The organism is Fructilactobacillus sp. X8R2C1, assembly GCF_059900955.1.
Genome location: NZ_JBWXVI010000003.1, coordinates 57672 through 114631, shown reverse-complemented (window position 1 = coordinate 114631; position 56960 = coordinate 57672). Strand labels below are relative to the sequence as shown.

General features: G+C 40.8%; 62 protein-coding genes (2 of these 62 cut by a window edge). 38 read left to right on the top strand and 24 right to left on the bottom strand.

Annotated elements, in window-relative coordinates:
- Both AC6UD6_RS04555 and AC6UD6_RS04550 read left to right on the top strand, forming a co-directional pair.
- Window positions 1–684 carry the 3' portion of an NAD(P)/FAD-dependent oxidoreductase gene (locus tag AC6UD6_RS04555; RefSeq protein ID WP_500695826.1) on the top strand. The gene continues 306 nt to the left of window position 1, outside the view, so the window shows 684 of its 990 coding nt (coding positions 307–990); its start codon lies beyond the left edge, outside the window; the stop codon is at window positions 682–684.
- Window positions 685–770: 86 nt separating this feature from the next.
- Complete coding sequence (locus AC6UD6_RS04550) at window positions 771–1739, top strand: type I phosphomannose isomerase catalytic subunit (RefSeq protein WP_500695825.1); 969 nt, start codon at window positions 771–773, stop codon at window positions 1737–1739.
- 40 nt (window positions 1740–1779) lie between these two features.
- Here AC6UD6_RS04550 and AC6UD6_RS04545 read toward each other — a convergent pair whose 3' ends face one another.
- Window positions 1780–2592 carry a hypothetical protein gene (locus tag AC6UD6_RS04545; protein WP_500695824.1) on the bottom strand — a complete coding sequence of 271 codons (813 nt, stop codon included), beginning with the start codon at window positions 2590–2592 and terminating at the stop codon, window positions 1780–1782.
- 105 nt (window positions 2593–2697) lie between these two features.
- Window positions 2698–4836: an LTA synthase family protein gene (locus tag AC6UD6_RS04540; RefSeq protein ID WP_500695823.1), complete on the bottom strand. Its 2139-nt coding sequence runs from the start codon at window positions 4834–4836 to the stop codon at window positions 2698–2700.
- A gap of 134 nt (window positions 4837–4970) precedes the next feature.
- On the opposite strand from AC6UD6_RS04540, the gene AC6UD6_RS04535 reads away from it, so the two are divergent.
- The 3 genes from AC6UD6_RS04535 to AC6UD6_RS04525 all read left to right on the top strand — a co-directional run bounded on the left by AC6UD6_RS04535 (window position 4971) and on the right by AC6UD6_RS04525 (window position 7767).
- The gene (locus AC6UD6_RS04535; RefSeq protein WP_500695822.1) at window positions 4971–5627 is read left to right on the top strand and encodes a histidine phosphatase family protein; all 657 of its coding nucleotides are present in this window, start codon (window positions 4971–4973) and stop codon (window positions 5625–5627) included.
- Window positions 5628–5644: 17 nt separating this feature from the next.
- Window positions 5645–6082 carry a MerR family transcriptional regulator gene (locus AC6UD6_RS04530; protein ID WP_500694070.1) on the top strand — a complete coding sequence of 146 codons (438 nt, stop codon included), beginning with the start codon at window positions 5645–5647 and terminating at the stop codon, window positions 6080–6082.
- Window positions 6083–6615: 533 nt separating this feature from the next.
- Window positions 6616–7767 (top strand): MFS transporter, encoded by a 1152-nt coding sequence (locus AC6UD6_RS04525; RefSeq protein ID WP_500695821.1) that lies wholly within the window; start codon window positions 6616–6618, stop codon window positions 7765–7767.
- A gap of 40 nt (window positions 7768–7807) precedes the next feature.
- Here AC6UD6_RS04525 and AC6UD6_RS04520 read toward each other — a convergent pair whose 3' ends face one another.
- Both AC6UD6_RS04520 and AC6UD6_RS04515 read right to left on the bottom strand, forming a co-directional pair.
- A complete protein-coding gene (locus AC6UD6_RS04520) occupies window positions 7808–10471 on the bottom strand; it encodes an MMPL family transporter (protein ID WP_500695820.1) in 2664 nt (887 codons plus the stop codon).
- Between the two features lie 129 nt (window positions 10472–10600).
- On the bottom strand, window positions 10601–11524 hold the full coding sequence (locus tag AC6UD6_RS04515) for a magnesium transporter CorA family protein (protein ID WP_500694066.1): 924 nt from the start codon (window positions 11522–11524) through the stop codon (window positions 10601–10603).
- A gap of 196 nt (window positions 11525–11720) precedes the next feature.
- On the opposite strand from AC6UD6_RS04515, the gene AC6UD6_RS04510 reads away from it, so the two are divergent.
- The 4 genes from AC6UD6_RS04510 (at window position 11721) to apf (ending at window position 14407) form a co-directional block, all read left to right on the top strand.
- Window positions 11721–12359 (top strand): glycoside hydrolase family 73 protein, encoded by a 639-nt coding sequence (locus tag AC6UD6_RS04510; protein WP_500695819.1) that lies wholly within the window; start codon window positions 11721–11723, stop codon window positions 12357–12359.
- A gap of 36 nt (window positions 12360–12395) precedes the next feature.
- Window positions 12396–13178 (top strand): TerC family protein, encoded by a 783-nt coding sequence (locus AC6UD6_RS04505; protein ID WP_500695818.1) that lies wholly within the window; start codon window positions 12396–12398, stop codon window positions 13176–13178.
- Window positions 13153–13473 carry a thioredoxin gene (gene trxA / locus AC6UD6_RS04500; RefSeq protein WP_500695817.1) on the top strand — a complete coding sequence of 107 codons (321 nt, stop codon included), beginning with the start codon at window positions 13153–13155 and terminating at the stop codon, window positions 13471–13473. Before AC6UD6_RS04505 ends, trxA begins: the two co-directional genes overlap by 26 nt.
- A gap of 307 nt (window positions 13474–13780) precedes the next feature.
- The gene (gene apf, locus AC6UD6_RS04495) at window positions 13781–14407 is read left to right on the top strand and encodes an aggregation-promoting factor (RefSeq protein ID WP_500694062.1); all 627 of its coding nucleotides are present in this window, start codon (window positions 13781–13783) and stop codon (window positions 14405–14407) included.
- 126 nt (window positions 14408–14533) lie between these two features.
- On the opposite strand, the gene tyrS is transcribed toward apf, so the two are convergent.
- Together tyrS and AC6UD6_RS04485 are read right to left on the bottom strand one after the other, a co-directional pair.
- Window positions 14534–15787 carry a tyrosine--tRNA ligase gene (gene tyrS / locus AC6UD6_RS04490; RefSeq protein ID WP_500695816.1) on the bottom strand — a complete coding sequence of 418 codons (1254 nt, stop codon included), beginning with the start codon at window positions 15785–15787 and terminating at the stop codon, window positions 14534–14536.
- Window positions 15788–16037: 250 nt separating this feature from the next.
- On the bottom strand, window positions 16038–16832 hold the full coding sequence (locus AC6UD6_RS04485; protein ID WP_500695815.1) for a tyrosine-protein phosphatase: 795 nt from the start codon (window positions 16830–16832) through the stop codon (window positions 16038–16040).
- A 149-nt stretch (window positions 16833–16981) separates the two neighbouring features.
- On the opposite strand from AC6UD6_RS04485, the gene AC6UD6_RS04480 reads away from it, so the two are divergent.
- The 3 genes from AC6UD6_RS04480 (at window position 16982) to rbsU (ending at window position 19907) form a co-directional block, all read left to right on the top strand.
- A complete protein-coding gene (locus AC6UD6_RS04480) occupies window positions 16982–17233 on the top strand; it encodes a hypothetical protein (protein ID WP_010022943.1) in 252 nt (83 codons plus the stop codon).
- A 114-nt stretch (window positions 17234–17347) separates the two neighbouring features.
- On the top strand, window positions 17348–18865 hold the full coding sequence (gene glpK, locus AC6UD6_RS04475; RefSeq protein WP_500694059.1) for a glycerol kinase GlpK: 1518 nt from the start codon (window positions 17348–17350) through the stop codon (window positions 18863–18865).
- A 121-nt stretch (window positions 18866–18986) separates the two neighbouring features.
- Window positions 18987–19907: a ribose/proton symporter RbsU gene (rbsU, locus tag AC6UD6_RS04470; RefSeq protein ID WP_500694058.1), complete on the top strand. Its 921-nt coding sequence runs from the start codon at window positions 18987–18989 to the stop codon at window positions 19905–19907.
- Between the two features lie 61 nt (window positions 19908–19968).
- Here the strand turns inward: rbsU and AC6UD6_RS04465 are convergent, their stop codons facing one another.
- Window positions 19969–20376 (bottom strand): hypothetical protein, encoded by a 408-nt coding sequence (locus AC6UD6_RS04465; RefSeq protein WP_500695814.1) that lies wholly within the window; start codon window positions 20374–20376, stop codon window positions 19969–19971.
- Between the two features lie 16 nt (window positions 20377–20392).
- The gene (gene rlmD, locus AC6UD6_RS04460; protein WP_500695813.1) at window positions 20393–21805 is read right to left on the bottom strand and encodes a 23S rRNA (uracil(1939)-C(5))-methyltransferase RlmD; all 1413 of its coding nucleotides are present in this window, start codon (window positions 21803–21805) and stop codon (window positions 20393–20395) included.
- A 117-nt stretch (window positions 21806–21922) separates the two neighbouring features.
- Here rlmD and AC6UD6_RS04455 point away from each other — a divergent pair, with 117 nt between their 5' ends.
- From AC6UD6_RS04455 to spxB, 3 genes are all read left to right on the top strand, one after another.
- Window positions 21923–22579: an ABC transporter ATP-binding protein gene (locus AC6UD6_RS04455; protein WP_500694055.1), complete on the top strand. Its 657-nt coding sequence runs from the start codon at window positions 21923–21925 to the stop codon at window positions 22577–22579.
- A complete protein-coding gene (locus tag AC6UD6_RS04450) occupies window positions 22572–23339 on the top strand; it encodes an ABC transporter permease (protein ID WP_500694054.1) in 768 nt (255 codons plus the stop codon). Before AC6UD6_RS04455 ends, AC6UD6_RS04450 begins: the two co-directional genes overlap by 8 nt.
- Before the next feature lie 117 nt (window positions 23340–23456).
- Complete coding sequence (spxB, locus tag AC6UD6_RS04445; RefSeq protein ID WP_500695812.1) at window positions 23457–25202, top strand: pyruvate oxidase; 1746 nt, start codon at window positions 23457–23459, stop codon at window positions 25200–25202.
- Between the two features lie 51 nt (window positions 25203–25253).
- On the opposite strand, the gene AC6UD6_RS04440 is transcribed toward spxB, so the two are convergent.
- Window positions 25254–26066 (bottom strand): DUF6198 family protein, encoded by an 813-nt coding sequence (locus tag AC6UD6_RS04440; RefSeq protein ID WP_500695811.1) that lies wholly within the window; start codon window positions 26064–26066, stop codon window positions 25254–25256.
- A gap of 31 nt (window positions 26067–26097) precedes the next feature.
- Window positions 26098–27111: a zinc-dependent alcohol dehydrogenase family protein gene (locus AC6UD6_RS04435; RefSeq protein ID WP_500694138.1), complete on the bottom strand. Its 1014-nt coding sequence runs from the start codon at window positions 27109–27111 to the stop codon at window positions 26098–26100.
- Between the two features lie 78 nt (window positions 27112–27189).
- Here AC6UD6_RS04435 and AC6UD6_RS04430 point away from each other — a divergent pair, with 78 nt between their 5' ends.
- From AC6UD6_RS04430 to AC6UD6_RS04420, 3 genes are all read left to right on the top strand, one after another.
- Window positions 27190–27420 carry a hypothetical protein gene (locus tag AC6UD6_RS04430; RefSeq protein WP_500694051.1) on the top strand — a complete coding sequence of 77 codons (231 nt, stop codon included), beginning with the start codon at window positions 27190–27192 and terminating at the stop codon, window positions 27418–27420.
- A gap of 95 nt (window positions 27421–27515) precedes the next feature.
- Window positions 27516–29462, top strand: a complete 1947-nt coding sequence (locus AC6UD6_RS04425) for an ABC transporter ATP-binding protein/permease (RefSeq protein WP_500695810.1) — start codon at window positions 27516–27518, stop codon at window positions 29460–29462.
- A 140-nt stretch (window positions 29463–29602) separates the two neighbouring features.
- Complete coding sequence (locus tag AC6UD6_RS04420; protein WP_500695809.1) at window positions 29603–30319, top strand: gamma-glutamyl-gamma-aminobutyrate hydrolase family protein; 717 nt, start codon at window positions 29603–29605, stop codon at window positions 30317–30319.
- A 44-nt stretch (window positions 30320–30363) separates the two neighbouring features.
- Here AC6UD6_RS04420 and phoU read toward each other — a convergent pair whose 3' ends face one another.
- The 7 genes from phoU to AC6UD6_RS04385 form a co-directional block, all read right to left on the bottom strand.
- The gene (gene phoU, locus AC6UD6_RS04415) at window positions 30364–31059 is read right to left on the bottom strand and encodes a phosphate signaling complex protein PhoU (RefSeq protein ID WP_500694048.1); all 696 of its coding nucleotides are present in this window, start codon (window positions 31057–31059) and stop codon (window positions 30364–30366) included.
- Window positions 31060–31070: 11 nt separating this feature from the next.
- Window positions 31071–31844, bottom strand: coding sequence for a phosphate ABC transporter ATP-binding protein PstB (gene pstB / locus AC6UD6_RS04410; RefSeq protein WP_500695808.1), 774 nt, complete (start codon window positions 31842–31844; stop codon window positions 31071–31073).
- Window positions 31845–31854: 10 nt separating this feature from the next.
- Window positions 31855–32655 carry a phosphate ABC transporter ATP-binding protein PstB gene (pstB, locus tag AC6UD6_RS04405; RefSeq protein ID WP_500694046.1) on the bottom strand — a complete coding sequence of 267 codons (801 nt, stop codon included), beginning with the start codon at window positions 32653–32655 and terminating at the stop codon, window positions 31855–31857.
- 3 nt (window positions 32656–32658) lie between these two features.
- Window positions 32659–33561, bottom strand: coding sequence for a phosphate ABC transporter permease PstA (pstA, locus tag AC6UD6_RS04400; RefSeq protein ID WP_500695876.1), 903 nt, complete (start codon window positions 33559–33561; stop codon window positions 32659–32661).
- A 2-nt stretch (window positions 33562–33563) separates the two neighbouring features.
- Entirely contained in the window at window positions 33564–34487 is a 924-nt protein-coding gene (gene pstC, locus AC6UD6_RS04395; RefSeq protein WP_500695807.1) for a phosphate ABC transporter permease subunit PstC, read from the bottom strand.
- 19 nt (window positions 34488–34506) lie between these two features.
- Complete coding sequence (locus AC6UD6_RS04390) at window positions 34507–35394, bottom strand: phosphate ABC transporter substrate-binding protein PstS family protein (protein WP_500695806.1); 888 nt, start codon at window positions 35392–35394, stop codon at window positions 34507–34509.
- Between the two features lie 179 nt (window positions 35395–35573).
- On the bottom strand, window positions 35574–36203 hold the full coding sequence (locus AC6UD6_RS04385) for a TetR/AcrR family transcriptional regulator (RefSeq protein ID WP_500695805.1): 630 nt from the start codon (window positions 36201–36203) through the stop codon (window positions 35574–35576).
- A 118-nt stretch (window positions 36204–36321) separates the two neighbouring features.
- Here AC6UD6_RS04385 and AC6UD6_RS04380 point away from each other — a divergent pair, with 118 nt between their 5' ends.
- Both AC6UD6_RS04380 and AC6UD6_RS04375 read left to right on the top strand, forming a co-directional pair.
- Entirely contained in the window at window positions 36322–36558 is a 237-nt protein-coding gene (locus tag AC6UD6_RS04380; protein ID WP_500695804.1) for a hypothetical protein, read from the top strand.
- On the top strand, window positions 36539–37243 hold the full coding sequence (locus AC6UD6_RS04375) for a metal ABC transporter solute-binding protein, Zn/Mn family (RefSeq protein WP_500695803.1): 705 nt from the start codon (window positions 36539–36541) through the stop codon (window positions 37241–37243). Before AC6UD6_RS04380 ends, AC6UD6_RS04375 begins: the two co-directional genes overlap by 20 nt.
- A 39-nt stretch (window positions 37244–37282) precedes the next feature.
- On the opposite strand, the gene AC6UD6_RS04370 is transcribed toward AC6UD6_RS04375, so the two are convergent.
- Together AC6UD6_RS04370 and AC6UD6_RS04365 are read right to left on the bottom strand one after the other, a co-directional pair.
- Window positions 37283–38008, bottom strand: a complete 726-nt coding sequence (locus AC6UD6_RS04370) for a response regulator transcription factor (protein ID WP_500695802.1) — start codon at window positions 38006–38008, stop codon at window positions 37283–37285.
- 96 nt (window positions 38009–38104) lie between these two features.
- Window positions 38105–38245: a hypothetical protein gene (locus AC6UD6_RS04365; protein WP_500695801.1), complete on the bottom strand. Its 141-nt coding sequence runs from the start codon at window positions 38243–38245 to the stop codon at window positions 38105–38107.
- A gap of 121 nt (window positions 38246–38366) precedes the next feature.
- On the opposite strand from AC6UD6_RS04365, the gene AC6UD6_RS04360 reads away from it, so the two are divergent.
- A complete protein-coding gene (locus AC6UD6_RS04360; RefSeq protein WP_500695800.1) occupies window positions 38367–38906 on the top strand; it encodes a GtrA family protein in 540 nt (179 codons plus the stop codon).
- Window positions 38907–38940: 34 nt separating this feature from the next.
- On the opposite strand, the gene AC6UD6_RS04355 is transcribed toward AC6UD6_RS04360, so the two are convergent.
- Both AC6UD6_RS04355 and AC6UD6_RS04350 read right to left on the bottom strand, forming a co-directional pair.
- Window positions 38941–39606 carry a type 1 glutamine amidotransferase gene (locus AC6UD6_RS04355; protein WP_500695799.1) on the bottom strand — a complete coding sequence of 222 codons (666 nt, stop codon included), beginning with the start codon at window positions 39604–39606 and terminating at the stop codon, window positions 38941–38943.
- Between the two features lie 68 nt (window positions 39607–39674).
- Window positions 39675–39920, bottom strand: coding sequence for a hypothetical protein (locus AC6UD6_RS04350; protein ID WP_500694037.1), 246 nt, complete (start codon window positions 39918–39920; stop codon window positions 39675–39677).
- Between the two features lie 204 nt (window positions 39921–40124).
- Here AC6UD6_RS04350 and AC6UD6_RS04345 point away from each other — a divergent pair, with 204 nt between their 5' ends.
- Window positions 40125–40754 carry a YdhK family protein gene (locus AC6UD6_RS04345; protein WP_500695798.1) on the top strand — a complete coding sequence of 210 codons (630 nt, stop codon included), beginning with the start codon at window positions 40125–40127 and terminating at the stop codon, window positions 40752–40754.
- 49 nt (window positions 40755–40803) lie between these two features.
- Here the strand turns inward: AC6UD6_RS04345 and AC6UD6_RS04340 are convergent, their stop codons facing one another.
- Both AC6UD6_RS04340 and AC6UD6_RS04335 read right to left on the bottom strand, forming a co-directional pair.
- Window positions 40804–41031: a hypothetical protein gene (locus AC6UD6_RS04340; RefSeq protein ID WP_500695797.1), complete on the bottom strand. Its 228-nt coding sequence runs from the start codon at window positions 41029–41031 to the stop codon at window positions 40804–40806.
- 125 nt (window positions 41032–41156) lie between these two features.
- Window positions 41157–41414, bottom strand: coding sequence for a hypothetical protein (locus tag AC6UD6_RS04335; RefSeq protein WP_500694034.1), 258 nt, complete (start codon window positions 41412–41414; stop codon window positions 41157–41159).
- Window positions 41415–41667: 253 nt separating this feature from the next.
- Here AC6UD6_RS04335 and AC6UD6_RS04330 point away from each other — a divergent pair, with 253 nt between their 5' ends.
- The 3 genes from AC6UD6_RS04330 to AC6UD6_RS04320 all read left to right on the top strand — a co-directional run bounded on the left by AC6UD6_RS04330 (window position 41668) and on the right by AC6UD6_RS04320 (window position 45249).
- Entirely contained in the window at window positions 41668–42501 is an 834-nt protein-coding gene (locus AC6UD6_RS04330) for a DUF6574 domain-containing protein (protein WP_500695796.1), read from the top strand.
- A gap of 11 nt (window positions 42502–42512) precedes the next feature.
- Window positions 42513–43952 (top strand): zinc ribbon domain-containing protein, encoded by a 1440-nt coding sequence (locus AC6UD6_RS04325; protein WP_500695795.1) that lies wholly within the window; start codon window positions 42513–42515, stop codon window positions 43950–43952.
- A gap of 97 nt (window positions 43953–44049) precedes the next feature.
- Window positions 44050–45249, top strand: coding sequence for a zinc ribbon domain-containing protein (locus AC6UD6_RS04320; RefSeq protein WP_500695794.1), 1200 nt, complete (start codon window positions 44050–44052; stop codon window positions 45247–45249).
- Window positions 45250–45274: 25 nt separating this feature from the next.
- Here the strand turns inward: AC6UD6_RS04320 and AC6UD6_RS04315 are convergent, their stop codons facing one another.
- Entirely contained in the window at window positions 45275–45898 is a 624-nt protein-coding gene (locus AC6UD6_RS04315) for an SGNH/GDSL hydrolase family protein (protein ID WP_500695793.1), read from the bottom strand.
- A 124-nt stretch (window positions 45899–46022) separates the two neighbouring features.
- Here AC6UD6_RS04315 and AC6UD6_RS04310 point away from each other — a divergent pair, with 124 nt between their 5' ends.
- From AC6UD6_RS04310 to AC6UD6_RS04250, 13 genes are all read left to right on the top strand, one after another.
- Window positions 46023–46856, top strand: a complete 834-nt coding sequence (locus tag AC6UD6_RS04310) for an alkaline phosphatase family protein (protein WP_500695792.1) — start codon at window positions 46023–46025, stop codon at window positions 46854–46856.
- A gap of 99 nt (window positions 46857–46955) precedes the next feature.
- On the top strand, window positions 46956–47873 hold the full coding sequence (gene rihC / locus AC6UD6_RS04305; RefSeq protein ID WP_500695791.1) for a ribonucleoside hydrolase RihC: 918 nt from the start codon (window positions 46956–46958) through the stop codon (window positions 47871–47873).
- A 146-nt stretch (window positions 47874–48019) separates the two neighbouring features.
- Window positions 48020–48742, top strand: a complete 723-nt coding sequence (gene rsmG, locus AC6UD6_RS04300) for a 16S rRNA (guanine(527)-N(7))-methyltransferase RsmG (protein WP_500695790.1) — start codon at window positions 48020–48022, stop codon at window positions 48740–48742.
- 15 nt (window positions 48743–48757) lie between these two features.
- The gene (locus AC6UD6_RS04295) at window positions 48758–49531 is read left to right on the top strand and encodes a ParA family protein (protein WP_500694026.1); all 774 of its coding nucleotides are present in this window, start codon (window positions 48758–48760) and stop codon (window positions 49529–49531) included.
- On the top strand, window positions 49515–50399 hold the full coding sequence (locus AC6UD6_RS04290) for a ParB/RepB/Spo0J family partition protein (protein WP_500695789.1): 885 nt from the start codon (window positions 49515–49517) through the stop codon (window positions 50397–50399). The genes AC6UD6_RS04295 and AC6UD6_RS04290 overlap by 17 nt, the downstream gene beginning before the upstream one ends.
- Before the next feature lie 13 nt (window positions 50400–50412).
- Entirely contained in the window at window positions 50413–50604 is a 192-nt protein-coding gene (locus tag AC6UD6_RS04285; RefSeq protein ID WP_500694024.1) for a DUF951 domain-containing protein, read from the top strand.
- A gap of 14 nt (window positions 50605–50618) precedes the next feature.
- A complete protein-coding gene (ychF, locus tag AC6UD6_RS04280; protein ID WP_500695788.1) occupies window positions 50619–51716 on the top strand; it encodes a redox-regulated ATPase YchF in 1098 nt (365 codons plus the stop codon).
- 9 nt (window positions 51717–51725) lie between these two features.
- On the top strand, window positions 51726–52466 hold the full coding sequence (locus AC6UD6_RS04275; protein ID WP_500695787.1) for a DUF1129 family protein: 741 nt from the start codon (window positions 51726–51728) through the stop codon (window positions 52464–52466).
- Window positions 52467–52604: 138 nt separating this feature from the next.
- Entirely contained in the window at window positions 52605–53291 is a 687-nt protein-coding gene (gene croR, locus AC6UD6_RS04270) for a response regulator transcription factor CroR (protein WP_500694021.1), read from the top strand.
- Window positions 53292–53312: 21 nt separating this feature from the next.
- A complete protein-coding gene (locus tag AC6UD6_RS04265) occupies window positions 53313–54500 on the top strand; it encodes a sensor histidine kinase (RefSeq protein WP_500695786.1) in 1188 nt (395 codons plus the stop codon).
- A complete protein-coding gene (locus AC6UD6_RS04260) occupies window positions 54481–55770 on the top strand; it encodes a D-alanyl-D-alanine carboxypeptidase family protein (RefSeq protein WP_500695785.1) in 1290 nt (429 codons plus the stop codon). Before AC6UD6_RS04265 ends, AC6UD6_RS04260 begins: the two co-directional genes overlap by 20 nt.
- A gap of 126 nt (window positions 55771–55896) precedes the next feature.
- The gene (locus AC6UD6_RS04255) at window positions 55897–56673 is read left to right on the top strand and encodes an AzlC family ABC transporter permease (protein ID WP_500694019.1); all 777 of its coding nucleotides are present in this window, start codon (window positions 55897–55899) and stop codon (window positions 56671–56673) included.
- Between the two features lie 15 nt (window positions 56674–56688).
- Window positions 56689–56960: the 5' portion of an AzlD domain-containing protein gene (locus AC6UD6_RS04250; protein ID WP_500694018.1), read on the top strand. It continues 61 nt past the right edge of the window; only the first 272 of its 333 coding nucleotides appear in the window; it begins with the start codon at window positions 56689–56691; its stop codon lies off the right edge, out of view.

Below are 56960 nucleotides of genomic sequence, written 5' to 3'. Positions count from 1 at the left end.
AGGGGAACTACTAAGAGTAAAGCCGTCATCATTGCGACCGGAAACGGTGCCTTTAAGCCACGTGAACTACGGGCTGAAAATGCCGAAGAGCTCACTGGGAAACGTCTTTTTTACAGTATCAATGATTTAAACCAGTTCAAGGGGCGAGACGTCATGGTCGCTGGTGGTGGCGATTCCGCCGTTGACATGGCTTTAATGCTTGAACGGGTTGCAAGTAAGGTATTTTTATTGCACCGGCGGGACGAATTTCGTGGTCTTGAGTATATGGTTGATCGTCTCAAGGAATCATCAGTTGAGGTGGTCACCCCATACTTGATTAAACAACTGGATGAGGTTGATAATCGTTTAAGGGTTACCAGTAAAAAAGTTAAGACTGAAGATGACGAGATGGAAATGATGGTGGATGATCTCGTGGTGAACTACGGGTTTATTTCGAATAATCGCCAGTTAAAGGAATGGCAGATTCAACCAGCCCTTGATCATCGCTTGCTTGAGGTTGATCAATCTTTTGAGACCAGTGTGCCGGGGGTCTTTGCGATTGGGGATCAGATTACTTATCCCGGCAAACAAGACTTGATTGCGACTGGATTTGGTGAGGCTCCCACCGCCATTAACGTTTTAATGAAAGAAATTTATCCCGACCGAAGGGGACCCGTTCACAGTACTTCGCTTCATCGCAAGTAGGTTCAAGAAAGGATAAATGTTGTGAAACCATTAACATGATGCTATCATGAAACTAGTTGAAATTTTTTAACTGGAGGATGATGTTCATGACAAATGAAGTATTTCCCTTATTTTTAAAGCCCGTTTTACAGAATAAGATGTGGGGTGGAACCGAACTAAAGCGGTATCACTATCAGTTAAATAGTAATCACGTTGGAGAGGCGTGGATTGCTTCGACTTATGGTGATGACTTGTCAGTGGTTTATAACGGACCCTACGATGAAAAGACTTTAAAAGAAGTTTGGAAGAAACATCCAGCACTATTTGGTGGGCATCCGGCCAAGGCTTCCTTTCCACTATTGGTTAAAATTTTGGATGCCAAGGAAAACTTGTCAATCCAGGTTCATCCGAGTGATGAGAACGCGCAAAAGTACTTTAATGAAAAGAATGGAAAAACTGAGTGCTGGTACATTTTAGACACCAAACCAGATTCAAAGGTATATTACGGTCATTCCGCCAAAAGTAAGGATGAAATTCGGCAGGCCATTAAAGACCACCAGTTAGACCAGATTTTAGAAACGAAAACCGTTCAACCAGGTGAGATGGTTTATGTACCAGCTGGGACGCTTCATTCTTTGGGAGCAGGCATTGTCGCTCTTGAGGTGGAACAAAATTCTGACAACACGCTCCGGTTTTATGATTTCGACCGGGTGGATCAAAAGACGGGGAAGAAACGACCACTCCAGGTAGAAGATGCCATTAAAGTAACCAATACTCCGAACGTTCTACCAGACCCCGAGCAAACCCAACTGGTTGTCGATTCAAATAATCCAGCCCGGACACGTCTATTGAAATCAAAGTACTTTAACGTTTATCAAATTGTGGTTCACGGTCAAGTCGAGATTAAAGACATGCAGACTTATTCAGTGAACGTTGTTATTGATGGAACAGGGACACTAATTGTCGATGGCAAATCGTATTCGCTTGAAAAGGGAAGTACGTATGTCTTGCCAGTTCAAGCCAAAACGTATCAGTTAAAGGGAGACCTCCGAATTATTCAGACAACCGCAAACTAAAATATGACAAAAATACCACTACCTCAATGATAGTGGTATTTTAGTATCCAATGACATCCTCTGCCACCGTTTCTAGCGTCTTGGTTTTGATGTCGGCTACGTTAATCCAATACAGACAATTTTGGCGTGGATAAAACAAGCCTAACTGCTTAACCATTTCAAAATAAGACTTATTTGCTGAATGGAGCCCCATGATGTAGTACATCAGGATCTGGAGGGTGAATTTATTGGTTGGTTTAGCCTTTGATACCTTGAAATCCCACAGCCCATCCTTGGTCAGGTAGTCACCATCGCCGTTTACGACGGTGTCGGTGTACGCACCGGGAAAATCAAAGTCAATTGTAATGGGACCATCTTCTGATGCTTGCTTCAAGAACTGAACGCCCCGGTTAACCATTTGTTTGATGTGCTCAATGGTAACCTCATTAGCTTGGTACTTGGGACGAGGAACGTAGTAACCTGGTCCCATCCGATAGGCAATGTCATAATTAACGAGTTGAATGGCGCACTGAATGCTGTCATCATCAAGTCCGGAATTGATTTCACTGGTTAATTGTTTAAAACGGTCCATATTACCATCGTAATGGTGACCAGTCTTTTCGGCCGCTAGTAGGTCAACGTTATGGGCACCAATTTCAGGAATACTGAATGCTGCCACGACGTCTCCGGTGACTTCAAACCGTGTTAGATAGTCGACGACCAGTCCCATAAAGCTGGGCGTGATGTTTTCATTAGCAATCGGTAGAAATTCGTCTGGCGTAAACTGCTTAATGTGAAGGGATGAGACGGGAATGAAACCACCACGGGGCTGTTTATACTGCTTGGCTCTTTTTGTAACTGTATACTTAGTCATAATTTGTAACCTTCCATCCCTAGAGTTACCCGTATTATAGCACAGCTGAGAAGCGTGTGATCCCCAACAAAAGAACCCACATCAACTGATGTGGATTCTTTATAGTTATTCTTTGTTTGAATCAGGGTTGGTAATCTGAATTCGATTAGAGTTAGTTGAACTATGGTAAAGCTCAGGAGCATCGGTATGGTATAAACTGTTCGTACTCTTATCATGTCGTTCTGAGTAGAGACTGGTTGAGGCTTTTCCAAGCTTCTTTTCAATGTTTTCTTCATGGTCCAATCCGTTAGCATAATTGTACTTCTGCGGATTAACTGGTTTAAATCCCTTAGGATGATAGAAACGAAGTAGGTTTTGTTCATTCAACGTATCGGATAACGAGAGTTCCAGATTGACTTTATCCTGCGTCTTTTCTAACTTCTGTTTCAACTTTTTATCCGGATGGATTACCTTTTGGGTCTTGTTATCGTAAACCGTTCCATTAACCGAGGTGTACTCAGGGGAGACCCAGTCCCGATTTCTGAAAGCAACGACCTGATCATGATGCTTTGAGAAGAGATCGGTTCCAAATTGGATGTACTTCTTGGAACTGATTCCAAGAAGGTGCATCAAGGTTGGAAGTACATCAATTTCACCACCATAGGTATGATCCACGTGACCATTCTTAATGCCCTGCATGTTAATCATGAACGGAACTCGTTGCAATTGGGCGTTATCAAAGTCATTCCAGTCGTTGGGGTCTTTTCCAAGTAGCGGTGCTAAGCTGGTGTTTTCAGAGTTCGATAAGCCATAGTGATCCCCGTATAGGACAATCACGGAGTTCTTTAGTAAACCGGCTTTGTCAAGGTACTCATAGAGTTCCTGAACTGATTGGTCGAGATAGTGGGCCGTTACAAAGTAGTTGTTAACGGCTTCATCATTAGTATCAGGGGCCTTGAAATCAGAATCCTTCTGATCCTCAGCGTCTAGTTGATACGGGAAATGATTGGTAACAGTGATATATTTAGCATAGAACGGTTGCTGGAGGTGCTGAAGATAGTTGGTTGAATCTTTAAATAAGAGCTTATCCTTCAGTCCGTATCCGGTTGACTTATCACCCGAGGTATCGTAGTAACTGGCGTCAAAGAAGTAGTCATATCCTAGGTTTTTGTAAGTGTTGTTTCGGTTCCAGAAGCTAGCAACGTTTCCGTGAAAGACGGCGGACGTGTATCCCTTTTGACCAAGGATGGCAGGAGCACCCTGGAAGGTGTTGTCACTGCCAAGTTGAGCAAATAAGGATCCCTGTGGGAGACCATAAGTACTAGTCTCAAGCATGTTTTCTGCATCGGACGTCTTACCTTGGCCGACCTGATGGAAGAAGTTATCAAAGGAATAAGTTGATTTACTGTGATACAACTTATTTAAAAATGGAGTGACTTCCTGGCCATTGATCTTTTTATCAATCACGAACTGTTGGAAGCTTTCCAGATGAATGATAATGACATTTTTACCCTTGGCAATCCCATACATTTTCCTATTAGGAGCGGCGTAGTGTTCTTTTTTGAATTTAAGAATACCCGTTAAGTCAGACTTATTGGCATTGGCCCGCATATTAGTGGTTTGTTGAGACTTAATTCCGTCATAGACGGTAAAAGAATCCAACCCCAGGTATTTAACGATGTAAGTGCGGTCAAAGGTTCTGGTCAATAATTGGGGACGATCCATGTCGGCCAAAGTAATGTTACCAACTAACATAAGGGCTCCAAGTGAGAAAACCGCAAAACCAACTCGGGCCTGTAGTGGCCGTTTGTCAATCTTAATCACTTTAAACAAAAGTAAGAGGATGACGATCACGATGTCGATCCAGTAAAAAACGTCGTGGGGCGAAGTTAGTGCTAATGAGCTTCCGCTTAGCCCCTGGTTGACCTTGGAATAACCGGTCATGGTCGACACCGTCATAAAGTCGGTGAATTCACGAAAGTAAATTACGTTTAAGTATAAAAGAACCGTGTTTAGAAAATCCAGAAACAGGATTGCTGGATAAAAAAGTTTAGCTGGTTTTAGATAAAGCGCCAAACCTAACATAATAACGGTGGTTGCGATTGGATTAATTAGGAGCAAAAACAGTTGAAAGATACTGTCGACACCCAAATTAAAGTCAGTGAAATATGCGTAAATTGTTTTAGCCCAAAAAAGCACTACTAGTAAGACGAAAAAACCGATTCTAGTATTGCATTTAGACAGAATTTTCTTGATCGTTTTCAAGGTATAAAGTCCCCTTTTTAAGTCCAACCCCTATCTTATCAGATTTATTAAATTTGGGTAGGATTGAGGGAGAATCTTAGAGAAAAGTTAAAGCCCACAAGTGATATACTTAGAGTGTGAATGGAGGAGATACAATGGCAAAATTTACCCTATACGTTGTCCGACACGGACAAACTTATTTCAATATTTTTAACAAATTACAAGGCTGGAGTAATTCACCACTAACCGACAAGGGAATTACTGGTGCCAAAAAGACCGCTAAACGTTTATCTAACATCAAATTTGTTCAAGCTTACTGCAGTGATACTACTCGTGCTGAAGATACCGCCAAGATTATTCTAAACGATAATTTAGTTTCAGATATTAATGAGCCTGTCGTATCTCCCAATTTTCGTGAACAATTTTATGGTTATTTTGAAGGATTAAACATGGATGAAGCGTGGTACGAGGCCGGAGCACCTCATGGAGTACCAACTTTTAAAGACATTGTAAATAAATATGATATCAATACGGCTAAGGACTATATGAAAGAGGCTGATCCTTTCCATATGGCTGAAAATGCAGCTGATTACTGGAAACGACTTGATAAGGGGCTAGATATGATTACTCACGATGCTAAGGTTCAAGACGGCGACAACGTCCTCTTGATTAGTCACGGAAATACCCTGCTTAGTTTAGTAGAACGTTTTTCTGACGGACAGTATGATATGACAAAACGTCCCGAAAATGGCAGTATTACTAAGATGAGTGTTGATGGTAATCAAATCAAGGTCACTGAATACAATAAGTAGTGGAGGCGAGGCGACAAATGCATGAAGCTAATGACAAGATCATCAATTCCTTTAACATGCAGGACTTTATTTTTCGAATTGGTGAAGTTAGTAAGATGACGGGGGTATCACCAAGACAACTCCGATACTGGGAGAAAAAGGGATACGTGAGAAGTACCCGAGTTGAAAAATTAGCGTCACGAGTTTTCAATTTTTCAAATTTTGTACTGATTAAGTTAATGAAAGAATATCTAGATGACGGTTACACCCTGACGTCTGCTTATCAAAAGGCGACGCAGTTTAAATCACGAATTGCTTTTTTGTATTCCTTTTTTAAGCGAGTGGATCATGGTTGTGACGAAGTGAATGGAAAACGAATGGCAGACATGGGATACTTTGATGATGCGCACACGAAGCGTTTGTATGGCTACCTTGATGACGACGGGGAAGTTAAGTACCTCGTAAAAGATAACTAAAATTACTCGAAAAGACACCAAAGCTGATAATTAGTTTTGGCGTTTTTTGACGGAATGACTCATGTACGGTAGCATGTTTATTGGCAGTAGAAAAAGTAGAGTGCTAGGAAGGGTCATTTGATAATGGCATTGCTTGAAAAAGTCATTTTGACAATGCTGGGATTGGTATCAATTTTGATACTAGTTGCTGTTTTGTTAGTATTTTAGAATTTAACCCAGTGGGGAATCGGCAGAGGTGCCGATTCCCTTTTTGTTAGGAGCCTTGTTTTTAGGGACTAAAAGTATATACTTTTGAATAATCATTAATTATGTCGGAGGTGTGAACGATGGAAAGCGAATTTCAAGAAATTGGCAGTAAGTTTTCAGCACGTCATGTAACTGTATTTATTCAAAGACAGACTGTTTCCCAAATAGTTGTGAAATGAAGTTGAATCATAATTTCATTCGATTATTTGGGTGAAACATTCATCCTGAATCAATCATTGAATTTCCTCAACTTCATTAGTAATCGTTAAACTGAAATGAGGGAAATTATGAAAAATATCAGGAAAATGTATACGTACGCATTCTTTTCTAACTTAACCTTTGAATTAGTAATTTGGATGCTTTATTTGAAACATATGGGATGGTCAGTTGGCCAAATTGCATTATTACAACTTGTGATTAACGCAACTCAGGTTATTTGTGAACTACCATCCGGAATCATTGCTGACAAAATTGGCTACAAAACCACTTTGATTTTGGGTCAGATAATGTGTGTATTATACGTGGCAACTTTTTTTGTCGCACGTAACCACTTGCTAGTATTTGGTGGGTTCGTTTTGTTTGGAATTGGACTTTCGCTAATTTCGGGAACCGATGAGGCCATCATTTATGAGGCGGATGAAAAACAACACTACCAGAAATTTTGGGGACGATACAACGCCATCATGATTTGTACGGTTGCTTTCAGTAATATGGTTGGTGGGTATTTGGCAGACATTTCGTGGCCACTGGTCTTTACCGCCTCAATTATGGCCCACGTTCTTTCAATCATGACGGTATTAGTGATCAAACCTCGACCGGTGGTTAATGAGCCCGATGCTCCAAGTGTCTTAAAGCAATTGAGGACTTTCTTGGTCAGTAATAAAAATTACCAGAAGTTAATCCTAGTAGTGGCGATTTCACAGGCTACGGCTTCGATTATGTATCAATACGGGTCGTTGTATCTATCCCACATTACAAGATTTAGCACCGGTAACATTGCGATGATCCTAGCGATTGTTGATATCATTGGAGCTGTTTTTTCGGCAAACGTCTTTAAAGTAGTTGCTAAATATGGCCGAATGAGGGTGATTTCTTTAAGCATGGCAATTGGCTTATTGATGTCACTGCTCTTAGGGATTTCGAATTTCATCGTTGCTTTAATTGCATTTGTAATTTTTAGTTCACTTTTTGAAGTGTGGGATACGACACTAAACGCTGAACTGCAGGATACAGTGGTGAAACGACTCCGAGTTACGTTGATGTCTTTTTGCAATCTAATTACGGCTCTTTTGATGGCGCTTGAGTCATTGTTTATCAGTGCCTTCTCAAAGGTTATTAACATTCAGGTGATTTTTGTATTATTTGGTGTTACGGCAATGTCTGGTTCTTTGGTCATCTTGTTTCTTTACTTTAAATCAATTCGTAAAATGAATTTTTAGGGCATAATAAAAGCCATCAGTTTAACTGATGGCTTTTTGATTATTTATTTTTGGCTCGTTTGTTTTTATAAAGGGGCCAATGATGCAAATCGGAACGAGGTAACGTGATTGCTAGTTTGCCAAGTCCAGTCGTGACAAGTGGCAGGATGACATTAAAGATAATAACCGTGATGATGACGGTCAGTCCGATGAAGTCAAGCGAGTGAAGCAGACTAACGAAAAGACCGAATGTAATGATAATGGTAGCAAACATCACGTAACTAACTGTTTTTGTAAATGCACTTGTCCCACCGGTCAACCATCCTAGTAAGTCCGGATTTTGTTTTCGGTAGGAAATGGCCAAAAAGGTTAATTCAAATATCCCAATTATAGAAAGGGGAACCAGCATGGAAACGGATGCCTGCCAGTTTAATTGACCGTCACTTGCGGCATAGTACATGATAAGTTGGGTGGCCTTCAGTGCAGAAAAGACACTCATCACGTATGTGATTAACCACCAAAATGGTTGGAGAATGGAACGACTAACGATGATGATGGAGGCGAAAACGATTAAGATGATCATCATCATTCCAATAATAAAGTCGTGGTCAAAGTTAGTTTGAACGTTGGCGTTTTCAATTGGCTGGCCGGTATAAGCGACCTTAGCATTTTCAAGGCTGGTGTTTTGTAACTGGTTTCTAACCGTATTTTGCATGTTGTGAACGTTATTTAAGTTCATGTTTCCGGTGGGCTCATTGTTAAATTCTACTTCAAGCTTGGTTACTTTTTGGTTCTCGCTTGCAAAATTATACTTAGTTTGATAAAAATCGGTGTCATTAATCTGTTGCGGTGAGATGTAGAAGGTATTCCCAGCACTTGACTTCTTGACACCATTTAAATAACCAGTGACGGGCGTTAACTTATCCTTACTTTCCCTTAAAGTTCGGTTAACGGACGCAATTTCACCACGAACTTTAGACGCTTGTTCGTTGTATTGCTGGACCGCTTCTTGCGCTTCCAGTCCAGAATTTTGGGCGTCAGAGATTTGGTTGCTTAACTGGGTCAAGCTTTGACTGGTGGTACTCAACTGATCAGACACTTGTGAGAGATTTTGGCGAAGTTTTTTGGACTTCTGGGCTTGATTAGATGACTGAGCCGTTTCAAGTGGAGTGAATGTGCTGAAATTGTTGGTGTCAGCTTGTTCACTCGTATCGCTAATCCGATCAAGTTGTCTAATCAGTGAATCGACTGATTTAGTCTGATTCTTAATGTTTTTCTGTTGAAGTGTCTTGTTTGCACCCTTAAGGGTTCTTTGTGATCCCTTAAGAGAGTTACTAATGCCATTAAGGGTTGAAGTGGTCTTATTCAATTGATTTCGTAAATAGTATTTATCAATTTCATCCCCACCTGGTTGAGTCACAGAGTACACCTGCGCAACGTTTTTTTGAGACTGAAGCTTCGTTGTAACCTGGTCAATGGCACTAATGGTGTTGTCATTATTAAAAGGTCGGTTATTTTTGATATAAATAGTGACTGGAGTTGGTTTTCCCTTATTAAAGTGATTTTGAAGGATGTGTTTACCGACTTCAGCCTGATCATTAGCAATTAAATTGTTGTTAGTAAGGTAGGTTACATTAGAACGATAGAATAAAACCAGTGGGACCGTAATCACTAATGCAATTAGTAGGCCTAGGAGAGGTTTTAAAAGCGAGACATGGGCAAGTTTACCCCAGAAGCCCTCGTTTGCTAATTTTAAAGTTTTCTTCTTTGGCCAGAAGAAAGTTGGTCCAAGGAGTTGCATGAACATTGGGGTCACGGTCATCACGGCTAATAAAGTTATTAGTACGACAATGGCGACGCTACCAATGGCCCGAACCGAACTAAACTTGAGCAGGTAAAGTGATCCAAATGCTAATGACGTAATTATTGCGGTTGCCCCAAGTGGATATGTAAGACTTTTAGTGGCTGTTTTACTGGGGTCAATGCTTTCTTTTTTAAGTGCCAATTCAAAACGTCGATACAAAAAGAAACTAGCAAGGGTACCAAATAAAGTTACTACCAAGCCAGTTACTAAAGGAATGTATGGCGAATACGGGAGACTAAGTTGAGTTGACATTAAAGCTGTTGCACTTAATGAGACCAAGTAAGCAATGATCATGGTGATAAAGGTAAAGACTGGTGCTAATAGTGATCTAAATGCAATGGCAATAAAGACTAAGGAAAGAATGAAAATTGCAATGGTCACAATGTTAGTGACGCTTAAAATCTTCTCGTTGTTATCTTGATTAATTAATTGCGGACTGGTGACGTACGTCTTCAGTCCATTATTAACGTTGAATTGTTTTTGAAGCGTGTTAGCAAAACTTGCACTTGTAGCATTGCTTTTTGGAACATGAATATTCACGATCTCGGTTGATTGATCGTTGGAGATAAATTTCGAGGCACCATTCGGGCTCGTATGAGCGGTCGTAATCCGACTAATGCCGTTGCCCCCGTTACTTTTCTGAATCTTACCAACCCGATTGTAAATGTCCTTTTGCTCAGAACTGGTAATTTTACCCTTGTTGGCGTGGTAAACGATGTTCATACTTGTGGTTCCATCTAAGCCTTCGCCCCATTGGTTCTGTAAGTTCTGTGCTTTATACATCTGGGACTTTGAGTTCATTTCCGGGTTGCCAGCCTGCATCACAACCTGACTCAGGTTGGGGAGACTGACAATTGCCATAAAAATGACAACTAGCCAAATAATTAAAGAGAAAATCCTATTTTCGTGTAACGTCCTTATAAAATGTTTCATCGAAGAAAATTCCTTTCATTTTATTTCACTACCCCCTCATGCTCATTTTATATTAAATTAGTTCTTAAAGAAATGGTTTGCGCGTAAAAACAGCAACACAATGATGATAAAAATGATCGTGATGATAATGGTTATAATCCACGCTGATGGTTTATCCATAAATGGAAGTTTTACGTTTTCACCATAGAACCCAAATACGATGTTTGGAACACTTAGAATTAACGAAAAAACGGTTAAAAACTTAATCGTGTTGTTCAAGTCACTATCAAGGAGGTTGGAATAAGCGCTTGCTACTTGCTGAGTCGCGGCGTTCGCCATCTCTGCCATTGAAAGTCCCTGTTGAAGTTCGATACTGATATCTTCAACGGCAGCTTTTTGATCCTCAGTAAGGTCCCTTGTAAAACGCCGCTTGAAGTCGTTAATCATATCGTTGTTTGATCCGAGTGACGTTAGGAAATATACTAAGTCGGTCTGTAGATTAAGCAGGTGGTTGATGGCACTTTTATTGGCCTTGCCACGTAAGTTACGTTGAATGTTAGTTCTGACACTGTTGATTTGGTTAATATAATCAAAGTATTGGACGGATAGTTGGTACAACGTTTTATTAATTACGTCAATTGGTTGTAATTCTGCGAGTTGTTTTGAACCGGCTTTTTTTATAATGGAAGAAATGAGTTCGTTAACGAAGTTAGTTTTATCGGCCGTGAACGTAAATAACATGTTGTCATGGGTTATGATTCCAATTGGTTCAGCAGAAACATCCCCGTTAAAACGAGTCGGTTCGGCCACATCAAAAATGAAAAGGAGGACTCCTTCTTCATCGTAATATTCAACCCGAGGCCGTTCGTGACGGTCAAGTGCATAATAGAGCATTTCGTTGTTTAAATGGTATTCTGTTTTTAAAATTTCCTTATCAGCTGGACGGCAATCGATGGTTTTAATCCAGTTAATATTTTGGTTGATTTTTTCAATTTTAATCAATGCAAAACTACTCCCGTTACTATATTGTTAGATATTTTCATACTACACTAAATGGTTAAGCTAGTCGATTTTAGTGGGTGTTTCTTCCATTATAATGCGTAATTGGAAATGAGTAAGAAACTTTTTTAAGTAATCATAAATACTCAACAAAAAATAGTTGGCTAAGGTATAATAACCACATAGGGAGATGTTGTCCGTGAAACACAGTAAAAAGAAAAACGTGTGGATTGCAATTGTGATTGGAGTAGTTGTCGTCCTGCTACTCGTGTTCGCTGCATTTAAGATTAGACACATGTTGATTAACCATTCATATCAAGTTCGACAAGAGCAAATGAATAACGCCACCAAGAAACGTGATAAAGAGATCGAAACTCAGCACAAAGAGTTTATTCAAAAAATTGGTGATCCAGCCGTTAAGATTTACGAGAAAAAGCAACAGGTTTTGCCAAGTATCGTGATCGGACAGGCCATTCTCGAATCGAATTGGGGTCAATCCGAACTCTATAAGAAAGCCAATAATCCGTTTGGAATCAAGGGAACGTACAATGGTCAGTCAATTTCATACGATACGACCGAGTACGTTAATAACAAGAAAACGACCGAAGTGGGTCAGTTTAGAAAATACCCCTCGGTTGCTGATGCCATCGAGGATCATAATGAGACTTTAAATACCAAGTTTTTAAAGAAAACGGGCATTACGAGCTTTAGGCAAGAAGCCAACTTGTTGCAAAAAAATGGCTACGCTACCGATCCCGATTACGCTAATAAGCTAATTGGTGTCATCGTGAACCATCAATTAATGAAATACGACGTTAAAGCAATTAACAATTACTAATTACTAATTACAACTAACTAATGGAGGAGTCTTTGATTGTTCGACCTACTCGCTAAATTATATGGTCCTTTTTTTGATCTACATAACTGGGAAACCGTCATAACGTCTGGAAATGACTGGTTGATTATTTTCTCATTGGTAGTGATTGAATGCCTTTTATCCGTTGATAATGCAGTTGTCCTTGCGGCCCAGACTCAAGTTCTTCCTACTAAAAAGTGGCAGGAAGAATCTTTGTTTTACGGAATGTGGGGAGCATACATCTTTCGCTTTTTGATCATCGGAGTCGGAGTGTACCTAATTAGGTTCTGGATCATTAAGGTCTTAGGTGCAGCTTATTTGTTTTATCTTGCGTTTAGTTTCTTTTATAATATGCACAAGAGTAAGCACAAAAAGAGCCGAACTCATCAGGTCAAACCAAATAAGAAAAACCACACTCGCAAGTACTTTTGGTGGGTGGTAGTTCAGATTGAATTCATGGACATTATCTTTTCAATTGACTCGGTGCTAGCGTCGTTAGCCATTTCACCTAATCCAGTGATCGTCTTAATTGGTGGGATGATTGGGATTTTAGCGATGCGTGGAGTAGCTGAGGTCATAATGATGTTGATGAAAAAGATTCCTGAACTACAGCCGATGGCGTACTTCTTGATCATTATCATTGCGTTGAAACTTTTCTTATCGATTCCAATGATTGACATTGAGATTCCAGCGGGATGGTTTGGCATCTTGGTAATTGTCACACTAGTGGCTACTTTAGTTATCCATGTGATTAACGTGAAGAGGGGGAAAGACTATGGCAGTGGATCTAGATCAGAATAATTTTGACTCAGAAATTACGGGACCAATGACCGTGGTTGACTTCTGGGCACCATGGTGTGGTCCATGTAAAATGATGGATCCGTTGATTTTAGAACTGGAACGTGAGTACAAAGGTCGAATCAAGTTTTTAAGGCTTAATGTCGATGATAATCAGGAGATTGCCAGAAAATACCGGGTCATGAGTATTCCAACACTAGTATTATTTCGTAACGGAAAGGGCGTTGAGAAGGTCACCGGAGTGTATCCTAAGAGTAAATTAGAGCACTATTTTAATCGAAAATTAGCTGAAAAATGATGAAATTAAGTAAAGTCTTATGCTTTTAATAACTTTTTTTATGGCAGAAGGCTTTTTCTTTTGCTAAAAATTGGTGTTGTGAAATGTTGATCAATCCTTGAAAACGGGCATTATTGCGAGTTTTGTTACATTGACGTTACAACGTGACAAAATAATCGGTTTTTTTAACATTGCTGTTTTTGCCATGTAAATAACAGTATTTAGAATGTGAAATTGTTGTTTGAGTATATTTCAGTTTTAAGAAAACGGAAGTAACAAAAATTTATAGGAGTGATTTATCATTTTATTAAAATCTAGAAACGTAAAGGTGCTTTTAGCATCTATTTTCACAGTAGCCGGTGTGTTAATGACTGCAGGCTTCAACGCCAATGCTGCCACTAACACTAATCAAGTTACCGTTAAGAGCGGTGACACAGTCTCAAAAATCGCAAAGCAACATAACACTAGCATCAGCAGCATTGTTAAGGCTAACCACCTTAAAAATGTCAACCTGATTCATGTCGGAGAAAAGTTAACATTACCTACTAACGCAAGCAACATGACTTACCAAAGTAACAATACTCAAACACAACCATCTGCTCAGGTAAGTAGCAATGCACAATACACTGCTGCACCACAGCAAAACGCACAACCTGCTCAAACACAACAACAAGCAACAACTACAACCACTACTCAACCTGCTGCAAGCAGTAACAATAATGCAAGCAATGCCGGTGATAACTCTGGTTTAGCATCAATTGCACAAGTTGAATCTGGTAACTCATACAGTGCTCGAAACGGTCAGTACATTGGTAAATACCAATTGTCTTCATCATACTTAAATGGTGATTACTCTCCAGCTAACCAAGAACGTGTGGCTCGTCAATACGCAGTTTCACGTTACGGTTCAATCGCTGCTGCTGCTCAATTTCGAGCATCACATAACTACTGGTAAGATTTAATTTCAAGTTAACGATTACTCAAACGAAAAACAAGATGCAAAGGGGACGAAGAATAATTCTTCGCCCCTTTTTTGGATCCAAAAAAATCCCAGTACCATATTTATGATACTGGGATTTATTTACTTAACCTTAGCTAAGAAGTAACGTTTCTTGCCGCGTCGTATGATGATAAACTTCCCGTCAAATTGAGCTTGGGGGTTAATTTCAGTGTTGACGTCGGTAACCTTTGCTCCATTGATGGTAATAGCGCCATTATTAACGTCTTCTCTAGCCTGACGTTTGGATTTATCAACTCCAGCCGCAATGATTAAATCGACTACGTTTACGGGATCAGAACTAATCGCAGACGTTGGGACACTGTTAAATGCCTGACTAACTTCTTTTACTGATAGGTCTTGAACGTTGCCTTTAAAAAGAATTTTTGAGATATTTTCGGCCTGCTTAACGGCGTCTTCACCGTGCACAAATTTCGTGACCTCACGTGCTAATGTCTTCTGGGCTTCTCGTTTCCAAGGCTCATCTTTAACTTTTTGGGCCAGTTCATCAATTTGATCCTTAGGCAAAAAGGTGAAGTATTTGAGATATTTGATAACGTCAGCGTCGTTTTGGTTTAGCCAGAACTGGTAAAATTCATACGGTGAGGTCTTTTCTGGATCAAGCCAAACAGCACCACCAGCGGTTTTTCCAAACTTAGTTCCGTCTGATTTAAGCATTAATGGGATGGTTAATCCGTATACCTCGGCGTCTTGACCTTCAACGCGATGAATGAGGTCAATTCCGGCCGTGATGTTTCCCCATTGGTCTCCACCACCAATCTGAAGTTGAACGTCATGGTCACGATAAAGAGTGAGAAAGTCCAATGCTTGTAGGATTTGGTAGGTGAATTCTGTGAAGGAAATGCCCTTTTCCAGGCGACTGGCCACCACTTCTTTTGATAACATGGTGTTGACGTTAAAGAGTTTTCCGTAGTCACGAAGAAAATCAAGCAGTGACACGTTAGACGTCCAGTCGTAGTTATTCACGATGTGAATGTTACTGTCACTGCCAAAGAGGTGCTTCATTTGCTTCGTTAGGGCGTTAACGTTGTGTTTGACCATCTGTTTGGTCTGAAGGGGACGTTCGGTGTTTCTCCCACTTGGATCACCGATGGAACCGGTGGCCCCGCCGATTAGGATGTATGGGTGAAAACCAGCCCGTGAAAAACGTTCCATGATCATAAACGGAATTAGGTGACCAATGTGCATACTATCACCAGTTGGATCGACCCCACAGTATAGGGCAATCTTTTTCTCGTTGGTTAATTTTTCTAGTCCGTCTTCGTCGGTTGTTTGGTTAATGGCACCTCGCCATTTTAAATCTTCAATGATATTCATTGTTGTTTTCCTCCTGTTGTTGATAAATAAAAAGCGTCCTAGTAGTAATTGACTACTGGGACGCTTGTGCGCGGTACCACCCACGTTCAGATACAAAAGTACCTGCACTTATTTTGATGTGTAATTTTAGGTAGTTCATCTAATATCCTGTGTGACTTGCACCAACCGCCACTTCTCTTATCACTTAAATATTAGACTACTTTTGATAAACTCATCGTATCATTACCTAGCCGAATTAACAATATGCAAATTATTCAAGGTAAATTTGACGTAACTGATGAATGTCGGCATTGGTCAATCCAATACCTTCATGGAGAAATTGGTTCATTCCGCCGTATAATTGATTGATTTCGTCCATTGCGGCATTGAAAAAGTCTAATGAGACACTATAAAGGGATCTTAGACTCTTTAGGGCTGCATCATTATATCCTTCTTCTTTGGCTTGCTCTAATCGAGCATCAATCACTGGTTTTGCCACCTGATTGGTTAACAGGTAATCTTCTTCGATGGTTTTACGATCGACTCCTAGGGCAGAGAGAATCATGGTCGCAGACATTCCGGTTCGGTCTTTTCCGGCTGTACAGTGAAATAGGACGGACTCGTCATCTTGCTTGTTATCGAGTAAAACTTCAAATAATTTTTTAAAAGCCAAACGACAGTGTTTCGTTTTAATCATGCTTTTATAGACGTGTTCCATATGATCATGACCATAACTAGGGTGATTGCACAGGACTTTCTTCATTTCAGCTGGACTTTTCGAATTGTCGGTTGCATCTTCTTTAAAGATCGGATCAAAAATGTAGTCGACAGCAGAAGTTTCCACTTGATCGGCCAGCATGTCGACTTCAGGTTGACTTCTGAGATCAACGTCAAAGCGAACCCCGTAATGCTCAAGGGTTTTTAGATCATTTTCACTGAGCTCACCTAAGTGTCCCGCACGTAGTAACTTGTGCCACTTAGTGGTTTTACCATCAACAGTTTGGTATCCACCTAACTCACGAAAATTTTCACCAGTTGGAATGGCTAGAACTCTTTTATTTTCCATGTTTTCCATGTAACCCACCTTTCAATGTCAGTGTAATATAATTATATCATGAAGCCCGTGTTCCACATGAATTTTTGAGATATGATTTTACAAATATTAGAAAATAGAATAAGCTTAGCGTATGAAGATTATTAAGGAGAGTATGAATTATGGCAATGACTGAAAGACAAATGATTCAAGAAATCTTAAACACGGTTGATGTTGGTTATGATTTTGAAAACGTTGATGAAGATAACAAGCAGTACACGTTGTTGATTAAACGTCAGGATAATGATGTTCGTGATTTAAACGAGATTAATGCTGAAATCAAGGAATACTTTAAAGATGCTGATTTTTCTTATGACGAACAGGTTGAGCCAAAAGATATTGATGCTGACATTCGGGTTGAAGTTAAGCGTTAATTAATGATGCCATAAAAGAGAAAGTAGATTTTATTCTACTTTCTCTTTTATTTTCAAGTAGTGAGATGAATTGAATCGTGCTAATATGAGTATCAAAAATACGATGAAACGGAGATGAACCAGTTGTCTGACAATAAAGATTACGTCCTAGCGATTGATCAAGGATCGACTAGTACGAGAGCGATTATTTATGATCATAGTGGTAGAAAAGTCATTGAGAGTTACAAGGAAGTTCCTCAGATTATCAATAGTGACGGATGGGTTGAACAGGATCCAAACGAGATTTGGAACTCCGTGCTTTCTGCCATTGCGAGTGCCTTGATTGACGCCTCCATTCACCCCGAAAACATTGCCTCAGTGGGGATTACCAATCAGCGTGAGACCACGGTAGTGTGGGACAAAGTGACCGGCAAACCCATTTACAATGCCATTGGTTGGCTTTCAAAACAAACTAATTCAATTGCTGAAGACCTAAAAAACAGGGGGTACGAGGACCTAATTCATAAAAAAACGGGCCTAGTTATTGACTCGTATTTCTCTGCTACCAAGGTCAGGTGGATTTTAGACCACGTTAATGGTTCACAGAAGCGCGCTTCTGATGGTGAATTGTTATTTGGGACCATTGATACGTGGCTCGTCTGGAAATTGTCTGGTGGGAAATATCACATTACTGATTATACGAACGCCAGTCGAACGATGATGTTTAACATTAATGACTTAAAGTGGGACGACGAAATCTTGAAGATTTTAAACATTCCAAAGATCATGCTTCCGACCGTTCATGCTTCTGATGAAGTTTATGGAACGACCGAAAACTACCAATTTTATGGTGTTAGTGTCCCAATTGCTGGAATTGCTGGCGATCAGCAGGCGGCGTTGATCGGACAAATGGGCTTTTCAAAGGGAATGGTTGAAAACACCTATGGTGATGGTGCTTTCATCATGATGAATACTGGACACCAGCCGCAGTACTCAGACGAGAATTTATTGACGACCATTGCGTATGGAATTAACGGAAAAATTACGTATGCACTTGAGGGTTCAATATTCGTGGCTGGAAGTGCGTTGACGTGGCTTCGAGACCAAATGAAGATTATCACCAGTGTTCCTGAGTCCAGACAGGCGGCTAAACGATCGACCGACCACAATGAAATCTACGTTGTTCCTGCTTTTAATGGATTAGGGGCCCCATACTGGGACCAAAATGTCAGAGGAGCCGTTTTTGGTATTACCCGAGGAACTAACAGTGATGATTTTGTAAAGGCCACGCTTCAGTCAATTGCGTATGGAACTAAGGATATCGTTAACACAATGGAGTCCGATACCGATCTCGATATTCCACAGATTCGAGCTGATGGGGGAGCTAGTCGCAATAGTTACTTAATGCAGTTTCAGTCTGACATTTTGAATATTCCGGTTCAACGAGCCAGCGATGAAGAAACGACCGGATTTGGGGCTGCCATCTTGAGTGGACTAGCAACCGGGTTCTGGAAAGATTTAGATGAAGTTCAGTCCATTTATGAAGAGGGAAAGATTTTCACTCCTTCAATGAAAGCAGCTGAACGAGATAAATTGTATCAGGGATGGAAGCGAGCGGTTAAGGCCACGCAGGCTTTTAAACCCATTAATTAAGACTTGCTTTGCAAGTTTTTAAATTTTTCTTAATGAAAACGTTTTCTTTTTATTTTTGACGTGTTATAATTAATTTCGTAAATAAGGGTTACAAAAGTATTTTGAAAAGAAGGTATGGGATATGAGTTTTGAAGCAATATTAATTGGATTAATTCCAGTGATTGGTTGGGGGCTATTTCCAACTATTTCATCAAAAATTGGTGGTAAACCAACGAACCAAATCTTTGGTGCCACAGTTGGTACATTGATTTTTGCGATTGTTGTCTTATTATTCACACAAGCTGGCTTCCCAATGGGCTGGAACTTAGTCTACGGAATCTTGTCTGGTATGGGTTGGGGCTTCGGTCAAATCATGGCCTTTAAAGGTTATTCTTTGATTGGTTCTTCAAGAGTTATGCCAATCACGACCGCATTTCAGTTGATTGTAACTGCTTTGTGGGGTGCATTTGCGTTAAGTAGTTGGCCTGGTATTGGTCACAAGATCATTGGAATCCTTGCTTTGATCGTTATCATTATCGGTGCCACTCTTACCACTTGGAGCCAAAACAAAGAAAACGTTAATAAAGGTGCGCTTGAAAAAGCCGTTATCTTACAGTTAATTGGTGTTATTGGTTACTGGTTATACTCAGCCGCTCCACAGGTTAATAACTTGACTTGGGCTAAGGGAATTTTGCCACAGTCCACTTCAGTAATGACCCCAATGGAAGCATTCTTGCCACAGGCAATGGGAATGGTCTTGATGGCTATTATCTACGGTTTGATGAACATGAAGAGTGAAAATGTGTTTGCTGAGGGTGTTTCATACAAACAGATTATTGCTGGTTTCTTCTTTGCAATTGCCGCATTCTCATACTTGATTGCTGCACAACCAAACATGTTAGGTCTTTCAACTGGATTCGTTCTATCACAGGTATCAGTAGTTGTTGCTACCTTGACCGGTGTTTACTTCTTACACCAGAAGAAGACTCCAAAGGAAATGGTTGCTACTTTGATTGGTTTAGCTTTGATCATCGTTGCTGCTGCCGTTACCGTTATGCTATAAAATCATTAATCTCAAACAAAAAAACACTTCACATTATGTGAAGTGTTTTTTGTGTTCCTAATTATTTATAATAATGACTTCGTTTTAAAAGTTCAGCTGAACGTTTATTGATGGGAACAAATCCCTTATTTTGCAAATGCCGGAAAAACATCATATTGTATACAAAACTCCATGCTAATGGCATGATTGCAAAAATCTCATAGGCAGAGGATGCGATGTTTAATCCAGTTAAGACGGTAAGTGCCATTGCTAGGATAAAATCCACCCCTAGCATACAAAGGGTATTATAGAAATCACCACGAAAAATAGAAGGCCAGATTCCAAAAACTAGCGTAGTGAATGAGAAGCCCACCTTTTGGACTTTGACTTCTTGGGTTTCTTTATTTTGCACGACGGCGTAGTTAGGTGGCAAGAACATGTTGTTCATGCCATTATTCCCACTATTATTGCCGTTATCGAATGGATTCATTGACAATTGGACCTTTCTAAGACTTTAAAGTAAATTTGACGACGACTTCGACGTGCGGAGTCTGTGGCATCATATCAACTGGTTGCAGGTAGTCCACGTTATAAGACTTCGTTAGTTGGACCAGATTCTGAGCTAGCGTTGATGGATTACATGAAACATATACAAATTTTTGTGGTTTAGCGGTTAAAATGGCATCAATTAAGTGTTGGTCAAGGCCAACGCGTGGTGGGTCAACCACCAGTGCTGTGGGTTTAAAACCCTCGGTTATCCACTGCGGCATCAAATCCTCGGCACTGCCAAAGTAGTAGGTGGCGTTATCAATATGATTGATTGCTGCATTATGATTGGCGTCGGTGATGGCTTCCTTAATGGTATCCATTCCTCTAACTTCAGAAACTTGGTTTGCTAATGAAAGACCGATGGTTCCTACCCCAGAATATGCATCAATCAAACGATCATCAGAATCAAGATTGAGGGCTGTTCCAGCTAAATCGTAGAGTTTTGGTGTCATGATGCTGTTGAGTTGGAGGAAAGCTCTTGGTGACAACTCAAATGATAAACCATTAATTTTTTCGGTAATACTATCATTTCCAGCTAAATGAACCGTCTTTTCTCCCCAGATCAAAGGTGAGTCACCAGGATTGATGTTTTGCATGACGGAAGTGACTTCTGGAAGGCGATCGGAAATCATTTCTAAGAGTTGATTTTTCTTAATCAACTTGGGCGTGTTAGTGATGAAAACCACCTGCACGTCGTTGGTATTGAGAGCTGCTCGAACTACCAAGGTTTTTAAAATGCCAGAGTGATTGGATTCAACGAACGTTGGGATGTTTAGTTCCTGAACCATTTCGACTAAAGCGTGCATGACCTTCATGGTAAGCGGATACTGAACGGAGCAGGTCTCCATGTCGACCACTTCGTGAGTTCCTTCTTTATATAATCCGGCGATGACTCTTCCGTTTGCTTCAGTTCGAACTTGAAACTGGGCCTTATTACGGTATTCATAGGGATTATCCATCCCGATCGTTTCCCTGACATCATAATGATCATAAGCCCTCGGATGATATCTTCTAAGCGATTGTTTAACTAAATCACGTTTGAATTCCAGTTGCTTAGGGTATGCGAGGTCTTCGAGTTCAAAACCACCAACTTCTCCAGCATATGGATCACGCGGTTTAACCCGAAAGGGACTTTCCTTATCAATTTGAACTAATTTTCCGCGTAGGTATTTAGGTTTAATCTCGGTTACATCAGCTTGAACTAATTCACCAACTAGCGCACCAGGAATAAAAATTAATTTGCGATGAAAATAACCAATTCCCTCACCATTAATTCCGAGACGCTTGATGGTGACCGTAACTCGTTGGTGGAGTTCTACCGAAACATTTGACGATCTTTTTGAACCGTTTCTAACTCTTTTATAACTCATTAGAACTCCTTTTTTCTTCATAACAACGTCTACGTCATTATAGCAGACTCATATATGATACAAAAGTGTTGTATAATCATACTGTTAATTTGTTAAAAAGAAAAGAGAGGTATCAAAATGGCAGTACTAGAAACTAAAAACCTATGCTACGACGCTGATGGACGTGAGATTATCAAGGATATCAGCTGGAGCGTTGATGCCGGAGAGATCGTTACGATCACTGGTCCATCAGGGAGTGGGAAGACAACTTTTGTGAGACTTTTGGCGGATCTTTTGACTCCCAGTTCTGGTGAAGTAATTTTTGAAGGCCAAAACGTCGCTGATTTAAATCCAATTGAGTATCGGAGAAAAGTATCATACGCTGTTCAGCAACCCACCTTGTTTGGCAATACGGTCAAGGATAATCTTGAGTTCCCATATCAGATTCGAAATAAACCGTTTGATAAAGAACATGCGTTAAAAGCACTTCAAACCGTCGATCTAGGTGATGGTGATTTGGATCGGACGGTCGATAATCTTTCTGGTGGGGAACGCCAACGGGTCGCATTAATTCGCAACATCATGTTTGTGCCTGATGTGCTTATTTTAGATGAGGTTACCACTGGCCTTGATGAGAACACCAAGGAAAGTGTGCACAAGATGATTAACTACATTAATCAAAAAGATCACACCACGGTTATCATGATTACTCATGATCAAGGTGAGATTGACCATGCCACCGAGTTAGTCACAATTGTTAATGGACGACTAGTTAAAGGAGATAAAGATGCCTAATTTAATTGTTTCAAATCAAGCGCTCGCATTAACTGGACTGCTGGTCTTAATCGCGTTATTTGTCGGATGGAAAGAAAAGTTGGGCATTGATAAGTCAATTATCATTGCCACCATCCGTTGTGTGGTTCAGTTATTTATAGTTGGGTACGTTTTACGATTCGTTTTTCGGATCAATAACGTTTTTTTAACCCTGATTTTAATCTTAATTATTTTGTTTAACGCCGCTTATAACGCCAAGGGACGTAGTGACGGTATGGAACACGCACTCCCCATTTCCATCATTGCGTTAGGAAGTAGCACGATTGTGGTACTTGCGGTATTAGTCTTTGCGGGAGCAATTAAGTTTATCCCGTCTCAAGTGGTACCAATTACCGGAATGGTTGCCAGTAACTCAATGGTTGCCTTGGGACTGTGTTATCGAAGTATGAATTCCATGTTTAAAGACCGGAGACAGCAGATTATTGAAAAATTAGCTCTGGGAGCCGACGTGAAAACATCCTGTTCTGACATTGTGCGTGACAGCATTAAGACCGGGATGCAGCCCACGATTGATACCGCGATGACCGTTGGACTGGTTAGTTTACCCGGGATGATGGCTGGTTTAATCTTTGCTGGTGTTGATCCGGTTAAGGCCATTAAGTACCAGATCATGGTAACTTTCATGTTGCTTGGGATTACGGCCGTTAGTTCAATCATCGCATGTTACATGGGTTATCATAGTTTTTACACTAAAAATGACCAGCTTAGAAATATGAATTAATAAGTAAGGGCTCTGACTAGGAGTCTTTTTTATTGCTTCTGATAGGATAAATTGATGGAGTGGTTTATAATTCAATTGGGTCAACAGTTAAATTGGAAAAACGAAAAGAGGGATTCTATGAGTAAAATGACAGCAAGTAGAGCACTGGTGAAAGTGCTTGAGAGTTGGGATGTCGACCATTTGTATGGCATCACAGCTGGCTCTTTGAATAACTTATTGAATGCGCTAGATGAGGAAAAAAAGAACATTAAATATATTCAGGTTAGACATGAAGAGGTCGGTTCTTTGGCCGCTTCCGCTGACCATAAGTATACCGGTAAGATTGGGGTTGCCTTTGGTTCGGCGGGTCCTGGTGCGACTCACATGTTTAATGGTTTATACGACGCGAAGGAAGACAATACTCCAATGTTAGCTCTCGTTGGACAAGTTCCCCAACCAATGATGAACACGCGGTTCTTTCAGGAAATGGATGAACTGCCAATGTTTGCTGACGTTTCGGTTTACAACCGCCAGGCGTCAACTGCCGATCAGATACCAAAGATTATTGATGAAGCAATCAGGACGGCCTATCAAAAGAAGGGTCCAGCAGTCGTCATCTTACCGAATGATTTACTTGGAACTGAGATTGACTATGAACCAACTAAGACAGCCAACGTTTCAAGTAGCATTAAAACGGTTCACCCTAAACAAGCTGACGTTGATGAAGCCATTAAGATGATTAAGAAAGCCAAACATCCGGTTCTTTGGTACGGAAGAGGTGCTAAGGGTGCCCGAGATGAGATCGTGAAAGTTTCCGATCAGTTTAGCATGCCAGTCTTGTCCACGGCTCCTGCAACTGGGATTATGCCAAACGACAATCTGAGTTACATGGGTGCTCGTGGTAGACTGGGAACGAAACCCGGATTTGAAGTTTCTCAGGCTGCCGATCTGATTATTATGCTTGGAAACGACTTTCCGTTTGCTCGCTTCATGCCTAAAGATAAGAAAATCATTCAAGTTAATAACAATCTGGCTGATTTGGGTCGTCAGTATCAGGCCAACCTCACGATTCACGGTGATGCCAAGGAATTCTTAGAAATGTTAATTGATTCAGATGTAAAGCTTCCTAAGAGTGATTTCTTAAAAGCCGCTCGAATTGATCGCGAGAATTGGTTAAAATGGCTTGATAGCATTGCGACTGACTACGACGAGGGTCTTAGAGCTGAGACTGTTTTGAAAGCAATCGCTGACCATTCTAAGTCGAATGCGGTTTATGGACTTGACGTTGGAAACAACACCATGCATTCCATTCGTCAACTTCCCTTTAATCAGCAGCAGCAGTTTACCATGTCACCGTGGTTTGGAACAATGGGCTTTGGTCTACCAGCTTCCATTGCTGCTAAACTCTCATATCCTGATCGTCAAGTTTGGTCGATTTCAGGTGATGGGGGATTCGCAATGGTCATGCAGGATGTGATTACGCAGGCCAAGTACAACTTGCCGATTATCAATGTCGTTTTGTCAAACGAACGCTTTGGTTACATTGAACACGAAGACGTTCAATCTGGCATTAGTGATTATGGTGTTGACCTCTATCAAGCGGATTTTGCCCAAGTTGCTGAAGGCATGGGTGCTCATGGCTTTAAAGTTTCAGGTCAAGATGAACTTGATAGTGTCATGGTTGAGATTGACCGAATGCAGGCTGAAGGTAACACGAAGCCGATTGTGATTGACGCTAAGATTAAAGCGTTTGACCCAATTGATACTAGTTTTGTCCCCCTTGACCCAGAAAACTTTGACCAAAAAACGATTGATGCGTACAAGAAACGTTATAACGTTTATGGTCAACCAGCATTGAGCGAGATTTTAAAAAGTTTGAAATAGTGGTTTAAATAAAAATAACCGATCTCGGTTGAGATCGGTTATTTCTTTTGCTTATTTTTTCTTTGTCTTTTCGTCTTCGTCAATATCAACGGCAACCGTTGATTCATCACCAACATCTAACGCTTGATGCTTTAGGTGAGGGAAGATGTATTTATCAGCAAGTCCAGTGATTCCACCTTGGAATAGGAACGCAAAGATCGTTCCTACTCCTAAGTTAGTAAATTGACGAGTAATTGCAAAGGCAACCACTGCCATGACAGTCGGTGGGATGTAGGAAGCCCACATGGCTTTCCCAGCAGCACCATTGAAGTACTTAAATCGCAGGATCTGCATCAAATCATCAGCGGGATGCAAGACTAAGTTGACTCGTTGGTAGATTGAGATGGCGGTTGCAATCAATGCTACCCCGAAGAAATTTAAGAGGACATAGAAAGCGACCATCATCCAACCCTTGGCTTCAGGGAATCCAGCAAAAAATGATACTTTTCCAATTACTGGCAGTGAACCATCCATGAAGAAGTCATCAAAGACCTGGATGAGTGCTGAGAACGGAACCATGAAGATGACGTTTCCAATGGCACGTCCCCAATCCCAGTGACCGACTAAAAAGGCGTTCAAAATGGTAATGGCAACTCCCAAGATTAGAAATGCCCAGAATAAGTTCCAGTGAAATGCATTTCCAAGGTTGGTTTCGGCTGCGGTCCAGTAAGCTGAACCTAGAAAAGATGGATGAATCTTAGCAGTTGTTACTAGAGTCAAAACATTTCCAGCAGAGTTAATTATTAATGAAAGGATAAAGAACATAATTGAAGCTGTCATGGAAATGGTACGTTTGGCTTTTCTATTAGCGGTTTTCTTCGCCATAGTTTCCCTCCACGATCAGATTTTGGTTCAATTATTTAAGATTACCATTAACTTTAACAATTGACTTGCCTTGAACCTTGTCAGTACCAGCTAATACACCAGGTACTTGTTCTAAAGTAAGGATGTTGTGTTGGAAAGGTGTAACCTTAACGGAACCATCTGAAAGTAAAGCAATTGAATCTTCGAAACTGTGGGGGTTAATCATTGAACCCTTGATGGTTAATTGCTTCTTGAAGATTTCGTAAGTGTTCATGTTAAATGTTTGACCTGGTGCACCAACACCAAACATCATAACTTGAGCGCCAGGATTAGTTGCTTCAACAGCTTGTTCTTGGGTTTCAGGCTTTCCAACACATTCGATTACCATGTCGTACTTGTCAGTGATTTTTTCCTTAGTCGTGTTGATAACCTTGTTTAAGTTAAGTTCTTTCTTTTCCCAAGCAAGGTTTTCATCATGTCTACCAGTCATGTCAATGTTCTGGATTCCGTAGATTCTAAGTAGTTGAGCAAACAACTTAGCCATGTATCCATCACCAATGATTAAAGCGTGTTGGTAAGGGGTAATGTTTTCGGTGATCTTCATCGTGTGAACGGCACATGAAAGTGGTTCCATTGAGCATGCAGTTTGAAGTGATAGTTCATCAGGAATGTGGTAAACAACCTTTTCTGGGGCAGTGAAGTAGTCCTCAAGACCACCATCTCTAGTTACACCAACGGCCGATAGGTTTTCACACAATTCGTAGCGGCCAGTGTGACAGTAGAAACATTTGTCACAGTAAATGTTAGGGTCAACAACAACACGGTCACCCTTCTTGAAGTCCTTAACGTTCTTTCCAACTGCGGAAACAACTCCAGAGTTTTCGTGACCTAACACGATTGGAGGAGTAGCATCAGCTGAACCTGGGAGACCATTGTATAAGGCGTGGTCGGTACCACAGATACCAGCGTAGGCAGTTTCAACTAAGACTTCGTCGTCCTTAGGGGTTGGGACATCTCTGTCTTCAATCTCCATGTGTTGCTTAGCTGTCATAACTAAAGCTTTCATTTTTGACATAAGATAACTTCCTTTCGAAAAGTTGATGAATTAATATCGTTACAATCTGAACATAACTGATCGAAAAAAATGGAAAGATTTCTTTCAGGAATATCAGATTTGTTTCCAAGTAATAATGTAAACCGTTTGAAAACTGTTTGCAAGGGCATTCCAGCTTCTGAAATAGATCCAATAAAAATTGAACAAAGAAGAAATTTGATAAGTGAAATAGATAACGGCATTAGAGTGGGAATTAAGCAATTAATTTTAATTATTGTTATGAAAAAATTACGAAAATATTTCACAAAATTATTTTTTTAATTTTCCGTTAAGGCCAGTCTTACTTTCAGGTTAAAATTTACTTTTGGTTAAATTAGTTTAAAATGGACACTACTAAAAAAGAAGGAGAGAACCAAATGGCTTATTTAGAACTAAGAAACATCAAAAAATCCTATTATGTGGATAATCAGGATTTTTATGTTTTAAACGGGATCAGTCTCAACTTCGATCGTGGGGAATTTGTTTCCATCCTGGGAGAATCTGGTGGTGGAAAGACGACCCTTATGAATATTATCGCTGGACTAGACAGTGATTATTCCGGTGACGTTTTAATTGACGGGAAATCGTTAAAAAAAGATACCAGTAAACAACTTGATGAGTATCGGCGCAACACGATTGGTTTTATCTTTCAAAACTTTAACCTTGTGAATCATCTGACCATTAAAGAGAACGTGATGGTCTCTTTAGAAATGACAACTTTAACGCATAAACAACAAGAAGCACGGGCCACTGAGCTTTTAAAAAAGGTTGGTTTGTATGACCACCGTAACAAGTACCCTAATCAACTCTCAGGTGGACAAATGCAGCGGGTTTCAATTGCTCGAGCACTTGCTTCTGACCCAGATATCATCATTGCTGATGAGCCAACTGGTGCCTTGGACGCTCAAAATACCGATGACATCTTGGAACTAATGAACGAAATTGCCGAAGACGGAAAACTGGTAATTGCCGTCACCCACTCTCAGGTGGTTGCCAATTATGGAACGAGAATCGTTCATTTAGCCAACGGGAAGATTGATGAAGATAGGATTTTAAAACCCGCTTACCCGGTTAATAAAACGCAGGCGGACTTTCAGGCGCGTCCGGCCAAACTTGCTTCCATCTTTACGATGGCCTTTGAACACTTTCGTTATAACCTGAAGCGCAACCTGTTAATTATTTTTGGGGCGGCCATCGGCATCTTTTCGGTCATTTTCATGTTAGGTCTCGGCAATGGGGTTAAGGGATACATTAATCATGAAATTTATTCAGAGGTTAATCCCACTACCATTCAGGTTAGTCGAAAACAGAAGCAAGGAGAGGATCCCAACCCCAAAAATTCACTTCTAACCAACCAGGATAACCAACAGTTGCAGGACCTAAAGAACGTCAAAAGTTCAACGTTGGGTAAGTTTTTAGCTGGCGGTCAGTTTAAGGCGGCCGATAAAACCGCTTCCGTTCAGTACATTCAAACGTACTATCAGGGAGCGGTCTTAAAAAAGAACATTAAATCCGGAACGGTTCCCACTAAAGATAATCAGGTATTAATTAACAAGAAGACGGCCCAAAGCTTTAATAAAAAGAGTCCGTACGACATGGCAGGCCAAAAAATTAAGTTGTTTGCGAATGCTCCCGATGATAACGGGCAGCCCCATGTCCTATCAAAAGAGGTTACTGTGAGTGGGGTGACTAGTGACGTGAACCCAATGGCACTTGTTAGTTCCAACACGATGAAGTCAATGTTTAGTGAGGCTACAATGAAGTACGAACCGAACTTTGCCGCGGTGAACATTGCGGGTGGAGTTCCCAACGTTCAGCCGGTTCAAGATAAGATTAAGGCGTTGAAGGGGCCCAACCAACAAACCAAGTACCAAATTACTGGTGCGGGGGCGATTGTATCAACACTGAACACTTACATTAACGTCGCTGTTTGGGTTCTAGCAGGAATTGCGGCAATCTCGCTCCTTGTGTCAGCAATTATGATCATCGTGGTGCTCTACATTAGTGTTGCCGAACGAACCAAGGAGATTGGGATTCTAAGGGCACTTGGTTTTACCAAGGGCAACATTCGAAACCTATTCTTCTCTGAAGCCTTTATTCTGGGGGTCTTCTCGTCCATCTTTGCGGTTATCATCGCCTACCTAGCCGAATGGGGTGCGGATACAATCTCAAGTGGAGCGATTAAGTACGCAATTGTTCAAATTTCACCGGCCAATGCCATTATCGGGGCACTAGTCTTTGTTATTATTTGTTTACTAGCAGCACTTGCTCCAGCAGCCAAGGCCGCTAAATTAGATCCAATTGTGAGTCTGAGTTCCGAATGAAAAGCAAAAAATTAATTAAGCTATTGCAATTATAGGAAAGTTGGACCAAACTAACTTCTAAACCAAATAAGAGCTATCCCGTTAATTCGGGATGGCTCTTATTCATTAGGAATTACTAAATTGTAATGGAGGGGTTCATTTTGAGAATTGGAATTGCGGCAAACGTTAACCGGATTAAGACGCTTAACTATAACCTTGATTACGCCAATTATACTGCTCAAGTTTTTATTGATTTACTGCAAAAACACGGCATTCTGCCTGTTATTATTCCCATGGCTGAGCTTGATATGATTTCCGAATACGTTGACTTAGTTGACGGCTTAATTATTCCTGGTGGTCAAGATGTTCAACCGGAATTATTCCACGAAAAATCAGTCGAACCAGACGATGCACACTATCGACCCCATGATGAGTGGGAAATGGGACTGATTAAAGAAATGGTGCGCCGGAGAAAACCACTTTTAGGGATCTGTCGAGGGCTTCAAGTTTTAAACGTAGCTTTTGGTGGTAGTCTTTATCAAGACATTGCCACTGATTTACCCAAGTCTAACGTTCAACACGTGAAACACGACGATCCAAAGCATAATTTTCATGAGGTGCAAGTGAAAGCCAAAAGCCAGTTAGTCCATTCCGTTGGCGATCTTCTCGTTGTGAACTCAATTCATCATCAGGCCCTAAAAAAGGTCGGAAATAGTTTGACCGTCACGGCCAAATCTTCCGATGGCGTCATCGAAGCGGTTGAAAATGATGATGCTAGTATCATGGGAATCCAGTGGCACCCAGAATTATTGTGGCAAAACGATCCAAAAGAGGAACAGTTGTTTTTGGACTTCTTTGAGCGAACCAGTAATCAATAAATAGCGAAAACCACCTTGATAGAAATATCAGGGTGGTTTCTTTGTTACTTGTTGTTTTCAAAGTATTCTTCATCGTGATTGGTGCTGTGACTGAGTTCGACCATCTTGCCGGTTTGATTGTAAACGAGCCACTCGGCGAGGTTCACGACGTGGTCACCGATCCGTTCGAGCAATCGGATGACCATTAAGTAGCTTAGGGCCGCTTGCGCCGTCTTACTGTTCTTTTTCAGGGATTCAGTTACTAACTTTCTGGTGGAATGGTAATACTTGTCAATTGATTCATCCTGGTCAGCAATTTTCTTGGCTTCCGAGGCATTGCCCTCAAAGAAGGCCTCTAGTACCTGTTCTAACATTGAACGGACTTGTTCAGTCATTTCACTGATGACTTTTTCGACCGCCGGGATTCGTTCATGGCCCTTGGCGTTAATGGTTTCTCTCGCAATCGTATTGGCGTGATCGCCGATTCGTTCAATGTCAGTACTGGCCTTTAAAATACTGATAATTTGACGAAAATCACTGGCAACGGGTTGCTGGAGTGCGATCAGTTGTAAGGACTGTTTCTCTAAATCCATTTCTTCGTTGTTGATTTTGGGGTCCTCCGCAATGATTTTGCGTGCGAGGTCCTTATCATGATCAATGAAAGATTTGGTGGCTTGATAGATTTGTTCACTACTGTCAAATCCCATTTCCATGAAGTGTCCTTTAAGTTTCTTTAATTCATCATCAAATAATGCTCCCATAGTCATTCTCCTTATCCAAATTTTCCGTTGAGATAGTCACTTGTTTCTTGCTTATCAGGATTCATAAACATTTTTTTGGTTTTGCCTACTTCCACTAGTCGACCGTTCAGCATGAACGCCGTTTTGTCTGAGATCCGAGAAGCTTGTGACATGTTATGAGTCACGATGATGATCGTATACTTGTCCTTGATGTTTAGGAGGGTGTCCTCAATCATCTGACTCGAAATAGGGTCGAGCGCGCTCGTTGGTTCATCCAGTAAAATCACGTCTGGTTGAATGGCCAAGAGTCTAGCAATGCAGATTCGTTGTTGTTGTCCTCCAGAAAATGAAAGCGCACTTTTATGAAGTTTGTCCTTAACTTCATCCCAGATAGCCGCCTGCTTTAGAGATTCTTCAACGCGTTCGTCCAATAATTGCTTATCCTTAACGCCAGCTAATTTTAAGCCAAAGGTGACATTATCGTACACGGAAAAGGGGAAGGGATTGGGTTGCTGGAAAACCATTCCGACTTCTTTTCGGAGTTCCACGATGTCTTCTTTTGGACCATAAATATTGTGACCATTGAGCGTGAAGCTTCCCGTGATGGTAATGTTTGGAATAAGATCATTCATTCGGTTTAAACAACGGAGGTATGTCGACTTTCCGCATCCAGATGGTCCAATTAGGGCGGTAATCTCATTTTGTTTGAAGTTTAAATTAATGTCGTGCAACGCTTTTCGCTTTCCATAGTACAAATTGACGTTTTCAGTTTTGATAATCTCTTTTGGTTCCGTTTTAGTTGTCATTTACTTCTCCTTAACCGAAGTTGCCGGAAATGTAATCCTCAGTGGCTTTGACCTGTGGTCTGGTGAAAATGTCAGCTGTTTTAGCGTACTCCATGACGTGTCCAAGATGGAAGAAGGCGGTATAGTCACTGACTCTGGCAGCTTGTTGCATGTTATGGGTCACGATGATAATCGTATATTTTTTCTTTAACTCTAGAAGCGTTTCTTCAATCTTAGAGGTTGAAATGGGATCAAGAGCACTCGCTGGTTCGTCTAACAACAAGATGTCAGGTTGCATGGCGATTGAACGAGCGATACAGAGCCTTTGAGCCTGTCCACCAGATAATTCAAGGGCGCTTGTATCCAGCTTGTCTTTGACTTCGTCCCATAGTGCAGCGGCTTTTAGACTTTGTTCTACTCGTTGATCAAGTTCCTGTGGATCTTTTACGCCATGTTTTCTAAGCGCAAATTTAATGTTCTCACGAATGGTTTTGGCAAAGGGGTTGGGGTGTTGGAAGACCATGCCAATGTTTTTTCGAAGGACGTAAACGTTTAATTTTTTTTGGTTAATGTCTACGTCTCTGTACATGATTCTACCGGTAACGTTTGCCACACCATCATTCATTCGATTGAGACAGCGAAGGAAGGTTGATTTGCCAGATCCCGAGGCTCCAATGAGGGCGGTGATCTTGAACCTTGAGAATGCCAGCGAAGCATCAAAGGTAGCCTGCTTTTTACCGTAGAAGACGTTCACGTCCTCGGTCTCAAGGGCCATTTCTCCTGGTGGTGTAATAATTTGATGGTGGTCTAAATCGTAATTTTGTTGAGCCATGTTTTAACCTCGCTTTTTTCTAGAAGTCCCAGTCATCTTGCGGTAAGCCCAGTTACCTAAGAACCGAGACGACAGGTTAAAGACTAAGATAACAATGATAAGAACCGCTGAGGCGCCGCTTGAAACAACGTGTGCGTCTGGAACAATTCCCTCGGTATTTAGTTTCCAGATATGAACTGAAAGGGTCTCAGCTGGACGCATGGGATTTAGGAAACTGCTGGGATTGAAAGGATTCCAGTTGGTGTAACTTACGATTGGGGCACTTTGACCAGCAGTATAAATCAAGGCGGCGGCTTCTCCAAAGATTCGACCAGAACTAAGGATGACACCGGTGATGATACCCGGGATCGCGAGGGGTAGCACAACTCCAGTAATGGTTTTAAACTTGGAGAGTCCAAGCGATAACCCGGCTTCTCTTTGTAACTTTGGCACCTCTTCGATGGAATCTTCGACACTTCTGGTAAGGAGTGGCAGGTTGAAGATGGTTAAAGCAATCGCTCCTGACAGAATGGAGTAGTCAAGTTGAAACTTGATTACTAGCACCAAGTATCCAAACAGACCAACGACAATGGAAGGCAATGAACTTAGAACCTCAATGGCCGTTTTAACGAGCGTTGTGAGCCAGTTGTCCTTGGCGTACTCTGCCAGGTAAATTCCGGCCCCAAGACTGATTGGCAGCGAGATGATGATCGTCAGTATTAGCAGGTAGACGGAATTAAAGAGCTGATCTCTAATTCCACCGCCGGCACTGATCGAACTGGACGTGGTGGTTAAAAACTTCCACGAGATATCGGGTAAACCAGTGATAAGGATGTAACCAAGTAAGAAGATTAAGATCAGAACTACGACCACGACTAAGGCCCAGATGGTCCCAATGGCGAACTTATTAATTTTTTTGGCATTTATTTTCATTTTTTAAATGCACTCCTCTTTCCAATTAGTTTTACGATGACGTTGAATACTAGTGACATTACTAGTAAAACTAAAGCCAATGTCCACAAGGCGTTGTTAGGCAAGGTTCCCATGATGGTATTGCCCATTTGAGTTGTCAATTGACTGGTTAAAGTTGCAGTTGGACTTGTCAAGCTGGTTGGCATGAGGACTGCATTTCCGATGACCATTTGAACGGCTAGTGCCTCACCAAAGGCGCGCGCCATTCCGAAGATCATCGCGGTAAGGATTCCCGGAGTGGCAGCCCGTAAGACCACTTTGTACATCATTTGCCATTTAGTGGCTCCAAGTGATAGGGCAGCACTCCGATAGTCTCGTGGAACGGCCTTTAAAGCATCAACTGACATTGAGGTGATGGTCGGAAGAACCATGACGAACAAAACGATGGTAGCTGGTAAAATCCCAGAACCGGTTCCCCCAAACACCGTTCTAACGATGGGAATCAAGACCATTAGGCCGATGAAACCATAAACAACGGATGGAATTCCAACGAGTAATTCGATTACTGGTTGCAGAATCTTTTGCCCTCGTTTGGGCGCAATTTCGGTCATGAAAAGGGCCATGGCAATCGCAAATGGGGTGGCAAGAATGGCGGATAGTAGGGTGACCGCAAATGAGGTGACGATCATTGGAAGTGCCCCAACTTCTGGTTTCCCATTTGGTCCCGTTTGACTTGGATTCCAGGTTCCCTTAGTGAAGAAATCGATGATACTGACGTGATCGGAAGTAAAGGTCGCCAGTCCCTTGGTGGTGATGAAGAAGAGGATGGTAATGACGAGGATGCCGATCAGGCCGATACATATGAGACTGATAAAATGACCAACCTTATCTTGATGAGTTTCTTTTGATGGTTTCAGTAATTTTTCTTTAATGTCATTCATATAAAAACCACTTTCATAATTATTTAACCGCTTGAACTTGACCTTCAGCATTCTTTTCAAATTTCATGTTTTTAACTTGAATGTATCCGATCTGCTTGACTAATTTCTGTTGAACATGATCTGAAAGCATGTAATCAATAAATTTTTTGGTGGTTCCAGTGGGCTTGCCCTTGGTATACATGTGTTCATACGACCAGATTTTCCAATTGTTATGTTCCACGTTAGGGTCGGTTGGTTGCACCTTATCGATGGAAATACTTTGCGTTTTATTGTTTAAATATGGAAACGAGAGGTAACTAACCGCACCGGGAGTCGATGAGACAATCTGTTGCACCGTTCCGTTTGAGTCTTGTTGCTGAGCGTTGACGGCTTTTTTGCCCTTTAAAACGGATTGTTCAAAGGTCATCCGGGTTCCACTTCCCTCGACCCGGTTAATCACCACGATCTTGACGTTATTTCCGCCGACCTGCTTCCAATTGGTGACTTTACCAGTGAAGATTTGTTCAAGTTGTTTCATTGAGAGATTTTTCACTCCCACTTTTTTATTGGCAACCGGGGCAATTCCAACAACGGCAACCTTATGATCAACTAAATCTTTAGCAGTAACACCTGGTTGTTGGGAAGCAAAGACATCTGAATTACCAACATTGACGGCTCCCTGTTGGATTTGGCTTAGGCCAGTTCCAGATCCACCACCCTGGACGTTAATGTTAACTTTCGGGTTACTAACCTGATACTCTCGACTCGCTTGCTCGACCAGTGGTTGAAGTGCCGTGGAGCCAACGGCGGTAATCTTATTACCGTTTTTGGCCTTGGTGGAAGATGATGATCCGCACGCGGCGAGTCCCAGCGCCAGCAGTCCACACGTTAATATCAATGCAACCTTTTTCTTTTTGCCTAATGACATGGACGAAATCTCCTTTGGTTTAAATGGACATTATTTTGTTTACGAACCAAGTATATAAGGTGAATGTAAATGTTAAGTAAATTTTACGGGCTTTTTATGTAAATGTTTGGTAAAGCCAAAAAGACCCCCTTCAAGTACTATTGAAGGGGGTCTTAAATAACGGTGTTATTAAAAACAAACTAAATGGACAGCCATGCCATCCATCCCGGGTAGAAGAAGTCGTAGAGGTTGTTACACAGCATGATGGCCTCTTGCTCGTTATACCGATGTTTCAAAATGTCACAAAAAGTAGCATAAAACGAGAACACGTGAAAATGCAGTTCCTGGTAGTTAAACTTAAAGCTAACAGTGATGATGTTACGTTCTTGCATGATCCCAATGGAGTTAGCAATTTTTTGGGTAAAGTATTTCGTTAGCATTTCGGCTAGATTGTCGTACTTCGACCCCTCTGATTTAAAAAGAATTAATTCCTTATACTTCGGATTAGCGTAAAGGGTGTGGATGATTGGATTCATATTCAAAATGTTTTGTTTCCACACCGTTTGAACGCTGGCTGGACTGATTTTAGCCATTCCCTGATTAAACTGATTCTCATATTCGTCTTTTAATTGCTTGATAAAGGGATTAAGAATTTCATCTAGAATCGCATTCTTTGATTCAAAGTGTTTGTAAAAGGAACCGGTTGTCCGGTTAGCGTTTCGGCAAATTTCACGAATCTTTGTCTTATCAAACCCGTTTTTTAGAAAGGCCTTAAACCCGGCCTCTAGTAGTAGGGAATGGGTTTTATCCTGGTTACGAACGTTTGCCATGAAAATTCCTCCAGTGGATTGATTGCTCAATTTAAGATAACAGTGTTATATTAAGTGAGTATTATTTGTTTAATGATGGTCAACTTAACTTCGGATGATGTTTCAAAGGAGAAAAACAATGATAAAAAAGTTTAAGTTAAGTATAACAGCAATTTTAATCTTATTTTGTGTCATCGTGCTAGTTGGTTGTGGCAAAAAATCAGGAGATGAACGGGCCAACCATAAGCTGAGAGTGGTTACCTCAACTAATTTTTATGGTCAAATTGCGAAAAATGTTTTGGGAAATCAGGGGAGCGTTCAGCCGATTATTAAGGGAAGCGGTGACCCACACGATTTTGGATCCTTCAACGAGTGATGCGAATCAAGTTGCAAGAGCAGACGTGGTCGTTGAAAATGGCATTGGATACGACGATTGGATGAAAAAGCTGGTAAAGAATGGAAGTGATCAGACGTCGGTTGTCAACGTTTCAAAGGTGATGAACCGAAAAGATGGAGATAACGAGCACATTTGGTATGATCCTGACACCGTTAATAAGCTCGTCTACCGACTCGCAGACGTCTACAGCAAAAAACAACCGAATCACAAACGTTATTTTCATGATAATGCCAAGCGGTATTTAAAAGAATATGAACCAGTTAAGCAGCAGGCGGAAAAGGCACGAGATAATCTGAACGATCACCAGTTAAATCGCAAGGTCGACGTCAGTGAACCGGTTTTCGATGATGCCCTTCAGTACATGGGATACAAGGTAAATGACTCTGATTTTGCCAATGCGACCGAGAAAGAGGTTGATCCGTCACCTAAGAGTATTCAGAGCATCAGGGATGATATCACTCACCATCGGATTGCTTTCTTTGTTGATAACACGCAGGCTGACAGTAAAATGGTCAAGAGCCTCGTCAAGTTAGCTAAGGATCATGATGTGCCGGTTGTAAAATTGACCGAAACGATTCCTGAAGATAAAAACTACTTGGAGTGGATGGATGATGCCTATCAGCAGGTGGTCAAAATTCAAAATAATGAAATAAAAAACAAATAAAATGACATCCAAGCCCGTTAATGGTTTGGATGTCATTTATTATTGTTTATTTAATTTCGCTTCAAATTCATAACCAAAGCCACGGATCGTTTTGATTAAGACGGGCTCTTTGGGATTAGGTTCAATCTTGTCCCTTAGATGACTGATGTGCATTTCAAGCATGCGGGAAGATTGGTCAATGTAAAGATCGTTCCAAACGCCGTTTAGGATTTGTTCACGACTCAGGATCCGTTTAGGGTGAGTCAGAAAGTACTCTAAAAGCTTGAATTCCTTAGGCGTTAGTCGGAGCGAAGTACCGTTTTTGGTGGCAACCTTCTGATCTAAATCAACGTCGATGTCAGAAAAGTGAAATCGTGGCTTGACCTTCTTATTTTTTTCCTGCTTTAGACTATTATTTTCGTCTTGGTAGAAACGGGCGCGATGTTTCATCCGGAGCATGACTTCGTCAGGGTTGTATGGTTGGATGATGTAGTCGTCGATGCCAACTTTAAATAATTGATCAACGATGCCCTCGTCCTTTTTTTCTCCCAGGGCGAGAATTGGAAGTGAGGCCGTTTGGCGGATTTTAGGGATAAGTTCGATCAACTTTTGAGCTGCAACGGTACTTAGGTCCCAAATAATGGCCTGTTCTTTGTACTTTTGAATGGATGATAAGAGGCTTGAAACATCGTATAAATCGTCGACAAAGTACCCATTGTCATTAAAGGTTTGGTTGAAACTAAGTGCTAATGATAATTTTTCAGTCACTAAAACAATGTGATTCATGGCACCATCCCGATTAAAAATCACGCTTCTCTTTCTTCACTCATTATACAGTTTTATGGCTGATAATCGTAACTTTAACGTTTTCACGTAACTAAGCTACTTGGAATCAGAATGTCGGTTCTCTTTTTCCTGTCGTTTTTTGGCTCGATGAAGACTCACTAAGACGGTAATGATGGTTACCACTACGAAAACGACCACCATCATTATGACGAGCCAGATAAACGTGCTTAAATCCATGACGTCCATTCCCTTCGTTAATGATTGGTTTTATTTTAACACGACCGAAAAGATTAAGTTTTAAGGAAATCACAAATTTATAACTTAATTGATTGTGATAAAATGACTAAGAAGGGGTTTGATGCATATCATGAATGATACAAACGACGCTAATACTACTAACTACTTAGATATCGTAAAAAGATTAGTTTTTGATGAAAAAATTGAATACTTGTTTTGGGGAGCCATGACCACCCTGGTTTACTTTGTCAGTCGATTCGTTTCGATGAAGATTTTTACCAGTGATTTTACTCCCGTCTTAATTGCCCAAGTTCTGTCGATTGCGTTTGCTTTTGTGGTGAACAAATACTTTGTTTTTAACAGTGGAACGCAGTCCAAGACACTTCAGGCTCAGATCGTTAACTTTGTTTCGGGACGATTGTTTGTTTTAGTCCTCGACTTTTTGATGACTTACGTAATGATCGATAAGTTTCCGCAATTTTTCATTAAGGTTTTATTTTTAGATCACTTAAACTATTCGGCTTGGCTATTCCAACTTCCCGTTGTTCACGGGTTGATTGGGAGTCCCACGTTGTTTAACAGTTTTATCTGTGTGGTTGGAACACAAATCATGGCCATTGTGATTAATTACTTTGTTTCTAAGTACTTTGCTTTTAAATAAAATCAAAAAAGCATCCACTTTTTCTAGGTGGGTGCTATTTGTTTGCGATGTAATCCAAAATCTTGAATAAATCGAGATGGTTCTGTTTTGAAATTGGGTGGTTAATGATGGTGTTTTTAGACTGACTTAAAACGGACCCAGTAAGGTAAGGGTAGTCGTTAATTGCCATTTCGGTGACGTTGTCGTGGTTGGGTTCAAGGTGAAACTGGAGGCCAACGAGGTTATCCTTTACAAATCCCTGATTAACGAGTTGATCACTTGAGTACAATAACGAGGCACCATCTGGAATCTGAAACGTTTCCTCATGCCAGTGGAGCACTTCTAGTTGGTTGGATAATCCGGAGATGAGTTTTGTTTTTAAGTAGACGGGAGCAAACCCAACTTCCTTAGTGTGCGAGTCAAAGACGGAAGCTCCTAGAACTTTGGCCATTTGTTGGGCACCAAAGCAGGCGCCAAAGACTGGTTTTCTTTGGCTAATCACCCGTTTGATTAGTTCTCGTTCGGATTTGATCCAGTTTGTGTCGTCGTTGACGCTCATTGGGCCGCCTAAGATTACTAACATGTCGGTTGTAGCAGCGTCTGGTAGCACCTTAAACTGGGAAGGATGATAAACGAACATCTGGTAATGGTTGTGATGAATCCAGTCGGAGATTGCTCCAGGTCCCTCATCAGAAGTGTGTTGCAAAATGCTTACTCTCATTATTGTTGTTCCTCTTGAATTGACCGTGATAATAAAAAAATAATGCCATTTGGCATTATTTTAGTAAATTACATCATTCCGCCTTGCATACCGATCATGGCCGCAATGGCTGCGACGATCATCTTGAACAATCCCATTACGATGAATGCAACGATGATTCCAAAGGCAATTGTGAATGCCATTTGCATTGATGATTTCCAGGCTGCCTTGTCTCTACCACCGAGGAACTTGTAGAACAACCATGCTAGAGCGATTAGAATGATCAAAATCACAACTAATGCAACAATTGAAATGATTAAACTTTCTGTACCCATTAATTTTCACCTCACAAACATAAGATTATATATATTTAGCATGAACTTTTAGGGTTAAATGTGCAAACATATTACTTAATTTTGAAGGAATCTATAAGAATCTTAAAATATACTTACGGTAAGTCATTTTAGTAACTTTTTGGTGTCGACGGTGCTATCTTAGCAGTTGAAACATCATAAAAATATCAAGGGAGCTCTTCAAAGATGAAAATGAAGAAAACATTATTTACGTTAGCTGCCGTAGCTAGTGTGGGATTGGTACTTACTGGTTGTGGAGAAAGCAAGAGTAGTTCTAAGTCAAGTTCGTCATCAAATATGTCGAGTAGCAGTAGCGAAAAAACAATGAGTAAAAAAGACATGAAGGAAACCAAGGGCGATAAGTCAATGGACATGAATATGCAAATGAAGCATAAGATGAACCTACCAACTGACTTAGCTGCCGCTAAAAATCCTAAGTTTAAGGTTGGTTCTGAAGTTAAACTATCAGCTAACCACATGAAAGGAATGAAAGGTGCTAAGGCTAAAGTTACCGGAGCATATGATTCACCACTTTATGTCATCGATTACAAGCCAACCGATGGTAAGGCTGAAGTTAAAAATCATGAGTTCGTTACAAAAGACCAACTTAAGGCTGATAAACAGGGTGCTACCTTGAAAAAGGGCGAAAAAGTCACCGTTGAAGCTGACCACATGCCCGGCATGAAAGGTGCTCAGGGGAAGATTGTTAAAGTTTGTGACGGTCCTGCCTATGCTGTAACATTCAAACCAACTAATGGTGGCAAAGAATACGTTAACCATCAATGGGTTAGCCAAACTGAAATGAAAAAATGCTAATTTAAATTAGTTCAAAAATACTAGGACATTGTCCTAGTATTTTTTTATTTTAGATGAAGTTGTAACCGATGGCACCAATTAAACCAATAATCGCGGCAATTAAATACCACGTAGTCTTCTTGTTTTTGCCGAACATGCCCCATAAGAGTTCATCAATAAAAACGATTAAGACCGTGATTAGTAAAATATTGAAGTGGGCGAACATGATGGCAATTACCAGGGCAATGCCACAGATGAGATCGTTAATGTTTCGTAGAACGTTGCATTTGTTTTTCATTTTTTCTCCATTAATAGTAGTTTGAAGTTTAATCAGTGATACTAATCATATTACTTCAAATGAGTTTTAGATAACATCACCTGAAACCAAAAAAATTCCTTAGCCCATCCAAGCTAAGGAATTTCTTATAGGTACTGTGATTTTTTGAGTGCTTCTTGAAGAGCTTTAGGACAAACGTTAATGGTTTCGGTGACCTTTAAGTGGTTGTTACTAGCGGCCTCCACGATTTTGGCAATGTCATTAACAGCCATTTTACCCTCTAGGGCATAAGCAATGTGGACAGCAAATTCGTAAAAGTTATGAGAATCCTGCATCTCCATTTGCACGGTATTGTATAGTTTTTGATCATTTATAAAAACATCGTTTCCAGTACAATGAATCATAAGCACGCCTCCTTTATTATATTATAATAATTATAATCAAATAAGTTGAATAATCAAATAATGGGATTATAGTTCATCAAAATTCACGAACACTGAGGGAATTGGTGAACGGGAATTGTTGAGTGACCGATATCCCGTGCCGCAATTAATTGATTTTTTTATTTATGTGCCTTAGCCCTTTGATTGAGCTAACCAGTATGTGATAATGTAAACGTAAGAAAATCTTAATATTTATTTAATTGGGGGAACTAGTATGAATGAATGTCCTAATTGTCATTTTAATAACAAGCTAGGCGCAAAGTTTTGTGTCAAGTGTGGAACTAAGTTGACTGACAACAGTCAAACGAGCAGTAACAAGGTACATAATGAAGCAAAAAAGCAGCAGCCCCGTAATTCACAGGCTGAAGTTTCCAACGGGTTAACCAGCGTGTTTAGTTATTTCATTGAATCGATTAAACATCCAGTCAAATATGAGGCTGCTAGTGAGAAGTATCTGGGATATATCTCGCTTGGAATCTTCGCCGTTTTGACCTGGCTAGTTTCGTTTATTTTAGCAATGAGAATGAAGAGTGGACTGGCCTCTGAATCAGTTCCATACTCACTTATTCATAAGATGGATGGCGTCATTAACACGAGTGTAATGGGACTAGGACTGATTATTGCCGTAATCGGTCTGTTAGCTTGGATTTTAGGCTATGTCGGAGTTCACTTCATTATGAACAACAATATGAGCCTTAGTGATTATACGAATGAGTACGGTAAATTTTTAAACGTTGGAATTATTTTACTGTTAGTGGGTTTGCTTCTATCAGCCGTCATGCCCGCTGGAATTTTATTTTTAATTGGTCTCTACGTGGTCGACTTGGCCATCACCATTTCGGGTTGGGCGTTAATTTATGAAATGCTCTTTTCTAAGAATTTTGGGTCGATTGATAGTTTCTATGTTTTATTGATTGTAACGGTTATCGTGGCAATCATTTCCGCTGTCCTAGTAGCTATTTTGGGTAATAGCCTGGGCTCTCAACTTCAAACGCTGACTCAAGAGACCATTAACAACTTTGCTGCTAACTTTGGGCAGGGATACTAGGAGGAGTCAAAATGAGTGAAGAAGCGTCTTTTTGTCCCAATTGTGGACACCGAATTAATGCAAATGATGAGTTCTGCCCCAATTGTGGGTATAAACTAACTCCTAATGGATCACCAAAAGGTCAAGCAGGACCAAGTCGCAAGACATCAGGGAGTCGGCCCCTGCGTCAGACAAGTAACGTTAATCGTCCGCGAAAGCAAAAGAAGATGAAACCACTTACTAAAGTGATTTGGGTAATTGTGGTGGTCTTGGTAGTGGTACTTATCGGTGGTTACTTCTTTGGAAAGAATTACTATTCAAAAGCTAATCAAGTCGACCGGGTCATCTCAGCGATTAAGAATGATCAGGAAAAGAATTTAGCCAATGTGTCGGAAACAAACGACCCGAACTTTAAGATTAGTGGGAAAGCGATGAAGCCAACCATTAATTATTATGCTAGTAATAAGGACCAGTTATCAAAGCTTAGGAGTCAGTTCATGCGCGATAACGATAATCCGGTGACCGACAGCCTGCAATTTAAGCAGGACGGTAACACCTGGTTAGTTTTCCCTAAGTATAAACTGATGGTCAAACCCATTTATTCTAGTATTTCCACTAACCTGAATGGCGTCTCGTTGAGTGTGAACGGCAAGCAAATTACCAGCAACATGGGCAGTCAAAAGGTTAAGAAGATTGGGCCACTTGCACCAGGCCTTTATAACATTACCACTGCCGGAAAAGTCAATGGCCGTGAATTGCACAATAATGGTCAATTCGACTGGATTGATGGTGCCAGTTCAGCGTCCTTACCACTTCGAATTATCACCTTTACAGTGAAAGGGCAACCGGGATCAGACGTGTTGATTCAAAACAAGAAGGTTGGAACGATCGGTGACAATGGGAGCTTTAAGCTTTCTGACTACCCATTTAGTACGAACATGAACGTTCAAGTTCAGATGAAGGGCAAGTCCGGTAAATTAATTCAGAGTAAACCCTATAATTTAAAAGACAGTGATAATAACAACACGATTGAACCGAAGTTTGATGGGATTGCCACGAAAGATCAGGCTGATCAGGTCTTGAATCCGCTCTGGACTCAGGTGAGTGGTGCCGGTAACGACGTTGATATTTCCCATTTCTTTGACGGTGGAAATGGTAGTCCTGCTTGTCAGGATATGCTTAAGATGGTCAAAAGTTATAATGACAACGATAAAATTGAGTCATTTGAAACTAGTGAAAGGACCGAATCGGTAGCACCTTATGATAGTGGGGAGACGCAAGTCACTTATCAGGTCGATTATACTTTCGATAACAATGACGACGATGACAATAGTTCGGTTCGTCACCAGACGTTTGAATACAATGCCATCTTGGTCAAAAATCCTGGCAGTGATGATTCTGATGATCTTCCGTTTATCATCAAGAGTAACCAGTCAGTTAAGAAAGTATCGGATAGTACCGATAACGATTAATAGTAATTTAGAAAAGAAACGAGCATTCTGTGCTACGTTTCTTTTTGTTTGGTGTATGTTATGATTTCCTCAATATTATAAAAGGATGGAAATTAGATTGGCAGAAAAACGTAAATCACATAAATTCTTGGCCTTTTTACTCGTGTTGGAAATTATCATTGTGATTGTGGTCGGAGTTTCCGGGACAAAGTATTATTCAAAAAAAGCCAGTGGTGACCGCTTGGTGAATGCCCTGCGTAATCACGAACAAAAGCAGGTGATTGCCGGAATCAAAATTGACGGGCAAACGGGTACTCCAAGTGAAGAGGCCCTTCAACCCCTTGTTAACGATTTCGATCAAAATTCCGAAGCAGTTAATCGGCTCAAGATGCAGATTAACGGTGAAAAAGTGGCTGAAAGCAACTTGGTTTATAAACAAACGGGGAAGAATTTCCTGGTATTTCCACGTTATCAACTGGTAGTTAAACCAATTGGTCCTAAAATTAAGACCAATCTTTCAGAAGCCAACGTGACAATTGATGGAAACAAAGCAGGTAAAACGGATGGTAATGGGGAGCTGAACGTGAAGTCACTCATCCCGGGAGTTCATCAGATTGAGGCGACTGCCAAGGCTGGTGGTAAACAGCTTAAGACTTCCGGTCAGTTTAGTCTGATGAAGTCATCTGATACGGCGCACCTGACGTTTAACGTGGTTTCGTTTGGGCTTCAAAGTGTCCCAAACGCCATCGTCTACGTTGACAATCATCCGGTTGCTCAAATTGGTGAAAACGGCAAGGCGAAGGTCAATAATTTACCCATTGGTGATGATTCATCAATCTGGGCCACTCTGAGTGTTGACGGCAAACCAATGAAAAGTGATGTTCAGTACCTCGGGATGAAGAATAATCACTCTGAGATCAAACTCCCGTTTAAAAAGCTCGTTGATAAAAAGGCAGCAACTGGTCTGCTTAAAGCCGTGTGGGAGCCACTGAACCATGACGTTTTTGACGAAAAGTCAGCTGATCAAGTTCAGTACGACCAAAACTTTGTTGGAGGAAAAAGTAACCCAGCCTATAATCAGATGATTACGATTGCGAAAAAGGATCATGAACCAGATGTTAAAGATCTTCAAATTAAGGTAAACGTTAAAAGGGTTACAAGTATTGGTGAGGGGAAAGCCACCGTTGACTTTGCGGTTCAAACTGATTCAACTAACGATCAGGGCCAAAAAGCGTCAAAAACGACCAATTATCGGGCTGATGTTAAGCAAGATGTTAATAATCAACTCAAACTTAAGGGTCTGGATGAGGTTAAATAAAAAAGGAAACCAATTATGGCTCCTTTTAGTTGACGTTTGCTTTAATAAATTTGGCAATGATTTCGGCCATCATTTTGTAAGTAGTCGAATTAGGGTGAAGACGATGGTCATGTAGTCTTGTTCTATAATTATCGTCGTCGACAATGGTCGGTGCCACCTTACGCCAGTTCAGATACGGAATGTTATTTTGGCGGTAGACGGTGGTTAAGCCGCAAAGGAGCTGCCCAAACGTGTAGTGGGCAAGTCCCTCAATGTTGTAGTTATCGGTGCCACCATCGAAGCGGTTCAATGGAAGGATTCCCAGAATTTGAATGGACGGATTTTCGATCTTGATTTGCTGGATGTTTTCATTTAACATCCTTTTAACGACTTCTAAAGTATCGTAGCGGTGGGCAAAATCGTTGGTACCATAAAAGATCGTGGCGATGTCGTAGTCACCAAAATTGTTGTGGTTAACCTGATAGGTTAAGTCCAGCTCACAATTTCCGGTAATGGTACCAGCATTCTGGCCCGCGTTTTTGATGAAGTTAAATGGTAAAATTTGACCTAAATAATAGGGCCAATTGTGCACTAAATCTTTTTCTCCGTCAAAACCACGAGTTAACGAGTCACCTAATAATATGATGTTGTCTTCATTAATTGATTTCATTTTTTAAACCTCGGTTGTGAATTGTGATACTATCATTTTACTGCTAAGTCAATTGACATGGGCATTTTATTATTGCATTATAGAATATAATTAAATTTTATTAAGTTGCATGGGAGATGAAAACGTGAGTTATAAAAGGGTAATTGTTGTGGATTTAGCATCACTCGGATTACGCTCGGACAATGAAGCAGAACAACTTAACGCTTCAAGCGATAACATCCTTTCACACGTTTTGAATCAATCCTCAAAGTCAGATTTACCATCGCTTCGGCGGTTGGGCCTTTTTAACATCTTTTTTGATGGGGAGCGTTCTTCATCAGATGAAGTCAATCCCGAGGGCGCTTACGGATTAGTTCGAACTAATTCCGTTGTTAATCGACCCGCATCCGGACTGCGAGAAATGTTTGATTGTGCCGTTAATTCACGTGTGTCAAGCGTCTTTGAAGAGGTTTATAAAGCGGAAAAGAGTTCCGTGATCATTTCCCGGTTTGTGGAATATCTTCAGGTTCAGGACTTTTCCAGACGGATTCAGGTACCCGATAATACCTCTGCTTTTGTTGAATTAAATCATCAGCTGGAAAAGGTTCGGAGCGGTTTTATTTACGTTCAAGTTCCAGATCTTCAGACCTCCGCTATGGAGGGTGATTTGGATCAATTCTCTTCAGAACTAAGGAAAGTTGATGTCATGTTATCAGAACTGATGGATTCTTTAGAGGATGATGACTTGTTGATTGTTACCTCAAGTCGGGTTGGTGATTCACAAACCCAGGATGGGTTATCGACTTACAAGATTTTACCAGTAATGTTGTATGATAACCAATCAACTGATCGCCACATTGAAGATGTTAATAAAGTAAGTGTGATTGGCGGAACGGTTCTAGATGGATTAGGAATCCTTGATCGAGTAAAACGACCATCAATAAGTTTACTTCCATACTTAAAAAAAGAGACAGCTTAGGCCGTCTCTTTTTTGATTGCTTTTAAGCTGAAGCAGCTAATTCAATTATGCGTGTGGTAAACTTGACTAATAACGACGGATTTAAAACGGAGGGATATTATGCAAAAAATTATTATGGACATGGACCCAGGAATTGATGATGCAGCAGCTTTGTCAGTGGCACTCAATGAGCCAAAACTGGATGTGGACTTGGTGACCACCGTCGCTGGAAACGTAACGGTTGATAAAACGACGATTAATGCCCTTAAAATTATTAATTTTTTTCATGATGGTGAGCGGGTCAAAGTCGCTAGTGGGGCCGCAAATCCCTTAATAAAGCCGTTTGAAGATGCAGCTCGGATTCACGGTGAGTCTGGGATGCGCGGTTATGATTTTACGGGTGAACTGCCAGAGCCATTGAAAATGACCGCGGTGAAAGCCCTTCATGACCACATTATGGACAGTGAAGAACCAGTCACGTTGGTCGCAACGGGATCTTATACCAACGTTGCTCTCCTACTGTCTGAATATCCAGAAGTAAAAGCCAAGTTAGTGCAGATTGTTGCCATGGGCGGAGCACTTGGACGTGGTAACATGACCAGTGCCGCTGAATTTAATGTCTTTACTGACCCTGATGCGGCCAAAATAATGTATCAAAGTGGTGTTTCAATTGTGATGATTGGACTTGATGTGACCAAGAAGGCTCTTCTTACTAACGAAACTTTAGCTGAAATTAAGGAAATGAATCGAGCGGGAGAGATGCTCTCTGCCATTATCACTAGTGATGGGGATCAAAGTAATGCAGGCGTGGCCATGCACGATGTTAATACGATTTTCTACCTGTTACACCCAGAATTACTTACTACTGAAGAGATGTGGATTGATATTCAAACTAGTGGACCAGCCAATGGCGCCACCGTTGGTGATATTCGTGGTGCTTATCATCATGGTCAAACCAATGCTAAGGTTGCCGTTGACATTGACGCCCAAGCGTTTAATGACTGGTTTAAGTCTGAAGTTCAAAAGATGCCAGATTAAACGGAACGGGGTAAATTTCTCGGTGACTTTTTTCCTTTTTTTGGTAACGAAATCTTTAAATTTTCGTTATAATGAATAAAGGGTCTAATTTAAATTGGTTTAACTTTAATTAGTTTCCAATTGTTTGTTTTACATAGGAGAAGTAAATGAATCCAGAACAGTTTAAAGCGGCATTGTTAAAACACAATGTCTCACTATCGGACTTTCAAGTAGAACAGTTTAAAAAGTACTACGAACTCTTAGTGTCCTATAATCAAAAGGTGAATTTGACGACCATCGTTGAACGTGACGACGTGTATTTAAAGCACTTTTACGATTCACTTACTCCCGTTTTTTACATACCAGAGCTTAAAAAGCCAAGGTCAATTGTAGACGTTGGTGCGGGGGCAGGGTTTCCGTCAATCCCACTTAAGATTATTAATCCCGATTTAGAGGTCACCATCGTGGACTCACTTAATAAGCGAATTGTTTTTTTGAAACAACTAGTTAGTGAACTGGGATTGACTGACGTGCGCCTTGTTCATGCTCGTGCCGAGGAATTTGGTGGAAAGCGGTCAAATGATCGCGAACAATTTGATTTTGCAACCGCACGGGCACTGGCTCGGTTGGGTGTGATGTCTGAGTTGTGCCTCCCACTGGTTAAGATCGGCGGCAAGTTAATTGCGTTAAAGGCCGCTAGGGCTCCTGAAGAACTGAAGGGAGCTCAGAAGGCAATTACAACTTTAGGTGGTAAAGTCGAAAGTGACTTTGAGTTTAAATTACCGGAAAACGATGAAGTAAGAAATATAATTGTCATTGATAAAGTCACCAAGACACCAAAGAAGTATCCAAGAAAAGCTGGAACTCCAAATAAGGATCCGATCAAGTAAGAAGGAGGGAACAACATGGGAACCGTTATATCGCTTGCAAATCAAAAGGGTGGCGTTGGTAAGACCACGACTGCTGTTAATCTGGGGGCTGACCTAGCCACAAAGGGCAAGAAAGTCTTGCTGGTTGATGCCGATGCCCAGGGAAATGCCACTAGTGGCGTTGGTCTTAGTAAGCAAAAAATTAATAAAGATATTTATGATGTTTTAGTTAATGAAGAGCCGATTGAAGACGTTATTCTACATTCAGCTCATCAAAATCTCGATATTGTTCCTGCTACCATTCAATTATCTGGAGCAGAGATTGAGTTGACCCCCATGATGGCGCGTGAGACTCGATTGAAAACGGCACTTGAGAGTGTCTCTGACAAGTACGATTACATTTTAATTGATTGCCCACCTTCTTTAGGATTAATCACGATTAACGCTTTTACTGCCAGTGATTCGATTTTGATCCCGGTTCAGTCTGAGTATTACGCCTTAGAGGGACTGAGCCAATTACTTAATACCATTGGTTTGGTACAGAAACACTTTAATCCCAACCTCAAGATTGAGGGAGTGTTATTGACTATGTTTGATTCCCGTACTAATCTTGGAGCACAAGTCAATGGTGAGGTTAGAAAGTTTTTTAAGGATAAGGTGTACACCACCGTCATCCCCAGAAACGTTCGTTTATCGGAAGCTCCCAGTCATGGACTGCCGATCATTGACTATGATGCCAAATCAAAAGGCGCCAAAGTATACATGGAATTGACAAAGGAAGTGTTAGCTGCCCATGACCAACAAAAATAGTAAGGGATTAGGACGTGGAATTGAAGCATTGTTTAAAGACAATGACGTTAATAGTAATGACGAAGCAGTTGTTGATCTTGACCTAACCGAAATTTCGCCTAATCCTTATCAACCAAGAAAGAAATTTGATCAGAAGGCTCTTGACGATTTAACCCAGTCCATTAAAGAATCAGGAGTTTTTCAGCCAATTATTGTGCGCCACGATGTTGATAATCATAATTACCAGATTATTGCTGGTGAACGTCGATTTCGGGCATCTAAAGCTGCCGGAAAGACCAAAATTCCGGCAATCATTCGTGATGCTACCGAAGAGCAAATGATGGAAATCGCTGTAATGGAAAACTTACAGCGTGAGGACCTTAATCCACTAGAAGAAGCTCAAGCGTACGATACTTTAATGACGAAACTGAATTTAACGCAAGCACAAGTTTCAGAGCGTTTAGGTAAGAGCCGCCCTTACATTGCCAATTATCTTCGTTTGCTGGGGTTGCCACAATCCGTTAAGGATATGCTTCAAAAAAAGCAACTTTCAATGGGGCAGGCCCGGTCCCTTTTATCAGTCAAAGAAAAATCACAACTTTTGAATTTAGCTGCTAAGGCTAAGGATGAAACCCTCACGGTTAGACAGTTAGAAAAGTTAATTGCCAAGGCTAATAAGGCTCACTCAACCAAGAGTAAACGACCAGTGAAAAAGTCCAAGTCTCCCTACATTAAGGAGAGCGAGGACCAGCTTCAAGATAAATTTGGAACTAAAGTTTTGATTAATGAGACCAATTCTAAGCTTGGTAAGGGACAAATCCAGATTGATTATATGTCAAGCGAAGATTTGAACCGAATTTTAGACCTATTGGATATTCATCTCGACTAGGGAGGATATTTTTATGTATGGAATGCATGATATCGTTGAAATGAAGAAACAGCATCCCTGTGGCACCAATCGATGGGAAATCATTCGAATGGGTGCTGACATTAAGGTTCAGTGCATGGGATGTGGTCACATTGTGATGATCAGTCGACGACAATTTGAGAAACGTTTGAAGAAAATACTAGAAAAACACGAAGAAATTAATTAAAAGAGGTAAGCAGGATGTCTTTAACAGCGGGAATCGTTGGGTTGCCGAACGTTGGTAAGTCAACACTTTTTAATGCCATTACTAAAGCTGGTGCTGAAATGGCTAACTATCCTTTCGCAACGATTGATCCAAACGTAGGAATGGTAGAAGTGCCAGATAAACGGCTGGACCGGATTCAGGAGTTAATCCCGGCTAAAAAGGTGGTACCGACTACTTTTGAATTTACCGATATTGCGGGGATTGTAAAGGGTGCTAGTAAAGGTGAAGGGCTTGGAAACAAGTTTCTTGAAAACATTCGTCAAGTGGACGCCATTGTCCACGTTGTTCGGGCTTTTGATGATGACAATATCACCTCAGTTACGGGAACCGTTGACCCCATTGGCGATATTGAAACGATCAACGTCGAACTTGGAATTGCTGATTTAGATGCCGTTGATAAACGAATTGGAAAAGTTCAAAGAGCAGCAAAGGGTTCAGATGAAGCCAAGGAAGAACTAGATGTTTTAAACAAGATTAAACCAGTACTTGAAGATGGCGGAGCTGTCCGCGATATTGATTTTGATGAAGACGAGCAGAAGATCGTTAAGGGATTGTTTCTTTTGACTTCTAAACCCGTCTTGTATGTCGCTAACATCAGCGAAGAATCGATGGCGGATCCAGAAAGTGACAAGTACTTTAAAATGGTTAAAGACTATGCTCAAAAACACGGTGCGCAGGCAATTGGAATTGCTGCCGAAACCGAGCAGGAAATCGCTGAACTAGGTGATGATGATAAAGCTGACTTTCTTGAGGCTGAGGGGGTTAGTGAACCCGGTCTAAATAAGTTGATTCGTGCTTCATACAAATTACTTGGGCTCGAAACCTTCTTTACTGCAGGTGGCAAAGAAACGAAGGCGTGGACCTTTAAAAAGGGTACTAAGGCACCTCAAGCCGCTGGAATTATCCATTCTGATTTTGAACGGGGCTTTATTCGAGCTGAGATTATGTCCTTTGAAGACCTAGATAAATACGGAAGTGAAAATGCCGTTAAAGAGGCCGGGAAATTGCGGGTTGAAGGTAAAGATTACGTCATGCATGATGGAGACATTGCAGAATTTAGGTTCAACGTCTAGGAGGAAATTATGAGCGAGGAAGATAATCGAAAACGAAATGCTAAAGCAAAACAGCATCAACATCACTCAAACACTAAGATTGCTGAACGAGAACAATTTGATCACGTTGGTTTGACCAAGAGAAATGCTGAATACATGTATAAATTTAAGCAGGAACTTTCGGAAACCAAATTGGAACCAGAAAAGCAAGCTGCTCAGATCAGTACGATGGTGAACGAACTAAAAAAGGCCCAAAAGAGTGGGGTGACCGCAAAGAATCTGTATGGAACAGTTGCTCAAAAAGTGCAGGTTACGGTTCACCCGCCAAAGAAACCCCAAAAAATGACACCCATCACCTACGTAATTGATGCCACGTACAACTTTTTGTGGTTTTTGGTCCTATTCTGTTTCTTGTACGCAGCCATGTTCTTCATTAATTCCTCGCAAGCATCAAAGGGTGGTGTAATGGGGATCACTGGCATCTTCGTTTCCTCGATTGTTGCTGGTGCAGGGATGCCACTTATGACTAACTTGTTTGCTCCGGGAGTAAAACATAAATATAATGGCATCATTCGAGCTTTGATGATGGTTCTATTGTTCGCAATTTGGATGCTAGTCTTCTTTGGCGGAACGTATATTCCGAGAGTGATTAACCCGATTACCAGTCCGATTGTTGATGCAGTGATTGGTGTAATTGGAATTGCGGGAATTTTGTACATGCGTCATCGTTTCCCAATTACCAATGGACTATTTACCGGGAACCGAAATTAATTAATGAATCGTGGATCAACTGGTCTACGATTTTTTTGATGTGAAAGTTTAAATGTTTATAATATTAAAACAATTTTGGTTAATCTCTGTTTTCAATCTGATAAACTGAAAGAAAATAGTGAATTAGAGGTAATTAAAATGAAAATTTTAGTTGTTGATGACGATAAAGAAATCGCACAGTTATTAGAAATCTACATTAAAAACGAAGGATACGAACCAATCTCAGCCTATAACGGTAGTGATGCCCTCTCACTTTTGCGCACTGAGCCAGACATTGGCTTGGTAATTTTAGACATCATGATGCCGGAAATGAGTGGGATTGATGTTATTAAAGAAATCCGTAAAGACTCCCAGATTCCGATCATTGTGTTGTCCGCTAAAACGGCTGATATGGATAAAATTCAGGGATTGGTTTCTGGAGCTGATGATTATGTCACCAAGCCATTTAACCCATTGGAAATCATGGCACGGGTTCGTTCCCTGCTTAGAAGAAGTCAAAACGATGTCACTAAGGACAAGCCTGACATTTTAAACGTGGGTCCACTGACTATCAATAAGGATTCACACGAAGTTAAGACGGAAGACGGCAAAGAAATCCAGTTAACCGCTCTGGAGTTTGGTATTTTGTACCTTCTTGCTAGCCATCCTAACCGGGTCTTTTCAGCTGATGAGATTTTTGAGCGCGTTTGGAAACAAGAAAGTATCATTTCAGCTAAAACCGTCATGGTCCACGTCAGTCATTTACGTGACAAGATTGAAGAAGCTACTGGCGGTGAAAAAGTGATTCAAACCGTTTGGGGCGTCGGCTACAAAGTGGAAGCATAAATAATAAGAGGAATCTTGAGTTTGAAATTAACGACGAAAGAAAAAACTGAATTATTTGTTGAAGGAGTAGTTACTTTAATATTATTACTCCTTTTAAACTTGGCGATTACCGTGATTATCACTGAATCAATCGAGAGTAACCCGGGTCTAAGGGACGGAATCTTCATCATTAAGCAATCGGTAACCTTTGGCCCGATGCATTTTCGACTACTTAGCTGGGAGAATCTCTTCATCATTGCTATGGGCGTAATCGATGTCATTATTATTTACTGGCGGTTGATTCGGCGCTATCATCAAATGCAACTCCGCCACATTATTTCGGAATTGCATTACATTGCGAACGGGCATTTTGACCATCGAATTCCCTTTGAATTAAAGGGAGATACCGAGCGGGTCATTCAAAGTATTAACGCGCTTGTTGATAGTGTTATTGAATCCATGAATGATGAGCGAGAGGTGGAAGCTTCAAAGGACAAATTGGTCACTAGCGTTAGTCATGATTTAAGAACGCCACTAACTTCAATTCTGGGATACCTTGGTCTCATTGAAGACGGTCAGTATCAAAATGAAGACGACATTTTAAAGTATTCACATATTGCTTATTTAAAGGCGCAACAAATGAAACAATTAGTGGATCGGCTTTTTGAGTATGCTAAGGCGGGCGACAAGTCTAAGCCTTCGCAAAAAATTGATAACATTGATGTGAATGCGCTATTAGAGCAGCTTCAGACCTCATTTAAACTTGATGCATCTAAGCACAAGATGACGATTGAAATGAAGCCACTCAAGCACGATATTTCGATCAAAGCCAATGCGGAGTCGTTAGGTCGGGTATTTAATAATCTGATCTCGAATGCTTTTAAGTATGGAAAGGGTGGACGTCATATCTATCTTTCTGCTAAGCCATTTAGTAGTGAAGGAGTTGAAATTATCGTTTCAAACGATGGCGAACAGATCCCTAAGGGGTCGCTAGATCACATCTTTGATCGTTTTTACCGGGTCGAGGAGTCACGAAATACCAAAACTGGTGGAACTGGTTTAGGACTTGCCATTGTTCGTGAGATTGTCACCAATCAGGGAGGTTATATTAACGTTTCTTCAACGAAAAAATTAACCGCGTTTAAGATTTACCTTCCGTTAGATGTTAAGCATCCATTACGGAAAAATAAACATGTGATAGGAGAGAAAAATGCAAACCAAGAAAAGTAATCATAGTGGTCATCAATTTCTCGTTTCATTTTTAATCATGACGTTAGCGCTCGTTTTAATGATTCCAGAGACCTTGGCAAAGGCTAACTCGAACGAAATCGATAGTAAAGCTGCCATTGCAGTGGACGCTAAATCAGGACAGATTATTTATCAAAAAAACGCTGCTAGAAACCTACCGGCAGCCTCGATGAGTAAGTTACTCACCGCATACATAGTTCAAAAACGAGTTCATGATCATCAATTGAAATGGGACACTAAGGTGGATATTTCACCTGCAGTTGCCAAATTAAGTACCAAAAAAGGGTTCACCAACGTTAAATTAGAGGCCCATAAGAAATACACGGTAAGGGCGCTCTATTCAACGGCCCTGATTGGTTCAGCTAACGCGAGTGCGATGGCGCTTGGTGATAAAATCTCTGGTAACAGTGAAAATTTTGCCAAAACCATGCGAATAACTGCCAAAGAATTGGGAATTAAAGACGCCAAATTCTATAATGCCTGTGGTCTGACTAACAAACAGGTTGCACCGATGAATTTACCAAGGGTGACTGGCGATTCTGAAAATGAAATGTCAGCAAAAGACACGGCAATTATCTCTTCCAAAATTATTTCGCAGTATCCTGATGTTTTAAAAACCACTAAGAAAACGCAGTATACCTTTGGTGATACTGATAAGAAACCGCAAGAAGTTGTCAAGACCTCTAACGAAATGTTGAAGGGACAACGATATTACGATCCAGCCTTAAACGTTGATGGTCTAAAAACGGGAACTTCTAAGAAAGCGGGCGAAAACTTCGCGGGGACTTTAGATAATCACCATGGTCACCGCATTATCACAGTAGTTATGGGTGCTAAGCCTAATCAACGGTTTATCGTTACTAAGAACTTAATGGAACACGTAATCAAGAATTATCGCCCCATGGAGTACGATAACGATCAATTTACCGAGAATCATCTAAAGGTGATTAACGGGAAAAAACGGTCGGTTAAAGTCAAGATGAGCAAACCAGTTACCCTGTGGGGCAAGGTTTCTCAACCAAATGAATTTAGCGACCAAATTATACTTGATTCAAAGCATGCTAAAGACAATGCGGTATCAGCTCCTGTGCTTAAAAATCAGGAAGTTGGAACGAATCAGGTTGGATTTAAAAATCAGAAGGTGGAATTTTTAAATCATGATGGTGGAAAAGCACCAATCGTTACTTGTCAAAGCGTTGATAAGGTTGGCTTCTTTTCGAGATTGTTCCGTGAAATTGTGGAATTTTTCTGATAATTACCATTAGAACAAAATTATGGTTTGTTATTTTGCCATTTTTTCTTATAATGAACAATGTACGCAAAAAGTTAATTAATTTTTTTAGGTTATTTATTCAAGAAATCAAGTGGAGGATTTCAATTGACAAAATTAGTACCGAATCCTAATGAACCTACTTGGAAAGCCAATTTCAAGGTCTCGTTTCCCTTAGACTTGAGTTACATTCCAATTGGTTTGGCGTGTGGGATTTTGCTACACGCCGCGGGATTTAACACGTTTAACACGATTTTGGTATCACTACTGGTTTTTTCCGGTGGTGCCCAATTTTTGATCGCATCCATGTTAACCATTAATTCACCACTTCTAACGATTGTGTTGATGCTGTTTTTCCTAGAGCTGAGATACGCATTATTAGGATCGAGTCTTTCTAAGTATCTTCACGGGCAGAACACGCTCTTTACGTTCTTTTTTGCCTGTTCTTTAAATGACGAAAATTACGCTGTGAACTATTTAAAGTTTTCAACTGACAAGAAATGGACCCCGAAGGATGCGTTGCAAGTAGAACATTTTACGTTATTTTTCTGGACCATTAGTAACTTAGTGGGGAGTTTAATTGGGTCAGCTCTTACAATTGATCTAACCGTGGTGCATTTCGCACTCACAGCGCTCTTCTTGTATATGATTGTGATGCAGTTAAAGGATTTGCTAAAAGTGTTTATTGCACTTTTTGCTGCTGGCCTTGCGATCTTCTTCTTAGTGTTAACTAAATCAACACTCGGATTAGTTGCGGCGACGTTAGTTGCATCGTTCGTCGGTTTCTTGCTTGATAAATACTTTCGGAGTCGAAAACGGAAGACCAACAAGAAAAGTATTTTTCTTAAGACGTTTAAAAACCCTGCGGGGACACCGAAGGAATAAGTTGGGAGAATTGTTATGAAATGGGATGCGATGCAACACTTTCTGTTAATATTGCTGTGTTTTTTAGTTGCTTTAGCTCCAAGATTTATACCATTAGCATTTTTTAGAAAGCGCAAAATTCCAAAGTGGTTTACCGAATGGATGGAATTTGTACCAATTTGTCTGTTTACTTCACTGGTAGTAAAGGATATTTTTATTAATCAGTCATATGCCTTTTCGATTAGTGGTCAGGGACCAGAGTTAATCGCTGCCGTGTTGGTAATTGGGATTGCTTACTGGACCCGATC

Bases quoted from the DNA above. Each gene is read 5' to 3' on its own strand.
- AC6UD6_RS04550 (WP_500695825.1), top strand. From the start codon at position 771: ATGACAAATGAAGTATTTCCCTTATTTTTAAAGCCCGTTTTACAGAAT.
- AC6UD6_RS04545 (WP_500695824.1), bottom strand. From the start codon at position 2,592: ATGACTAAGTATACAGTTACAAAAAGAGCCAAGCAGTATAAACAGCCC.
- AC6UD6_RS04535 (WP_500695822.1), top strand. From the start codon at position 4,971: ATGGCAAAATTTACCCTATACGTTGTCCGACACGGACAAACTTATTTC.
- AC6UD6_RS04530 (WP_500694070.1), top strand. From the start codon at position 5,645: ATGCATGAAGCTAATGACAAGATCATCAATTCCTTTAACATGCAGGAC.
- AC6UD6_RS04525 (WP_500695821.1), top strand. From the start codon at position 6,616: ATGAAAAATATCAGGAAAATGTATACGTACGCATTCTTTTCTAACTTA.
- AC6UD6_RS04520 (WP_500695820.1), bottom strand. From the start codon at position 10,471: ATGGCAATTGTCAGTCTCCCCAACCTGAGTCAGGTTGTGATGCAGGCT.
- trxA (WP_500695817.1), top strand. From the start codon at position 13,153: ATGGCAGTGGATCTAGATCAGAATAATTTTGACTCAGAAATTACGGGA.
- tyrS (WP_500695816.1), bottom strand. From the start codon at position 15,787: ATGAATATCATTGAAGATTTAAAATGGCGAGGTGCCATTAACCAAACA.
- AC6UD6_RS04485 (WP_500695815.1), bottom strand. From the start codon at position 16,832: ATGGAAAATAAAAGAGTTCTAGCCATTCCAACTGGTGAAAATTTTCGT.
- AC6UD6_RS04480 (WP_010022943.1), top strand. From the start codon at position 16,982: ATGGCAATGACTGAAAGACAAATGATTCAAGAAATCTTAAACACGGTT.
- glpK (WP_500694059.1), top strand. From the start codon at position 17,348: ATGAACCAGTTGTCTGACAATAAAGATTACGTCCTAGCGATTGATCAA.
- rbsU (WP_500694058.1), top strand. From the start codon at position 18,987: ATGAGTTTTGAAGCAATATTAATTGGATTAATTCCAGTGATTGGTTGG.
- AC6UD6_RS04465 (WP_500695814.1), bottom strand. From the start codon at position 20,376: ATGAATCCATTCGATAACGGCAATAATAGTGGGAATAATGGCATGAAC.
- rlmD (WP_500695813.1), bottom strand. From the start codon at position 21,805: ATGAGTTATAAAAGAGTTAGAAACGGTTCAAAAAGATCGTCAAATGTT.
- AC6UD6_RS04455 (WP_500694055.1), top strand. From the start codon at position 21,923: ATGGCAGTACTAGAAACTAAAAACCTATGCTACGACGCTGATGGACGT.
- AC6UD6_RS04450 (WP_500694054.1), top strand. From the start codon at position 22,572: ATGCCTAATTTAATTGTTTCAAATCAAGCGCTCGCATTAACTGGACTG.
- spxB (WP_500695812.1), top strand. From the start codon at position 23,457: ATGAGTAAAATGACAGCAAGTAGAGCACTGGTGAAAGTGCTTGAGAGT.
- AC6UD6_RS04440 (WP_500695811.1), bottom strand. From the start codon at position 26,066: ATGGCGAAGAAAACCGCTAATAGAAAAGCCAAACGTACCATTTCCATG.
- AC6UD6_RS04435 (WP_500694138.1), bottom strand. From the start codon at position 27,111: ATGAAAGCTTTAGTTATGACAGCTAAGCAACACATGGAGATTGAAGAC.
- AC6UD6_RS04430 (WP_500694051.1), top strand. From the start codon at position 27,190: ATGGAAAGATTTCTTTCAGGAATATCAGATTTGTTTCCAAGTAATAAT.
- AC6UD6_RS04425 (WP_500695810.1), top strand. From the start codon at position 27,516: ATGGCTTATTTAGAACTAAGAAACATCAAAAAATCCTATTATGTGGAT.
- phoU (WP_500694048.1), bottom strand. From the start codon at position 31,059: ATGGGAGCATTATTTGATGATGAATTAAAGAAACTTAAAGGACACTTC.
- pstB (WP_500695808.1), bottom strand. From the start codon at position 31,844: ATGACAACTAAAACGGAACCAAAAGAGATTATCAAAACTGAAAACGTC.
- pstB (WP_500694046.1), bottom strand. From the start codon at position 32,655: ATGGCTCAACAAAATTACGATTTAGACCACCATCAAATTATTACACCA.
- pstC (WP_500695807.1), bottom strand. From the start codon at position 34,487: ATGAATGACATTAAAGAAAAATTACTGAAACCATCAAAAGAAACTCAT.
- AC6UD6_RS04390 (WP_500695806.1), bottom strand. From the start codon at position 35,394: ATGTCATTAGGCAAAAAGAAAAAGGTTGCATTGATATTAACGTGTGGA.
- AC6UD6_RS04385 (WP_500695805.1), bottom strand. From the start codon at position 36,203: ATGGCAAACGTTCGTAACCAGGATAAAACCCATTCCCTACTACTAGAG.
- AC6UD6_RS04380 (WP_500695804.1), top strand. From the start codon at position 36,322: ATGATAAAAAAGTTTAAGTTAAGTATAACAGCAATTTTAATCTTATTT.
- AC6UD6_RS04370 (WP_500695802.1), bottom strand. From the start codon at position 38,008: ATGAATCACATTGTTTTAGTGACTGAAAAATTATCATTAGCACTTAGT.
- AC6UD6_RS04365 (WP_500695801.1), bottom strand. From the start codon at position 38,245: ATGGATTTAAGCACGTTTATCTGGCTCGTCATAATGATGGTGGTCGTT.
- AC6UD6_RS04360 (WP_500695800.1), top strand. From the start codon at position 38,367: ATGCATATCATGAATGATACAAACGACGCTAATACTACTAACTACTTA.
- AC6UD6_RS04355 (WP_500695799.1), bottom strand. From the start codon at position 39,606: ATGAGAGTAAGCATTTTGCAACACACTTCTGATGAGGGACCTGGAGCA.
- AC6UD6_RS04350 (WP_500694037.1), bottom strand. From the start codon at position 39,920: ATGGGTACAGAAAGTTTAATCATTTCAATTGTTGCATTAGTTGTGATT.
- AC6UD6_RS04345 (WP_500695798.1), top strand. From the start codon at position 40,125: ATGAAAATGAAGAAAACATTATTTACGTTAGCTGCCGTAGCTAGTGTG.
- AC6UD6_RS04340 (WP_500695797.1), bottom strand. From the start codon at position 41,031: ATGAAAAACAAATGCAACGTTCTACGAAACATTAACGATCTCATCTGT.
- AC6UD6_RS04335 (WP_500694034.1), bottom strand. From the start codon at position 41,414: ATGATTCATTGTACTGGAAACGATGTTTTTATAAATGATCAAAAACTA.
- AC6UD6_RS04330 (WP_500695796.1), top strand. From the start codon at position 41,668: ATGAATGAATGTCCTAATTGTCATTTTAATAACAAGCTAGGCGCAAAG.
- AC6UD6_RS04325 (WP_500695795.1), top strand. From the start codon at position 42,513: ATGAGTGAAGAAGCGTCTTTTTGTCCCAATTGTGGACACCGAATTAAT.
- AC6UD6_RS04315 (WP_500695793.1), bottom strand. From the start codon at position 45,898: ATGAAATCAATTAATGAAGACAACATCATATTATTAGGTGACTCGTTA.
- rihC (WP_500695791.1), top strand. From the start codon at position 46,956: ATGCAAAAAATTATTATGGACATGGACCCAGGAATTGATGATGCAGCA.
- rsmG (WP_500695790.1), top strand. From the start codon at position 48,020: ATGAATCCAGAACAGTTTAAAGCGGCATTGTTAAAACACAATGTCTCA.
- AC6UD6_RS04295 (WP_500694026.1), top strand. From the start codon at position 48,758: ATGGGAACCGTTATATCGCTTGCAAATCAAAAGGGTGGCGTTGGTAAG.
- AC6UD6_RS04290 (WP_500695789.1), top strand. From the start codon at position 49,515: ATGACCAACAAAAATAGTAAGGGATTAGGACGTGGAATTGAAGCATTG.
- AC6UD6_RS04285 (WP_500694024.1), top strand. From the start codon at position 50,413: ATGTATGGAATGCATGATATCGTTGAAATGAAGAAACAGCATCCCTGT.
- ychF (WP_500695788.1), top strand. From the start codon at position 50,619: ATGTCTTTAACAGCGGGAATCGTTGGGTTGCCGAACGTTGGTAAGTCA.
- AC6UD6_RS04275 (WP_500695787.1), top strand. From the start codon at position 51,726: ATGAGCGAGGAAGATAATCGAAAACGAAATGCTAAAGCAAAACAGCAT.
- croR (WP_500694021.1), top strand. From the start codon at position 52,605: ATGAAAATTTTAGTTGTTGATGACGATAAAGAAATCGCACAGTTATTA.
- AC6UD6_RS04260 (WP_500695785.1), top strand. From the start codon at position 54,481: ATGCAAACCAAGAAAAGTAATCATAGTGGTCATCAATTTCTCGTTTCA.